The organism is Terrimonas pollutisoli (genome assembly GCF_029360765.1).
GTDB classification, from domain to species: Bacteria; Bacteroidota; Bacteroidia; order Chitinophagales; family Chitinophagaceae; genus Terrimonas_B; species Terrimonas_B pollutisoli.
In genome coordinates, this window is the sequence record NZ_JARKNA010000004.1 from 173,015 (window position 1) to 230,685 (window position 57,671).

At 41.1% G+C, this 57,671-nt stretch carries 57 protein-coding genes and 1 tRNA gene (2 of these 58 running past the window's edge); 32 read left to right on the forward strand and 26 right to left on the reverse strand.

The window, feature by feature from the left end; all coding sequences use genetic code 11:
• Nucleotides 1-36, reverse strand: the start of a protein-coding gene (locus tag P2W73_RS09340; RefSeq protein WP_276501757.1) for a four helix bundle protein. Its footprint begins 183 nt before the window's first position; 36 of the gene's 219 nt are visible here — the first part of the coding sequence; it begins with the start codon at nt 34-36; the stop codon falls past the left edge of the window.
• A 91-nt stretch (nt 37-127) separates the two neighbouring features.
• On the reverse strand, nt 128-1,009 hold the full coding sequence (locus P2W73_RS09345) for a nucleoside phosphorylase (protein WP_276501758.1): 882 nt from the start codon (nt 1,007-1,009) through the stop codon (nt 128-130).
• Between the two features lie 78 nt (nt 1,010-1,087).
• On the opposite strand from P2W73_RS09345, the gene P2W73_RS09350 reads away from it, so the two are divergent.
• The 6 genes from P2W73_RS09350 (at nt 1,088) to P2W73_RS09375 (ending at nt 8,631) form a co-directional block, all read left to right on the forward strand.
• Nucleotides 1,088-1,158 (forward strand) — tRNA-Cys (locus P2W73_RS09350).
• 268 nt (nt 1,159-1,426) lie between these two features.
• Nucleotides 1,427-3,073 carry a type I restriction-modification system subunit M gene (locus P2W73_RS09355; protein WP_276501759.1) on the forward strand — a complete coding sequence of 549 codons (1,647 nt, stop codon included), beginning with the start codon at nt 1,427-1,429 and terminating at the stop codon, nt 3,071-3,073.
• Nucleotides 3,060-3,476 (forward strand): nucleotidyltransferase substrate binding protein, encoded by a 417-nt coding sequence (locus P2W73_RS09360; protein ID WP_276501760.1) that lies wholly within the window; start codon nt 3,060-3,062, stop codon nt 3,474-3,476. Before P2W73_RS09355 ends, P2W73_RS09360 begins: the two co-directional genes overlap by 14 nt.
• A gap of 7 nt (nt 3,477-3,483) precedes the next feature.
• Complete coding sequence (locus P2W73_RS09365) at nt 3,484-4,881, forward strand: restriction endonuclease subunit S (RefSeq protein WP_276501761.1); 1,398 nt, start codon at nt 3,484-3,486, stop codon at nt 4,879-4,881.
• Nucleotides 4,882-4,976: 95 nt separating this feature from the next.
• Complete coding sequence (locus P2W73_RS09370) at nt 4,977-5,396, forward strand: GxxExxY protein (protein ID WP_276501762.1); 420 nt, start codon at nt 4,977-4,979, stop codon at nt 5,394-5,396.
• 10 nt (nt 5,397-5,406) lie between these two features.
• Nucleotides 5,407-8,631, forward strand: a complete 3,225-nt coding sequence (locus P2W73_RS09375) for a type I restriction endonuclease subunit R (protein WP_276501763.1) — start codon at nt 5,407-5,409, stop codon at nt 8,629-8,631.
• A gap of 213 nt (nt 8,632-8,844) precedes the next feature.
• On the opposite strand, the gene P2W73_RS09380 is transcribed toward P2W73_RS09375, so the two are convergent.
• Nucleotides 8,845-9,288 carry a septal ring lytic transglycosylase RlpA family protein gene (locus tag P2W73_RS09380; protein WP_276501764.1) on the reverse strand — a complete coding sequence of 148 codons (444 nt, stop codon included), beginning with the start codon at nt 9,286-9,288 and terminating at the stop codon, nt 8,845-8,847.
• Nucleotides 9,289-10,130: 842 nt separating this feature from the next.
• On the opposite strand from P2W73_RS09380, the gene P2W73_RS09385 reads away from it, so the two are divergent.
• Nucleotides 10,131-10,256, forward strand: coding sequence for a hypothetical protein (locus P2W73_RS09385; protein WP_276501765.1), 126 nt, complete (start codon nt 10,131-10,133; stop codon nt 10,254-10,256).
• Between the two features lie 12 nt (nt 10,257-10,268).
• Nucleotides 10,269-10,646 carry a hypothetical protein gene (locus tag P2W73_RS09390; RefSeq protein ID WP_276501766.1) on the forward strand — a complete coding sequence of 126 codons (378 nt, stop codon included), beginning with the start codon at nt 10,269-10,271 and terminating at the stop codon, nt 10,644-10,646.
• A 702-nt stretch (nt 10,647-11,348) separates the two neighbouring features.
• Here the strand turns inward: P2W73_RS09390 and P2W73_RS09395 are convergent.
• From P2W73_RS09395 to P2W73_RS09415, 5 genes are all read right to left on the reverse strand, one after another.
• Nucleotides 11,349-13,004 carry a hypothetical protein gene (locus P2W73_RS09395; RefSeq protein ID WP_276501767.1) on the reverse strand — a complete coding sequence of 552 codons (1,656 nt, stop codon included), beginning with the start codon at nt 13,002-13,004 and terminating at the stop codon, nt 11,349-11,351.
• A gap of 613 nt (nt 13,005-13,617) precedes the next feature.
• Complete coding sequence (locus tag P2W73_RS09400) at nt 13,618-15,126, reverse strand: PQQ-dependent sugar dehydrogenase (RefSeq protein WP_276501768.1); 1,509 nt, start codon at nt 15,124-15,126, stop codon at nt 13,618-13,620.
• Between the two features lie 74 nt (nt 15,127-15,200).
• Nucleotides 15,201-16,259, reverse strand: a complete 1,059-nt coding sequence (locus P2W73_RS09405) for a helix-turn-helix domain-containing protein (protein WP_276501769.1) — start codon at nt 16,257-16,259, stop codon at nt 15,201-15,203.
• 375 nt (nt 16,260-16,634) lie between these two features.
• Nucleotides 16,635-16,916 carry a hypothetical protein gene (locus P2W73_RS09410; RefSeq protein WP_276501770.1) on the reverse strand — a complete coding sequence of 94 codons (282 nt, stop codon included), beginning with the start codon at nt 16,914-16,916 and terminating at the stop codon, nt 16,635-16,637.
• Nucleotides 16,917-17,059: 143 nt separating this feature from the next.
• Nucleotides 17,060-17,302: a hypothetical protein gene (locus P2W73_RS09415; protein ID WP_276501771.1), complete on the reverse strand. Its 243-nt coding sequence runs from the start codon at nt 17,300-17,302 to the stop codon at nt 17,060-17,062.
• 209 nt (nt 17,303-17,511) lie between these two features.
• On the opposite strand from P2W73_RS09415, the gene P2W73_RS09420 reads away from it, so the two are divergent.
• Nucleotides 17,512-18,114, forward strand: coding sequence for a hypothetical protein (locus P2W73_RS09420; protein ID WP_276501772.1), 603 nt, complete (start codon nt 17,512-17,514; stop codon nt 18,112-18,114).
• A gap of 231 nt (nt 18,115-18,345) precedes the next feature.
• Here P2W73_RS09420 and P2W73_RS09425 read toward each other — a convergent pair whose 3' ends face one another.
• Nucleotides 18,346-18,756, reverse strand: coding sequence for a fasciclin domain-containing protein (locus P2W73_RS09425; protein ID WP_276501773.1), 411 nt, complete (start codon nt 18,754-18,756; stop codon nt 18,346-18,348).
• 217 nt (nt 18,757-18,973) lie between these two features.
• Between P2W73_RS09425 and P2W73_RS09430 the strand changes: the two genes are divergently transcribed.
• Nucleotides 18,974-20,041, forward strand: a complete 1,068-nt coding sequence (locus P2W73_RS09430; protein ID WP_276501774.1) for an AI-2E family transporter — start codon at nt 18,974-18,976, stop codon at nt 20,039-20,041.
• A gap of 291 nt (nt 20,042-20,332) precedes the next feature.
• Here P2W73_RS09430 and P2W73_RS09435 read toward each other — a convergent pair whose 3' ends face one another.
• Nucleotides 20,333-20,785 carry a hypothetical protein gene (locus tag P2W73_RS09435; RefSeq protein WP_276501775.1) on the reverse strand — a complete coding sequence of 151 codons (453 nt, stop codon included), beginning with the start codon at nt 20,783-20,785 and terminating at the stop codon, nt 20,333-20,335.
• Between the two features lie 118 nt (nt 20,786-20,903).
• A complete protein-coding gene (locus P2W73_RS09440) occupies nt 20,904-22,043 on the reverse strand; it encodes a toll/interleukin-1 receptor domain-containing protein (RefSeq protein WP_276501776.1) in 1,140 nt (379 codons plus the stop codon).
• A 395-nt stretch (nt 22,044-22,438) separates the two neighbouring features.
• Between P2W73_RS09440 and P2W73_RS09445 the strand changes: the two genes are divergently transcribed.
• From P2W73_RS09445 to P2W73_RS09470, 6 genes are all read left to right on the forward strand, one after another.
• Nucleotides 22,439-24,397: a TOL_0244 family TonB-dependent receptor gene (locus tag P2W73_RS09445; protein WP_276501777.1), complete on the forward strand. Its 1,959-nt coding sequence runs from the start codon at nt 22,439-22,441 to the stop codon at nt 24,395-24,397.
• A gap of 14 nt (nt 24,398-24,411) precedes the next feature.
• Complete coding sequence (locus P2W73_RS09450) at nt 24,412-24,975, forward strand: TOL_0243 family YfiR-like periplasmic protein (RefSeq protein WP_276501778.1); 564 nt, start codon at nt 24,412-24,414, stop codon at nt 24,973-24,975.
• Nucleotides 24,976-24,997: 22 nt separating this feature from the next.
• Nucleotides 24,998-26,422: a sensor histidine kinase, YfiR-like protein-associated gene (locus tag P2W73_RS09455; protein WP_500691730.1), complete on the forward strand. Its 1,425-nt coding sequence runs from the start codon at nt 24,998-25,000 to the stop codon at nt 26,420-26,422.
• Between the two features lie 20 nt (nt 26,423-26,442).
• Nucleotides 26,443-26,886 carry a response regulator gene (locus tag P2W73_RS09460; protein ID WP_276501780.1) on the forward strand — a complete coding sequence of 148 codons (444 nt, stop codon included), beginning with the start codon at nt 26,443-26,445 and terminating at the stop codon, nt 26,884-26,886.
• 115 nt (nt 26,887-27,001) lie between these two features.
• On the forward strand, nt 27,002-28,414 hold the full coding sequence (locus tag P2W73_RS09465; protein WP_276501781.1) for a hybrid sensor histidine kinase/response regulator: 1,413 nt from the start codon (nt 27,002-27,004) through the stop codon (nt 28,412-28,414).
• Between the two features lie 402 nt (nt 28,415-28,816).
• Entirely contained in the window at nt 28,817-29,038 is a 222-nt protein-coding gene (locus tag P2W73_RS09470; RefSeq protein WP_276501782.1) for a hypothetical protein, read from the forward strand.
• 109 nt (nt 29,039-29,147) lie between these two features.
• On the opposite strand, the gene P2W73_RS09475 is transcribed toward P2W73_RS09470, so the two are convergent.
• Together P2W73_RS09475 and P2W73_RS09480 are read right to left on the reverse strand one after the other, a co-directional pair.
• Nucleotides 29,148-29,951, reverse strand: a complete 804-nt coding sequence (locus tag P2W73_RS09475; protein ID WP_276501783.1) for a phosphatase PAP2 family protein — start codon at nt 29,949-29,951, stop codon at nt 29,148-29,150.
• A gap of 389 nt (nt 29,952-30,340) precedes the next feature.
• A complete protein-coding gene (locus tag P2W73_RS09480; protein WP_276501784.1) occupies nt 30,341-31,933 on the reverse strand; it encodes a class I SAM-dependent methyltransferase in 1,593 nt (530 codons plus the stop codon).
• A gap of 19 nt (nt 31,934-31,952) precedes the next feature.
• On the opposite strand from P2W73_RS09480, the gene P2W73_RS09485 reads away from it, so the two are divergent.
• The 10 genes from P2W73_RS09485 to P2W73_RS09530 all read left to right on the forward strand — a co-directional run bounded on the left by P2W73_RS09485 (nt 31,953) and on the right by P2W73_RS09530 (nt 39,061).
• Entirely contained in the window at nt 31,953-32,645 is a 693-nt protein-coding gene (locus tag P2W73_RS09485) for an NUDIX hydrolase (protein ID WP_276501785.1), read from the forward strand.
• Nucleotides 32,646-32,781: 136 nt separating this feature from the next.
• Nucleotides 32,782-33,582, forward strand: coding sequence for a ribose-phosphate pyrophosphokinase-like domain-containing protein (locus P2W73_RS09490; RefSeq protein WP_276501786.1), 801 nt, complete (start codon nt 32,782-32,784; stop codon nt 33,580-33,582).
• Nucleotides 33,569-34,018, forward strand: a complete 450-nt coding sequence (locus P2W73_RS09495; RefSeq protein WP_276501787.1) for a nucleoside 2-deoxyribosyltransferase domain-containing protein — start codon at nt 33,569-33,571, stop codon at nt 34,016-34,018. The genes P2W73_RS09490 and P2W73_RS09495 overlap by 14 nt, the downstream gene beginning before the upstream one ends.
• 12 nt (nt 34,019-34,030) lie before the next feature.
• Entirely contained in the window at nt 34,031-35,521 is a 1,491-nt protein-coding gene (locus tag P2W73_RS09500; protein WP_276501788.1) for a nicotinate phosphoribosyltransferase, read from the forward strand.
• Complete coding sequence (locus tag P2W73_RS09505) at nt 35,478-36,116, forward strand: DUF4291 domain-containing protein (RefSeq protein ID WP_276501789.1); 639 nt, start codon at nt 35,478-35,480, stop codon at nt 36,114-36,116. Before P2W73_RS09500 ends, P2W73_RS09505 begins: the two co-directional genes overlap by 44 nt.
• A gap of 9 nt (nt 36,117-36,125) precedes the next feature.
• On the forward strand, nt 36,126-36,500 hold the full coding sequence (locus P2W73_RS09510; RefSeq protein WP_276501790.1) for an ADP-ribosylation/crystallin J1: 375 nt from the start codon (nt 36,126-36,128) through the stop codon (nt 36,498-36,500).
• A complete protein-coding gene (ybiA, locus tag P2W73_RS09515; protein ID WP_276501791.1) occupies nt 36,497-37,042 on the forward strand; it encodes a riboflavin biosynthesis intermediates N-glycosidase in 546 nt (181 codons plus the stop codon). The genes P2W73_RS09510 and ybiA overlap by 4 nt, the downstream gene beginning before the upstream one ends.
• A gap of 2 nt (nt 37,043-37,044) precedes the next feature.
• Nucleotides 37,045-37,584, forward strand: coding sequence for an RNA 2'-phosphotransferase (locus P2W73_RS09520; protein WP_276501792.1), 540 nt, complete (start codon nt 37,045-37,047; stop codon nt 37,582-37,584).
• Entirely contained in the window at nt 37,581-38,315 is a 735-nt protein-coding gene (locus P2W73_RS09525; RefSeq protein WP_276501793.1) for a metallophosphoesterase family protein, read from the forward strand. Before P2W73_RS09520 ends, P2W73_RS09525 begins: the two co-directional genes overlap by 4 nt.
• A gap of 392 nt (nt 38,316-38,707) precedes the next feature.
• Nucleotides 38,708-39,061, forward strand: a complete 354-nt coding sequence (locus tag P2W73_RS09530; protein ID WP_276501794.1) for a ribose-5-phosphate isomerase — start codon at nt 38,708-38,710, stop codon at nt 39,059-39,061.
• Nucleotides 39,062-39,331: 270 nt separating this feature from the next.
• Here the strand turns inward: P2W73_RS09530 and P2W73_RS09535 are convergent, their stop codons facing one another.
• From P2W73_RS09535 to leuC, 5 genes are all read right to left on the reverse strand, one after another.
• Nucleotides 39,332-40,105, reverse strand: coding sequence for a M90 family metallopeptidase (locus tag P2W73_RS09535; protein ID WP_276501795.1), 774 nt, complete (start codon nt 40,103-40,105; stop codon nt 39,332-39,334).
• A gap of 243 nt (nt 40,106-40,348) precedes the next feature.
• Nucleotides 40,349-41,422, reverse strand: a complete 1,074-nt coding sequence (gene leuB, locus P2W73_RS09540) for a 3-isopropylmalate dehydrogenase (RefSeq protein ID WP_276501796.1) — start codon at nt 41,420-41,422, stop codon at nt 40,349-40,351.
• A 34-nt stretch (nt 41,423-41,456) separates the two neighbouring features.
• Nucleotides 41,457-42,986, reverse strand: a complete 1,530-nt coding sequence (locus P2W73_RS09545; RefSeq protein ID WP_276501797.1) for a hydroxymethylglutaryl-CoA lyase-like TIM-barrel protein — start codon at nt 42,984-42,986, stop codon at nt 41,457-41,459.
• Nucleotides 42,987-43,079: 93 nt separating this feature from the next.
• A complete protein-coding gene (leuD, locus tag P2W73_RS09550; RefSeq protein ID WP_276501798.1) occupies nt 43,080-43,676 on the reverse strand; it encodes a 3-isopropylmalate dehydratase small subunit in 597 nt (198 codons plus the stop codon).
• Between the two features lie 102 nt (nt 43,677-43,778).
• Nucleotides 43,779-45,188, reverse strand: coding sequence for a 3-isopropylmalate dehydratase large subunit (leuC, locus tag P2W73_RS09555; RefSeq protein ID WP_276501799.1), 1,410 nt, complete (start codon nt 45,186-45,188; stop codon nt 43,779-43,781).
• 303 nt (nt 45,189-45,491) lie between these two features.
• On the opposite strand from leuC, the gene P2W73_RS09560 reads away from it, so the two are divergent.
• Entirely contained in the window at nt 45,492-45,905 is a 414-nt protein-coding gene (locus tag P2W73_RS09560) for a hypothetical protein (protein WP_276501800.1), read from the forward strand.
• A complete protein-coding gene (locus tag P2W73_RS26490; protein WP_369127520.1) occupies nt 45,839-46,069 on the forward strand; it encodes a GNAT family N-acetyltransferase in 231 nt (76 codons plus the stop codon). The genes P2W73_RS09560 and P2W73_RS26490 overlap by 67 nt, the downstream gene beginning before the upstream one ends.
• Before the next feature lie 429 nt (nt 46,070-46,498).
• On the opposite strand, the gene P2W73_RS09565 is transcribed toward P2W73_RS26490, so the two are convergent.
• The 8 genes from P2W73_RS09565 to P2W73_RS09600 all read right to left on the reverse strand — a co-directional run bounded on the left by P2W73_RS09565 (nt 46,499) and on the right by P2W73_RS09600 (nt 53,790).
• On the reverse strand, nt 46,499-46,900 hold the full coding sequence (locus tag P2W73_RS09565; RefSeq protein ID WP_276501801.1) for a hypothetical protein: 402 nt from the start codon (nt 46,898-46,900) through the stop codon (nt 46,499-46,501).
• 376 nt (nt 46,901-47,276) lie between these two features.
• A complete protein-coding gene (locus P2W73_RS09570) occupies nt 47,277-47,795 on the reverse strand; it encodes a hypothetical protein (protein WP_276501802.1) in 519 nt (172 codons plus the stop codon).
• 142 nt (nt 47,796-47,937) lie between these two features.
• Nucleotides 47,938-48,507: a hypothetical protein gene (locus tag P2W73_RS09575; protein WP_276501803.1), complete on the reverse strand. Its 570-nt coding sequence runs from the start codon at nt 48,505-48,507 to the stop codon at nt 47,938-47,940.
• Nucleotides 48,508-48,663: 156 nt separating this feature from the next.
• The gene (locus tag P2W73_RS09580; RefSeq protein ID WP_276501804.1) at nt 48,664-49,416 is read right to left on the reverse strand and encodes a LytR/AlgR family response regulator transcription factor; all 753 of its coding nucleotides are present in this window, start codon (nt 49,414-49,416) and stop codon (nt 48,664-48,666) included.
• 15 nt (nt 49,417-49,431) lie between these two features.
• Nucleotides 49,432-51,552, reverse strand: a complete 2,121-nt coding sequence (locus P2W73_RS09585) for a tetratricopeptide repeat-containing sensor histidine kinase (RefSeq protein WP_276501805.1) — start codon at nt 51,550-51,552, stop codon at nt 49,432-49,434.
• Between the two features lie 387 nt (nt 51,553-51,939).
• Nucleotides 51,940-52,404 (reverse strand): protein-disulfide reductase DsbD domain-containing protein, encoded by a 465-nt coding sequence (locus P2W73_RS09590; RefSeq protein WP_276501806.1) that lies wholly within the window; start codon nt 52,402-52,404, stop codon nt 51,940-51,942.
• A gap of 2 nt (nt 52,405-52,406) precedes the next feature.
• Entirely contained in the window at nt 52,407-53,003 is a 597-nt protein-coding gene (locus P2W73_RS09595; RefSeq protein ID WP_276501807.1) for a TlpA family protein disulfide reductase, read from the reverse strand.
• 4 nt (nt 53,004-53,007) lie between these two features.
• On the reverse strand, nt 53,008-53,790 hold the full coding sequence (locus P2W73_RS09600) for a methyltransferase domain-containing protein (RefSeq protein ID WP_276501808.1): 783 nt from the start codon (nt 53,788-53,790) through the stop codon (nt 53,008-53,010).
• A gap of 143 nt (nt 53,791-53,933) precedes the next feature.
• Between P2W73_RS09600 and P2W73_RS09605 the strand changes: the two genes are divergently transcribed.
• The 4 genes in view from P2W73_RS09605 to P2W73_RS09620 are tightly spaced (at most 20 nt apart) and all read left to right on the forward strand, a layout consistent with a single transcriptional unit that may run on beyond the window.
• Entirely contained in the window at nt 53,934-54,602 is a 669-nt protein-coding gene (locus P2W73_RS09605) for an ArsR/SmtB family transcription factor (protein WP_276501809.1), read from the forward strand.
• 10 nt (nt 54,603-54,612) lie between these two features.
• Complete coding sequence (locus P2W73_RS09610; RefSeq protein ID WP_276501810.1) at nt 54,613-55,722, forward strand: MBL fold metallo-hydrolase; 1,110 nt, start codon at nt 54,613-54,615, stop codon at nt 55,720-55,722.
• 17 nt (nt 55,723-55,739) lie between these two features.
• A complete protein-coding gene (locus tag P2W73_RS09615; protein ID WP_276501811.1) occupies nt 55,740-56,561 on the forward strand; it encodes a class I SAM-dependent methyltransferase in 822 nt (273 codons plus the stop codon).
• A 20-nt stretch (nt 56,562-56,581) separates the two neighbouring features.
• Nucleotides 56,582-57,671, forward strand: the 5' portion of a protein-coding gene (locus P2W73_RS09620) for an MFS transporter (RefSeq protein WP_276501812.1). Its footprint extends 197 nt past the window's final position; the window shows 1,090 of its 1,287 coding nt (coding positions 1-1,090); its start codon is at nt 56,582-56,584; its stop codon lies beyond the right edge, outside the window.

The following is a 57,671-nucleotide window of genomic DNA, read 5'->3' on the forward strand; positions in this document are numbered from 1 at the left end:
ATAAACTTCCAAGTTCTTATGAGATAAATTCAGCATAGTTGATAGGTTTAATTTATGTAATTTGAATCAGTCCCATTCTTCTCCAACTCCCCAATTCCCAAACCCACTCGCCATTCCCCACTCCCCACTAGCCTATACTTTTCGAAAAAATCTCCATAAACCTCACTATCAACTTCTCCACCGCCGCTTTCCCGTCTTTTGAAAACTCCTGTTTGATCCGGTTGGCGACGATGGCATTAATCGCCAGGCAATTATGCCCTAGCAATTTTCCTAATCCATAGATCGCCGAAGTTTCCATTTCAAAATTCGTGATGCGATGCTGACCAAAACGAAAATCCGTCAACCGGTTGATCAGGTTCGGGTTGCGGATTCCTAATCGTAAGATCCGTCCCTGCGGTCCATAAAAACCGGGGCAGGTCACCGTGATGCCCTGGTGAAAATCTTTTACAAAATGTTTGATCAGGGAAGCCGCCGCATGGCTGATATAAGGGTAACTCATCTGGCCGTGCAGTTGTGTATGTGTAACAAAAGATTGCAGCAATTGTTGTTCTTCGTCATTTTGCTCATGGCGGTAAAAGTTCAGCAGGTTGTCCACTCCCAGGCCATGGGTGGCGGCTACAAAACTATCTACCGGGATATCCGCCTGCAAGGAGCCCGAAGTGCCGATGCGGATAATATTCAGCGGCGTGAGTTGGTTTTTAATCTGCCGGGTTTCAAAATCAATATTGACCAGTGCATCCAGTTCGTTGATGACGATATCGATATTGTCCGGGCCGATACCGGACGACAGGACCGTCAGTCTTTTCTTACCCACATAGCCGGTATGGCTGATAAACTCCCGGTGTTGCCGGATGATTTCCACCGAGTCAAAATGTTTACTCACTTCCCGCACCCGGTCGGGATCACCCACCGTCACCACGGTACCGGCAATTTCTTCGGGGCGGAGATCGAGGTGGTACACGGCTCCGCGGGGGTTAATAATGAGTTCGGACTCAGCAATGCGGCTCATGACTAATTTTTAAGATGACAGAATCAATCAATTATCAAAAATATCCTATTTTCGCAGCGCATCAAAAAATGCTGTAATGGTCCTTTGGCCGAGTGGCTAGGCAGAGCTCTGCAAAAGCTCGTACAGCGGTTCGAATCCGCTAGGGACCTCGGAAGAAGTCATTCTGAATAATCAGGATGACTTTCTTATTTCTAACTAGATAGGCTGATTAATAAGGGTCCTTTGGTCAGCTATCGGCCTCCGAAGCTTAAACGACACATCAATATTGGCAGATATTTTTCATTTTAGTTTCTTAATCAGTCGTAAAAAATAATACCAAGCCATTTACTCAATCATCACTATCGTTTCTATCGTACACTATCCGTTTCGTTAAATCTACTTCCCTTTTCTTATTTTGTGCTCGAACAAAATTTAGGTATGGTGAAAGGAAAAAAGGAAAAGAATGAAGGACAACTAGAAAAGAAACTCTGGAAGGCCGCTGATAAACTTCGCAAGAACATGGATGCTGCGGAGTATAAACATGTGGTGTTGGGATTGATTTTTCTCAAATATATATCTGATGCATTTGAAGAGCTGCATCAAAAACTGCTAAAGGGTGAAGGAGAATATGAAGGGGCCAATCCCGAAGATAAAAATGAATATACAGCCGAAAAGGTGTTTTATGTTCCGCCATCTTCCCGGTGGACATGGATACAAGGCCAGGCTGCATTACCAACCATCGGCAAAGACATTGATGATGCAATGGATGCCATTGAAAAAGACAATCCATCTTTGAGAGGCGTGTTGCCCAAAGTGTATGCCCAGGAAAAACTGGATAAAGCAAGTTTGGGTGGATTAGTAAACCTTGTAGGCAGTGCAGCTTTAGGAACTAAGGAAGCCCAAAGCAAAGATGTGCTCGGCAGGGTATTCGAATATTTTTTAGGTGAGTTTGCACTTGCCGAAGGAAAGAAAGGCGGACAGTTCTATACTCCCGAAAGTGTAGTGAAATTGTTGGTAGAAATGCTCGAACCTTATGAAGGCCGTGTATTTGATCCCTGCTGCGGCAGCGGCGGCATGTTTGTACAAAGCGAAAAATTTATTGAACATCACCAGGATCATTACAAAAAAAAGAATGGAAAGAAGTTATCATTAAATCCTGCAGATCATATATCCATTTACGGACAGGAAAGCAACCAGACCACATGGCGCTTATGCAAAATGAATCTCGCTATCCGGGGTATTGATAGTAGCAATGTAAAGTGGAATAACGAAGGAAGTTTTTTGAATGATGCCCATAAAGATCTGAAAGCTGATTTCATCATGGCTAATCCGCCGTTTAATGATAGCGACTGGAGCGGTGAATTGTTGCGGGATGATGGAAGATGGAGTGTGTTGGGAGAAAGATTGGCGCCGCCGGCCGGCAATGCCAACTATGCATGGATCATGCATTTTATTTATCACATGGCGCCAACAGGTAAAGCTGGCTTTGTGCTTTCAAAAGGTTCGCTCACTTCGCAAACCAATAATGAAGGAGAAATAAGAAAAGCCCTGATTGAAAAGGACCTGGTAGACTGTATTGTAAACTTGCCTACCAAGCTTTTTCTGAATACACAAATACCAGCTTGCCTATGGTTTCTTACAAGAAATAAAGACAACGGATACTTCAGGGAAAGAAAAGGTGAGATACTCTTTATTGATGCCAGAAACAAAGGCGAATTAATAAATCGTAAAAACAGGGTATTAACAGACAAGGATTATTATAGGGAAAAGGGCATTGACAAAACCGGTGATGTAGAAGAAATTGCGGCTGTTTATCATAGCTGGAGAAACGTAAACGGCGGCTACAAAGACATACAGGGCTTTTGCAAAAGCGAAACCATTGAGAAAGTAAAAGCATTAAATTATGTATTGACGCCCGGCCGCTATGTAGGACTGCCCGACGAAGAAGATGATTTCAATTTTGCTGAACGTTTTATTGCGCTGAAGGCAGAGTTGGAAAAACAGATGGCTGAAGAAACCGAATTGAATGAACGGATAAAAACAAAGCTTGCTAAAATAAATATTGACGTTAATGCCACCCAATAGAGACATTCGCTGGATACAGCGTTTCAATAATTATAAAAAAGCATTGGCGAGACTGAATGAAGCAGCAGACATCGGTTTGTTTGATATGAACGACCTTGAGATGAACGGGCTGATACAGCGGTTTGAGTTTACATTTGAACTGGCCTGGAAAACTCTCAGGGATTTGATGCGTTATAATGGAAATAGCCTTCCAGAAGTGGTTGCCACGGTAATAGAAGCTGCCATTGAAGAAGGGTGGATTACCGATGCAGAAAACTGGAGAAGAATGAGGGTATCGAGAAATAAAACATCTCATACTTATGATGAGCAAACGGCCAATGAGATTGCCACCGATACCATAGAAGTTTTTCTCCCCTTATTTATACAATTAGAAACAAGGCTGGAAGTAGAACGCCTTAGCTGATATACCTATGCAGTTTGGATTGGATGAAAATATTATAGAACAAATACAGAAAGTATTTGAAAGCAACCCCAAAGTGGATGAAGTGCTGGTATTTGGCAGCAGGGCCAAAGGCAATTACCGGCCAGACTCTGACATAGACCTTGCCGTGAAGGGGCGAAATATTTCTTTTGATGATATTACCGGATTGAGTGTGCAATTAGACCAACTGAACCTCCCTTATAAAATTGATTTGATTAATTATGCCACTGTGACTGATAAAGATGTGCTTGAGCATATTGATAGAGTTGGGATTGTTTTTTATCAGCGATGGAAAAAACTGAAACTGGTTGATCTATTAAGATTTGGAAATGGAAAAGTCAGACCAGGATCTGAAGGAAAGATACCAGTATATGGCGGTAACGGGATTTTAGGATATACCGATGAATCAAATTATGATGATGAAACAATTATAATTGGCAGGGTTGGGGCTTATTGTGGATCGGTTTATTATAACAAAGGTCCTGTTTGGGTTTCAGATAATGCTTTAGCTGCTAAACCCAAAAATGGTTTTTCTGCAAAATTCCTTTATTACTTTTTGAGGCATCTGGATTTAAATCAGTTTGCTGAAGGTTCTAGCCATCCTTTGGTGACACAGTCATTACTTAATTCCATAGATGTTGCAGTAACTGATAATCCAAAAGAACAAATCACCATAGCCTCTATTCTCCGCAGCCTCGATGATAAAATAGATTTACTGCATCGCCAAAACAAAACCTTAGAACAATTAGCTGAAACGCTTTTCAGGCAGTGGTTTGTGGAAGAGGCGGGGACAGATTCTGACACCATTAAAATTTCCGATGTGGCAGATATTAATAGCAAGAATATTTCTAATGGTTATCCATACTCTGAAATAGAATATTTGGATACGGGTTCAATTACACAAGGTGTAATTTCCGGTTTTCAAATGTATAATTTATCTGATGCTCCTAGCAGAGCCCAAAGAATAGTTAAAGAAAACGATATTGTATATTCTTTAGTTAGACCAATACAAAGGCATTATGGACTACTTCATAATATTAAACCAAACACTATAGTATCTACAGGATTTTGTGTTATAACTTGTAGAAATATTAATCCATATTTTATTTATTTACTGCTAACAAGAGATGAAACAATAGATTATTTTGATTCAGTTGCTGAAGGCTCAACAAGTGCATATCCTTCTCTAAAACCTTCAGATATTTCAAATTTTGAGTTTCCAAAACCCCCTGAAGAAAAACTAACGGCATTTTCAAATTTTGTTACGGAAACTTGGAATAAAATCAAAGCAAATCAAAAGCAAATCAAAACCCTCACCCAACTTCGGGATACATTATTGCCCAAGCTGATGAGTGGAGAAGTACGGGTCGAAATGTCTGAACTGTGATTTTTATGATTAAATGATTGCCGTGATACTTGTTATATGTAAGAATCATTTAATCACAAAAATCAGATAAATCATAGTTCAGACAGTTTAATGATATGATAAAGGAACAATATAAATATTCTGAACTGACAGCCAAAGTAATCGGCTGTGCTTTGACTGTTCACAAAACACTTGGTAACGGTTTCCAGGAAGTCATTTATCAAAGAGCTCTTGAGATTGAAATGCGGTTGGCAGATATTTCTTTTTCCCGGGAACATGATATGCCAATCTATTACCGCCAGCAACAGATAGGCACACGGAGGGTTGATTTTCTGACAGAAGGAGTTGTTTCTGTCGAATTGAAAGCTATTACTAAACTGGAAGATGTTCATCTTGCGCAAGCTATTAACTATCTTGAAGCCTATAATCTTGAAATTGGATTATTAATCAACTTCGGTGAAACGAGCCTGAATTTTAAAAGACTAACGAATAAAAAGTTTAAATCACCGGAATCACAAAAATCAATCAAATCATAGTTCAGACAAAGTGAAACCCATCACCGAATCAAATATAGAAATCTTTGCCATTGAAACCCTTCAATCACTGGGCTGGGAATATGTTCCTGGTCTTTCCATTGCTCCCGGCGCCGAAAACCAGGAAAGAGAAAGCTTTGAACAAATAATATTGGTGGAAAGGTTGAGAAAAGCTGTTGGAGTATTGAATCCTCTTATCCCGGAGTATGCAAGAGAACAAGCGGTACAAAAAGTGCTTCGCATTTACTCACCTGATATAATCCATAGCAACGAAACTTTTCACGAATACCTGGTAGAAAAAGTAAAGATTCCCTACCAGCAGGATGGTTTCGAACGCAGTTATGAAGTAGCGCTGATAGATTTTGAAAACGCTTTCAATAATCAGTTCCTTGTAGTAAATCAATATACCATTGTTGAAAATCACCAAAACAAGCGGCCCGATCTGTTACTGTTCATCAATGGTATTCCGCTGATTGTTGCCGAACTGAAGAATGCAACAGATGAAAATGCCACTATCGAAAAAGCGTATGATCAGTTAAGAACCTATAAGGCAACCATCTCCTCATTGTTTACCTACAATACATTTTGCGTTATATCGGATGGCCATGTTGCCAAAGCCGGCACTTTGTCTGCTGGTATCAGCCGCTATATGGTATGGAAAAGCGCCGATGGTGTTAAAGATGCTTCACGTTTCCGTCCTCAACTGGAAACGTTGCTGGTGGGCATGCTCAACCATGCTACAGTACTTGACTTAATTCGCAACTTTATTGTATTTGAAAAAACAAAAAGAGAGGATCCCAAAACAGGACTTACACAAATTGTTACTGAAAAAAAGCTCGCTGCCTATCATCAATATTTTGCCGTTAACAGGGCGGTGGAAAGTACCGTTCAGGCTTCAGGGGAAAAAGGAAATAAAAAAGGTGGCGTGGTTTGGCATACTCAAGGCTCCGGTAAAAGCCTAAGCATGTTATTTTATGCCGGCAAGCTCATTACATCACCTGAAATGCAAAACCCAACCATTCTTGTCATTACCGACCGCAATGATTTGGATGAGCAGTTGTTTGGTGTTTTTGCAGCATCACGCCAATTGCTAAGACAAGACCCTGTGCAGGCCGAAAGCAGAACCCATCTGAAAGAACTATTGAAAGTATCCAGCGGCGGCATTGTATTTACCACTATTCAAAAATTTTTGCCGGAAGAAGGAAAAGCGGAGTATGATCGTCTTTCAGAAAGAAAAAACATTGTAGTAATTGCCGATGAAGCGCATCGTACCCAATATGGCTTTGAAGCGGTGATGAAAGAGGTAAAGGACAAAGAGACAAAAGAAGTGATAGGCCAGCGTATTGCTTATGGTCTTGCTAAATACATGCGGGATGCGTTGCCCAATGCTACATATATCGGTTTTACAGGCACGCCCATTGAAAGTACCGATGTAAATACGCCACAGGTATTCGGCCAGTACATAGACATTTATGATATTTCGCAAGCGGTGAATGATGGTGCTACCGTAAAGATTTATTATGAAAGCCGTTTGGCAAAAGTCTATTTAAACGAAGAAGGGAAAAGACTGATTGAAGAATTTGATAAAGAACTGGAGCAGGAAGAACTGACGGAGAAACAAAAAGCAAAAGCCAAATGGAGCAAACTGGAAGCCATCATTGGCCATCCTGAACGATTAAAAAACCTGGCGAAAGATATAGTTGCTCATTTTGAAGCGAGGCAAACGGTATTTATTGGTAAGGCCATGATTGTAACCATGAGCCGCCGCATCGCCGTTGAATTATATAGGGAGATTATTGCTCTCCGTCCCGAATGGCATCATGATGATTTGAGTAAAGGAATGATCAAAGTAGTAATGACAGCTAGCAGTTCCGATGGTCCTGAGATGGAAAAACATCATACTACTAAAGAAGAAAGAAACACACTTGCCGACAGGATGAAGGATGAAGCAGATGAACTGAAACTGGTAATCGTTCGGGATATGTGGCTTACCGGTTTTGATGCTCCTTGCTTAAAAACTTTATACATTGATAAACCTATGCATGGCCATAATCTGATGCAGGCTATTGCACGGGTGAATAGGATTTTTAAAGATGTAAAGGGCGGATTGGTAGTGGACTATCTCGGCATTGCTACTGATTTAAAAAAAGCATTGTCTTTTTATTCAGATGCGGGTGGTAAAGGATTTCCAACAGAGAATATTGATAAGGCTATTGAAGTAATGAAAGAGAAGATTGAAATAGTGCAGCAAATGTTTAATGAAGATAGCGAGACCCGCAGCGATATTTTAATGGAAGAACCCGAAGCGTATTACAGCAACAGCTTCAGGTTTAACTACCGCAGATTTTTCAAAGCCGATGCTAACGAAAAATTATCCATCATATTACAAGCAGAAGAACATATTCTGGGGTTGCCACAGGGCAAAGAAAGATTTATCAATGAAACCACTTTGCTAAGCCAGGCATTTGCATTGGCTATACCCGATGAAGAAGCTATGAAGATAAAAGATGAAATAGCTTTCTTCCAGGCAGTAAAAGCAAGACTGGTAAAGTTTGAAGGAACTGGCGCCGGCAAATCGGATATAGAAATAGAAACGGCAATAAAACAAATGGTAGATGAGGCCATTGCCAGTGATAAAGTGATAGACATTTTTGATGCAGCAGGAATAAAGAAACCTGATATTTCTATTTTATCAGATGAGTTTTTGATGGAAGTAAAAGGATTGAAGCATCAGAACCTTGCATTGGAACTGCTGAAGAGAATTTTGAATGATGAAATAAAATCCAGAACAAAAACCAATCTTGTAAAAAGCAAGGCATTGCTCGAAATGCTCGAAAGAGCAATTAAAAAATACCAGAACAACTTATTGACCACAGCCGAAATCATCCAGGAATTAATAAATCTTGCTAAAGATGTGAGGGAAGCAGACAAGGAAGGAGAAAAACTCGGGCTTTCAACAGATGAAGTAGCTTTTTATAATGCTCTTGAAACAAATGATAGCGCCGTTAAAGTATTAGGCGACGAAACATTAAAAGATATAGCAAGAGAGATAGCGGATAAAGTAAGAGCCAATGCTACTATAGACTGGACAATAAGAGAAAGTGCAAGAGCTAAGTTGATGGTGTTGGTGAGAAGAACATTAACAAAGTATGGCTATCCACCCGATAAGCAACCAAAAGCTATTGAAACTGTGATGAAGCAGGCGGAAGCAATGGCAAATTATTGGACAAATGAATAGATATGAAAGTTTCAGCCCATTGCCTTGGTGTGTCCGTAAGAAAGGAAAGCCCCGGTGTCGCTCCACGCACCGGAACTATGATTTGATTATATTGGTGCGTGAAGACACGCACCAAGGCAGCGAACACCCGCCACGGCGTAAACTTCTTTTACTTAACTGTTTGATAATAGTTATTCTCCTGTTAACATCGGATCTCTTCCGATGCGGCATGACTTATTTTATCCCCGCATAGTCTTCCTTTTCCTTGAGTTTTGGCTTTTTTTTGCCGAGCCATTCCACTTTTACCTGTGTGAGACCATGACCGGTGTATTTGAGTTGTTTGGCTGCCGCAAGGCTAAGATCGATCAGCCTTTTGTTTTTGTGATGCATACGGTCGTTGATGCGCAGGATCACCGATTTTTTGTTTCTTGTATTGGTAACTTTTACCCAGCTATTGAGGGGTAGGGTATTGCAGGCAGCCGTCATTTTTTGCTGGCTGAAAACTTCACCATTAGCCGTTTTCTTGTTTTCAAATTTATTGTGGTAATAACTGGCAACACCATATTGTACAGCAGATGCCTTTTTATTTTTTCCAATGGCCACGCTGTCGGGTAGTGTTTGACAACAAGCCCAGGCAGGAATAGCCAATAAAAAAAGAAGCCATACATGTTTGTTCATAAAGTAGGATTTTGCTGTTGCAAAAAAGTCGATCATGCATCACCGTTCTATACACCACTCAAGTATAGAATCAAAGTAGCGCATTCTGTTCGCATTCGGTAAAACAATGGATTGAAATTGTTGTAAAACCTGCAACAGCTGGGGATTTTACGATCGCTGGTTGCAGCGAATACTATAAACTCCTTCGCCTGCGCTAGTGTCCGTAATGACTAAACGCATGTTGCATGTAGTTTGAACATGTACCGGTTTCTCGATTATTTCTTTCGGTTACGCAGACTCCGTTTACTTTCTTTTTCTTAAAAAAAAGAAAGTAACAAAGAAAATTCAAGGCCAATTTTATGCGGTACATTTCCTTATGTCAAAATTTCCACTGCAGAATTGGCCGATGAGAACAACATGAAATTTGAAAAACCTATAGAAACAAGACTCCGCTGCGTGCTATAAGTAGCCGCCGGAGGCGGCTGTGTTTTTCGCTTGCAGTCTCTTAAAATTAGGCGACCAATAAATCGGCGAAAAACAAGGCGCTGGAATATTCCCTATACCGGTCTATTAGAGCAAAAACCTAAGGGAGAGATTTGGGTAAGGATTAGCTGCCGGTAGGTATGTATGGCAGATGCAGCCCTTAATACATTCTCTCTGCTTTGGTGTGTGTCCGTAAGAAAAGAAAGCCCCGGTGTCGCTCCACGCACCGGAACTATGATTTGATTATATTGGTGCGTGAAGACACGCACCAAGGGCGGATACCAATTTCATCGCCTAACTACTCAAAAGTGTTAAGCATTTCCATTGGCACCTTGTGTTATTCAACAACAAATTGAAAACATTTTAAACATATTAGAACTATGAAATTAACACATACTGGAGTATATCATTCAGGACAATCCGTTTCGTTTTCAGCGCAGGAGCGTTTTCATAGCTATGATCAGCAGGCGATATCGTATGACACGAGCCGGAATCCTCAACAATAGGTAGCTTTGAAAATGGCGGAAGATATATTTAAGCATAAACGAAAATCATATATTGAGATTGGCGAAGTATTTTTTTGGACAGCTACCATCAATCAATGGCAAAAGCTTTTATGGGAGGATAATTATAAAGATGTTATTCTTAGTTCTTTCGAATATCTGACCAACGAAGGAAAAATTGATGTGTTTGCTTTTGTCCTTATGCCAAACCATATTCATGTCATATGGCGGACAAAAGAATTGAATGGAAAAGAAACGGCACAGGGTTCTTTTTTGAAATATACTGCTCATGAATTCAGAAGGATGCTGTTAAAAGAAGGCGGCGAAAAATTAGCATTATATAAAGTGGATGCTGAAACAAGAAACATGAATTTTGGCAAAGGGATTCATTAGCTATTCATCTTTATAGCCGGGAAGTAGCCTTTCAAAAGTTGAAGTATATTCATAACAACCCTTTGGCGGAGCACTGGCAACTGGCTAAACATCCATGTGATTATAAATATTCTTCGGCGAGGTATTATGAACTAAATGAGAAAAATTTTTCTTTCCTGAAAGATTTGTGGGAAGTGTTTTAGCATGACTGGTTCGTGAGACACGAACCAGGGCACAGCAGGAAGGCAATTGGTAATTAATCCATCAACATCTATAAGAGTAATCAATTAAATGACTTTAGTGAATATCATAATAGTTGAAAAATTCTCCAAACTTCACATACATCTCAATCGCAATTAATAATATTAAACAACTAACTTTCCTGCAGGAATAAATTTTACTAACAACAATCTCCAGCGCTTACCTATGACTGAGTATGCCGCGGATATAAAAGTCCTACCTCTAAAAACAATTCGGAAAAAGAGCATCCTGCCAGCGATAAAAACACCGGCCCATCCTGTTCCTGTCATTGATCATCAAAAAAAATTGAACAAATCAAAGAAAGACAAATGAAAGGAAAAACCCCTTGATAAATGAATCATGCCTGGGCAATCCGATGGCTATCTAAAATGTCCCGGGCATGATTTTTTTTAGCAACCGCTGACACGAGTTTAAGTCCAGTCCTTGACAACTTGGTCAGTGTTTTCCGTGTTCTGGTTTCAATTATTTCAGCATTCTCTCAAAGAATTTTCTCAGCTCTTCTGCCTGCTGCAATTCGGCTATATAGTCTTCTTCAGAGCCTTCTGCTTTTAATGCAAACAACTTTTTGAGTATCTTTTTTAATCCGCTGTTACGTAGCAGTTCTTGCCTGCCTGTCCCGTAGGCAGGTTCGTTGCGGAAAAGGAGAACACACCAGTTCTTCAAAATGAATTGAAGCTTCTCTTCGCCATGATTTTTTAACTGTAGCCATTCAACCAATTTTGTGAAGCAGTGTTCTTCAGCCAGTTTCCGGTTATTGTTGTATTGATCTTTCAGTATCCTGGCATATACCAGGCTCAGGTCAGTTGCATCAAACCTCACTGCGTTTTTTTCCAATAGTATTTCCAGCCTTGAATCAGCCAGCTTTTTTAAAACTGAAGCCGGGCTCCGGTAGCCTTTGATAGATTTTATTTTCAGTGCTTCTGCTTCAGCTAATTGTTTTTGTTCTTCACCTATAGGACGAAACCCCGCCCGGTAATAAATCCAGAATGCTCCTGATTGAATGGCATCGCTGTTTTCTTTTCCTACCTGGTAAGGATCAACACTGAAACGGTTTAATTGATAAACTTCGCTGTGTAGCTTCAGCACCTGTTCAAAAATGTATTGGGATTCACCGCCACGGTAAGCAGGAAAAACATTGAGCCCGACGCGGCCACTGTCAAACAAGATCCATGAACCTGCATAAGCCAGGGGCAAGCCATTTTTAAAAACCACGTATCCCATATAGCTGTCAATAGGACTTCTTCGTTCAGGAACCATACCCATCAGCGCTATCGAAAGACCACGGGCCAGGCGGTAATATGAAACAAGGCGGCTGGCCGTAAACGTGATGGGATCAATTTCGCGAAGCTGGCGCACCAGTATCATCCTGCTGCATTCAATAATATATTCGGCTTCCTGTTCATCAAGGCTTACCCGGATGGGTTTTGCATCGTGCTGCGGTTGGATGAAATTCTTTTTAATAAGCGAACGATGATAGTAAGGAACAATTAAAGACCCGGGAAGACAATGATGAGAGGGAAAATCAATTTCTACATTTATCCCGATAGCCACCCAAAGCTCATCCCTGACACCCGGACGAATATCCGTTTCTTCAAAAACAGCGATCAGCCGGTCCAGCATATCTTCTCCTTCTTTCAATGATTGTTGAAGCCATGATCGCCATGCGCCGTGGGTATCCAGCAATATTTCTGACTCCACCCTGGGCATGACAACCGCCAGGATGGATTGGATCTGTCCGTCATCAGCTTCAAACGAATGGAACCGGATATCTTTTGGATGCTTATTTCTCAGCCATTTTACGATCTCAAAACTGAATGCTGCGCAAAGCCGTGTATTCGTGATGCCGGAATTATATAATCTTGCCTTTATAGTTTCATGCGATTGAATGTACAATTGCAATTGCTGCAATGATTGATTCGCCAGTTGGTAAATGGATCGGTTATCAGGATATGCCAGGAGGTAAAGTAAACTGTCATAGTAAGATTGCAATGCCTTTTTGCTTGTAACCTTTTCCTTGCCCAGCGCATGCAGCAAATTCAATTTTTGAGATGAAAATTCTTTCCCATACCGGTTGCGTATAGAAAACAGTTGAGATGTCAGCGACCCGGATTTATTCATTCATCGCTTTGATATTTTACAGGAAGGCGATCCGTTAGCCAAACGAAAGTAAACCTATTTATTTTTTGATCATTATTCAACCCGAAGGAGTTGTGCTGTATATTCCGCCCTGGCAGGTGTTCGCCGAAAAAGCACGCCGTGGGCGGTGTACTGAGCAGCGTCATTGCGACTGCGGGCAAAGCGAAGCGTGAAGCAGGAAGCAAGCGAAGTATCTCCACCGGCCACACGAACCTTTAGATTTGTTGAAGTTAATTAATACGCAGAATTACTGTCCGGCATTTGTAAATTGCCGGAAGAATACAACTATTCATCGGCTCTCTTTTATCATACAGGAGTTGATACTCCTTCGGCAAGCTCTGGACGGATTTCTCTCTCATCACCGTGATTGAACTACAGATCCCTGCCTGTCGGCAGGCAGGAGTGGCGGGTGGTGATACTTCAACTCTTCGCCAGGCTCAGAGCTCAGTACACCCGCCACAGCGTAAGAGGAAAAGGAAATGAGTATAGGGATAATGTTTTTATCATTTGAAATATGATTCGTGTTTCGCTTTAGTTGAAGTTTTTTTTATTAGGCTGATGAATGTAACAATCTGAAAAGTAATTTGTCATTAGTTTAATAAGCCCCATTTTTTACTCGTATCAATTTACCATTCAACTCATCAGAAAGTATATACAATTTACCCATTGGACTTTGTACTACTTTCCGTATTCTCAACCGGTCGTCTGTAAATAGTTCCTCGGCACTTTTTATAGTTTCACCCTCTATAACCATCCGCCATAAGCTACCCCTTGATAATCCACCAACGAGTAAGTTTCGGTTCCAGGCAGCAAATTCGTTGCCCGAATAAAAATGCAGACCAGTGGGCGCTACGGTGTGTAGCCACGACCAAACAGGCTCTGTGTAGCTATTTCCAGGGATGGGTTTTGGTGCAAACTCTGCAAAACGATATTTGCCCGTTGTCTTCATGGGCCAACCGTAATTGGCCGCTGCCTTCAGCACATTGATTTCATCTCCCTGCTGTGTACCATGCTCGCTGAACCATATTTTGTTGGTAGTGTTTTCAAGTGTTAGGCCTTGTGCTGCCCTGATACCTGTAGCATATAATCCCGGAGTTGCTTTATCGCCAAAATCCGGGTTATCTTTTGGGATCGTTCCATCGGCGTTTATTCGATAAATTTTTCCTCTTTTATCTTCACTATTTTGAGCTATGGGAATAGCCGGTTCATCTTTTTCGGTAAATATCCGTTCGCCAATTGTAAAATACAATTTGCCGTCATTTCCAAAGATCATTCCTCCTCCATAATGAACCCGCTCATAGGTATAAGGTTCTGCCACAAAAAGCACTTTGATCTGCCGCAATGATTCATTTTCCAGTACGGCCCTGATAATTTTAGTAGTTCTTCCCTTGTTTGTTTTGGCAGCATAAGACAGGTATATGTATTTGTTGTTTTTAAAATCAGGGTCAAGCAAAACTTCGAATTTACCGGTATTATCTCCAAAACCGCCCAGGCTATCTTCCAGGTCGGTTGGAAAACCTTGTATCCTGGTCTTTTCTTTTTTCGATAGGTTGTATTTTACCAGGTCACCTTCTTTCTCTGAGATCAGCACTTCATCTTCTGACAGAAAAACAATGCTCCAGGGACGTTTCAGCCCTTCCAGGATCGTCTCTTTTTTGGGACGGATGGCATTTACGTCAAAGATTTTGTGAGGCGTCCGGGTAGAAACTTTATCGGCTATCACCCAGCCTTCGCTGGTTTTCATGAGGTTGAAATAGTCGGTAAACAGATCCTTTGCAGTGCTGATCTCCACTTTGGCACTACCCATATTGTTTGTAATATCCATAGCAACGATGCGGGTGCTTAGGTTTTTAGGCCTCTCATGGGGTTTGAATAAACTGAGGTAGTGGTTTCTCGAAAATTGGGTGAATTTCCCATCCCCGTAATTTTTTAAATAACAGGAAGCATGCATAGCTTTGCCCAATTTTACAGTATCTCCTGTTGCCCAACCATCAAAATAGAGCAGGATGGTATTTTCTATCAATTGTCTTTCAGTGGGAGCGTCCTGGGAAAATGCTGGAAAAAAGCCGGACAATAAGCCTAACAATAAGGTTATCTTTTTCATTTAAAAGTATTTTCTCAAATGTCTGGGATACTTTTTTTGGCAAGGTCTGATAACCTGAATTCAGTAGTACGGGTTTATAAATCCGGAGTAACCGATTGTTGGAAAGTGCTGGGAGTCATTCCTTTGAGTTTTTTGAAAGTGGCGAAGAAAGTAGACTTGGAATTGAATCCCACCTCCAAAGAGACAGCATCAATCGTAAAATTGGAGTCTTCTGATAATATCTTACAGGCTTCGTTGATCCGGTATTCGTTGACAAATAGCGTAAAATTCTTCGACAGATTATTATTCAACAATTGGGATAACTGATGCCCGGAAACATTGATTTCCCTGGCCACATCATTGACCTTGAGATTGGGATTTTTGAAAAGTTCTTTTTCCGTCATAACCCTTTCCAGCTTGCTTAAAATGTATTTTGCCTCCTGTTCCTGCAATTTTTTGTCGCCATTTTTCTGCGTAGAAAAGGAAGACAGATCATTTGCTTTTTTGCGGTATAGTAAGGCAAACACGACCAAATAAATGATCAATGAGAAATATAAAGGCCCGATAATATAGCTGCCTTTCGTAATGTTTAAAAATGCCCAAACGTATGCTACAAATATTAACGATACAGTTCCGCAGATGGTCAACATCCATTTTTCAAACGGTTTCAACTTTTCTTTCCGGATTTTTTTTAGAAGAGGTATTGATAGTGAAATCGAAAAAGCTATATAACAACCCCATTGCAGATAAATGAGAGGGATAATAGCATTTCCCCATAAAGAAGGATACTGCTCATAAGGATATACGACACCCACGCCTAAAATTAATAAGAGCCAACCTGCCAGTTGCTTCATCCATGGTTTTGGCAGCTTCCTGGTTTGATTTAATTCTGATTTTATGAAGAAATACAAAAATGGTCCAATGAAGGTACAGGCAGTCAATCCAATTTGTAAAATTGTCTTCGGTACATTATAATCAAAAAAAAAGGCTACCGATTTTCCTATCCTGATGCTCAGTGCCAGTATTAAAGCACCTAAAAAATAATTGGACAAGTGTTTTTTAGCTGCGAAAAAAATAAAATAAATACCTAAAATAAGACCGTTAAAGGCTCCCAACGAACTAAAAAAGAAAAGTACTTTATTACCAAGGCCCATCGTAAGTTTTTTATCAGTGATTCCAAATATACAATGAATGTATATGCCAAACAGGTACGCAGCCGCAGCCTGGCACACTTTAAATATAGTTTGTTCATGACATCCTGATTGGCGAAAAATCCCGATGTTTACCGGAATTGACTGTACTGCTAAGACCAGGGATGCCGGATTGAGCAAGCAATGCGTGGAAAGAAATAGGGGCTTCTGCTATTCCCGGGAACTATCAATTTATTCCTTTGAAAAAATATTTGCTTGATTTTATTTTTAGCTAAACTTGTTACTGTATTTGAACAGACAGAGTAAGTATTCCGCCTTAACAGGTGTTCGCCGAAAAAAGTACACCCCTCACGGCGTAAAAGATTGCCATGTTTCTTTTTAAAAAGTTGCAGTATTTCGAACTGCTTCTTCCGGAGTTTGTCCTATTTCATTACTAAATAGAACGTGTTCACCAAAACGCTGATTGTTGTCATACTTGGTAATCACCACTCTTTTGTTGCGGCCTTCAATGATCTCTTTAAGTGTGCAGGGATAAGCTATGTTGTTACCAAAACAAACATAATAATCGGCGCCTGGTGTTAGTACCGGCTCTGTTCTTCTTGTGTAATGAATGGGAGTTATTTCTTTATCAACCTTGATGATATGTCTTTCACTTGTCATAACACCTGGTTTTCTGTATAAATTTACGAAGTTCTATCGCTTCCGCTCCAGGCACCGGAACTATGATTTGATCGTATTGGTGCGGAGAGTTGGTTCTTGATATAATTGAAATTTGAAGTGACAAAAAATCAACCTGAACTTATCTATGCCTCATGATGTTCGATCATATAACCTACTTTTTTTGATAGTTCTGTCACGCCATGTTCCTCTTCAATCCAGCCAAGATCAGGGGTGTGAATTAAAAAGGTTGATTTATCATCCAGGGTCACCCGGTATCTGCCGGTATATTCTGAGTCAACATCAATGACCGCCTCGACTAGAATATGGCGAGTTTTATTATCTTCTTCAATGGTTGTCTCAAGTATGTGTGTATAATAATCAGGCATAAACAATAGTTAACCAGTGACGCACACGACAAATGAAGATTTTCATTTGTAAGTTACAAAAACTAATTAGCAGCATTTGTTTTTTGATGTGTTCTTTTATTATCGGGGTATCCGCTATTCCGCGTGGCGGGCGGAAGAAAAAATAACTAACTTTAAAAGACCTTGTTCTTTTTATCCTTAGTTTAATTTTCAACTTAAAGAGACTTCACATGAAAGTTATTCTTTTGTTCCTGGCAGCGATCAGTGTTTGTTACGGATGCAATTCTAAAAAAGAGACATCCTCTTCTGAAAATGATTTGCCCTCAGCAGCCATTCAAATTAAATCTGCATTATTAGCTGCTCCCCTGGAAAAGAGAGATAGTTGCACCGTTTATGGCTATTCGGCCGATACACAACTCGTCCTTTTACGAAAAGGCACGAATGAATTGATTTGTCTTGCAGACGATCCTAAAGTGCCCGACTTTTCTGTGGCGTGTTATGTCAGGGATCTGGAACCCTTTATGCAAAGAGGACGTGAACTGAGAAAGCAGGGCATTAACGGTCAACAGGTATTTGATGAGCGGGAGAAAGAAGTAATTGCAGGCACCCTGCAAATGCCCAAACAACCCGCAACATTGTATGTTTATTCTGCAAAAGATAAAGATTTTGATCGGGCAACCGGTGAAGTAAAGAATGGTTACCTGCGTTATGTAATTTATATTCCTTATGCAACTGCTGCAAGTACAGGTTTGCCGGAGAAACCATCCGCCGACGGCATGCCATGGATCATGGATCCCGGAACACACGGGGCGCATATTATGATCAATCCTTAGCAATCAGCTAAGTCAGTTTTCGCCCTCGGTTGGTGCCTGCTGCGGGATGCAGCCCTTAATACATCCCTAACATTGGGCAACGGTATTTTTAAATACTCAGGACGGGTTTCTCTTTTATCATCGTGATTAAACTATAGATCCCTGCCTGCCGGTCAGGCAAGGGTGGCGGTGGTGATACTCCGACTCTTCGCCAGGCTCAGAGCTTAGTACACCCGCCCCAGCCTAACAGCATTACTTTTTAATAAACACCGTATCTGTTGAATGAATCACGCCATTTGTAATTCGTTGTTGGCGTATTTCGATTGGGCTGCCATCAACATTTACCCGGCCATCTTTCACTTCTACCAGCAATTCCTTGCCATTTAAAGTGGTTAATTTGTCACCATCCTTCAGGTTTTGAAAACTGATCATGCCACTTACAATATGGCTATGCAACAGGTCAGTTAAGGCAGGTTTATTGGCCGCTGTTAAAAGGTCTTCCATATAGTTGTTTCCCTGTTTTTCAAACGCAATATCAGAAGGAGCGAAAAAAGTAAAGGGACCGCTGCTGCTGAGCAACTGGTCAAGATCAGAATAATGAAGGCCTTTCTTTAGGGTTTTCAAATTCTTGTCTGTATTAACAATCTGCGTAATGTTTGCCATTTAATTGATTTAAGTGCTGGTAGAATTACCAGCAGCCGCAAAAGGTACGCTTTAATAAACGATTCTGCGGTAATATTACTGGCGGAGGCAAAGAGTCGCAGAAAGATTGCTCAAGCTGTGTTGCTGTCTCAGAATAGGTCTTTCAACTTTGGCAGGTGTTACACCACCGGCTGACCGGCATCATGCACGATTGATGGATTTTATTTTAATTTACATAATGCTTCAAACCTCCGCCCTGTTCAGGGCTGTTTTGTTTTTACTGTTGGTTTTCCTGGTTGTTGCAGGAGTCTATTTTGCAAAGCCTTTTTTGATACCCCTTTGTTTTGGTGCGTTATTAGCTATGTTGTTCTTACCACTGAGCCGCTGGCTGGAAAGAAAACATATTCCAAAAGGACTTGCTATACTGATTTGCATATTGGTATTACTCAGCATTATCAGCATCGTTGCCCTGTTAATAAGCTGGCAGGTTACCGATCTTACCGGTGAGGTAAGTAATATTCAAAACAGGCTGCGACAAATGCTGAACGAGGTGGAACAATATATCAGCACTCATTTTGGGATACCGGTAAAACAGCAGGAAAAGTTATTGCAGCAGCAGGCTCAAAACAGTGTTGCCAACGGAGTGTTAGCCAATATGGGACCTGCGTTGTTGGGCCTGCTGGTTGATTTTATCCTATGCCTGGTGTACATTTTTCTTTTTATGTACTATCGCAGCAGGATCAAAAAATTTATCCTGCAATTGATACCCGGTCAGCAGCAAGAAAATGCACAGCAGATCCTTCATGATATACAAAAAGTGACACAGCTATACCTCACTGGTATCGGCCTGATGATCCTTTGTCTTTGGGTGATGTACAGTATTGGCTTTTCTATTGTAGGTGTGAAATATGCAGTGTTCTTTGCCATTCTTTGTGGATTGCTGGAAATAGTTCCGTTTGTCGGAAACTTTACCGGCAACATGCTGGCCATCGTCATGGTGATCATACAGGGTGGGGGTACAGCCATGATTCTCGCCGTTCTGTTAACCTATGCCATCGTTCAATTTTTACAAACTTACCTGCTGGAACCACTCGTTGTAGGCGCCGAGGTAAACATCAATCCGTTGTTTACGATCATCATCCTGGTGCTGGGTGAATTGATTTGGGGCATACCCGGGATGATCCTTGCTATTCCATTACTCGGCATTGTAAAGATCGTGTGCGATCATATCGAACCACTAAAACCCTATGGCTTTTTAATCGGGCATGAGAGGAAAATGAAAAAGCCATTGAGGCGGCAACAATAATATCCGTTATTACAATTGCCGTCTTCCGAATATTTGTGCCCTGTCAGCGTACGCTGAAAATTATACGCCGTGGTTGTTGAAGTATCTCCACCGGCCAATACGAGTGCTTGAGGTTGACACTGTTTTTCAAGATTCAGATTTTTTCGATACAAGTGTAAGGGAATAGAATTGTTTAGCTGAAGTCAAAGGAGTACAGCAGCTTAACCAGGGCGTTCCCGAAAACGGGTTGTAAATCGTTTTCGGGTGGCTTTTTTGTTTTTTTTCCACAAAAAAGTAAGAAGACTTTTATAGTTATTGACTGGCTGGCAACATATTCCTGATCGCACTGATTTTCCAGCCGCTCTTTTCAGTTACAACGACGAACGTACTCCACATCCTTCGCATGGTGCTGTCTGTATTTTGTATTTCATATCTGCAATCAACGATGGCAGTCGTTGGATTCAGCATTCGTATTTTATCAATCTGCAGCGTTCTTGTTCCGGGGCTATTGGTGGAGCTTTTCAGCATGCCCTGCACAGCCATACCGATACCATTTCTCCATTCGCCGGTAGAAACCAGTTGATCCACGTTTGTCGTTAAAATAGTTTTCAATAATACCGTATCACTTTCTTCCCTGGCTTTCGAATATTGATCAATTAAGAAACTAATCGCTTTGCGCTGCTGAGCTGTAGGGCTATCGTTTTGGGCATATAGAAAAATTATGCTGACTGAATTCAATAAAAGGAATAGGAAGATTTTTTTCATACTAATAATTTTTTACGGTGCTATTAGCTGAGATTATTTAGCTAACCCATTTTCATTTGTCACTATTAGCTAACCAACAGTCAAACGCGGAATTTGATATATTGAGATAATCGAATCCTTATGTTAGCAACTGCTGCACACAATGTTGAATTTTTTCCGTGTTGCCTTCGCGGCAGTCAATATAACTGTAAATACCCATAATAGGAGGTAGTTCCGTTTCTTTATGTCCATACAGGTACACCGTTTGGATGATACTTTTTTTCCGGTTATACTCCATGAGTTTGGCGCACTGAAATTCATCCCAACACACGGCTGAATTATCATAGTCTGGTGAAAGAAAGACTAACACTTTATCAGCCCGCTGAATGGCCGCTGAAATTTGCTGTATCCAGAGCCCGCCGGGTGGAATGCTGTCCTTATCATAAAAAATAGCAAGCTTGTTGTTTCTCGCTTTCAGCTGTTCTACGAAAAACTGAATTTCTTTAGCATGCACATGAGCATAGCTGAGAAAATAATCATAAGTTTTTTTTGTTGATGGTGCTGTTGGTGGTTTAATGGGTTCAGGTGACAGCGTTTCACCTGCTCCGATGATTTCTTTTGGAGGTGAAGAGGGCAGGGATGGTAATTTTTCCGCTGGCGGAAGGGTTTGTTCTGTGATTCCCTTATTTAACCTGTTTGCAAATTTGTTGAAGATGGTCAATGCCTCCTGAGCCTTAGTCTCATTGTGCACAACTAATTTAATACACTGCAGGGGTAAACCACTTTGCAGCCAGAAAGTAGCAGCATCTAATAAGGCCGGTAACATTTTGTCAACTGGAACCTGCTGGTAACCTGTGCCGATAAGCGGCATTGCCACCACGTTATTGTCGTCTTCAAAAACAAAGTTGTTGATGCAGCGAAAAATATCATTGACCGAAGTTCGCGGATCTTTTATTTTTTCACCAGGTTCAAAACAAAGTATCCGTTTGAAATTGAACTGCTGCTGATCGGTGGTTGAAAGTGGTTTGCTTAGCCAGCAATGTAACTGGTTGCGGAGGTCGGTTTCTTTATCCGGTGCCAGTGCCTGCACACTCAAACCTTTTTCCTGTAAGGCATAAATCAGGCTTCCTTTTAAGGCAATATAATTACCGGGAAAAGCAGCCATCACCAGTATATCGGTAGCATGCCGGGCAGGTATAGCGCTGAGGTCGCCCTGCAACAACTGTATCATTGCAGGCCCCTGGTCACGGTCAATATTTATTTGAGAAAGCAATTGCATAGTGCTTCAGTTAAGAAAGCCATTGAATAATTATTGATTAAAATAATACAGGATAATACAAGTTAAAACTTATTACTGGCGTGCAAGCAGTACCTGCATTGGATAAAAGGGAAGATGTAGTTATCGGAATGGAATAACAAAAAAATGAGGAGTACGGAAGGCAGCACTTCATCAGCACGGATCACCTAAAAATAATTAGGGATTACAACAGGCACATGTTTTCTTAAGTGTAAACACTAACACCTGGCTGATTTAAAGATAATTATCTCTAACTTGTACTGATAATTTGTACATTTAGTTACAGGGAGATGACTTTCTTAGTTCTCCTGTACATTGGTTGCGGCTCTATTGGTATCAGTAAGATCTAATCCATCTATTCATCAGATCCCAATAATATGAATCCTGGAAACAAGGGACGGGCTCACTGCCATCTGTTCTTTTTGGCCGTACTGTTGAACGTTGTCCTGGCGTTACTGCCCCAGTTAAGTTGGGGCCAGGTTAACGATAGCTTGTTATCAGTTCGTGTCCTGAAAAAATTAAGCCTCGAAGAATTAATGGATATTGAAGTGATGTCGGTTTCAAAACGACCCGAGAAACTGACAGAAGTGGCTTCGGCCATCCAGGTAATCACCCAAAAAGATATTCGTGCATCCGGCGCCAGAACATTAGCGGAAGCATTGCGGCTGGCACCCAACTTGCAGGTGGCACAGGTCAATTCCAGTGAATGGGCCATCAGTGCACGGGGTTTCAACAACGTACTGGCCAATAAATTACTGGTATTGATTGACGGTCGTACCATATATACGCCGCTATACGCCGGGGTATTCTGGGACGTACAAAATCTGCTGTTGGAAGATGTAGACAGGATCGAAGTAATCAGCGGGCCCGGTGGAACATTATGGGGGGCCAATGCGGTGAATGGGGTGATTAATATCATTACAAAGAGCGCAGCAGATACAAAAGGTTTTTTTGCTGAGGCAGCTGCGGGCAGCAATCTTCCGGGCCTGGGTAGCCTTCGTTACGGCGGAAAAATCGGCAAGAATCTTTTTTACCGCGTATTTGGAACAGGGTTTAAAATGGGTAGTGTACTTGACACGAATGGGGTAAAAGCAAACGACGAATGGACAATGTTTAAAGCCGGTTCGAGGTTTGATTGGGAAGCGTCTGAAAAGGACAAACTGTCGCTACAAGTCAATTGGCATACGGGCAGGCCTGACCCGGATGCGAATGACACAGCCGTTATCGCGAACGGCGACAATATCGTGGCCCGATGGAACCGTGCCCTTAAAGCCAATGCAGCTCTTCAGCTCCAGGTATATTATGATCATACCTTCCGTGATTTTGGAAGTGAATTCACGGAAGATCTGAAAACATTTGATATAGATTGGCAGAACCGGTACCCGCTGGGTAAACGACATATATTGACTTACGGGCTGGGCTTCCGCTTCATGGATCACAGCTTTACCAACCATGAACTGGCAGCTTTTCTCCCGGCCCATAAAAAACTTTATTTGTATAATATATTCGTGCAGGACGAAATGACTATCAGCAATTTTTTGCGATTGACGATTGGTTCAAAGATTGAACACAATAGCTATACCGGGTTTGAATATCAACCCAACGCCCGGTTCACCTGGACTCCCGAAAGCAATCAAACTATTTGGGCAGCAGTATCACGGGCCGTTAGAACACCAGCCCGGATTGACCGCGAATTCTTTATATATTCAGCTCCGAACATTCCAAGAATAGTTACCAATGATAATTTCGTATCGGAAACCCTGATGGCTTATGAACTGGGATGGCGGTCGCAACCCTTTGAGAATCTTTCTTTCTCTTTGGCAACCTTCTATAATGTTTATGATAAAATACGAAGTATTGAACCCGGCCCTCCGCCCTCCAACTTTCCCGTCACGCTTGGGAATGGTGTGAAAGGAAAAAGTTACGGGATTGAGGCATCAGCGACATACCAGCTGACGGATTGGTGGAGCCTGCGGGGTGGCTATACTTTTTTGAAAAAAGATTTGTCAGTAAAAGCCGGCAGCAAGGACTTGAACAAAGCGTCAGCTGAAAGTAACGATCCACGGCACCAGTTTCTCATTCAATCGACCATGGATCTTCCGGGTGGGATCGAAACAGGAGTTGTAATCCGTTACATTGACAAACTACCTAAACCTCATGTGCCGGGATATACGGGCCTGGACCTGCGAATCGGCTGGAAATTGAGCAAAGCGATCGAACTAAGTGTGGTAGGACAAAATTTGCTGGACAAGCGCCACATTGAATTTATTGCTTCAACAACCCGTCGTCGACAAATTGAACGAAACGTATACGGAAAGGTCCTATGCCGATTTTAAAAATTATATCGCGGTTGCGGAAATTGTATGTCAGCAATTCGCCGGTCACCCGGTTGATCATGGCTGTGCCTTTGTTGATAAACCTGTTGATCATATCAGCTTCAACACAACCTTCCCGTGAGTACCAGTTAAAAGCCGTTTTTCTTTTCAACTTTACACAATTTGTGGAGTGGCCTGCCAATTCATTTTCTTCCGACCAGGCACCCATGGTTATCGGGATTGTAGGCTCCAACCCATTTGGCTCTTACCTCGAAGAAACAGTACACGGTGAAAAAATTAATGGCCGCGCCTTGCTTATACGATACTACGATACGATGGAGGACATCGGAGCATGCCATGTATTGTTTATTAATGTGACTGAGACCAACAAAAGAGAACAGATTATCGAGAAAGTAAAAGATCGGAATATTTTGACTGTTAGTGACGCCCCTGATTTTATGCAGCAGGGAGGGATGATCAGGTTTTTTACAAAACAGGATAAAATAAAATTACAGGTCAACCTGGAAGCTACTAAAATGGCCAGCCTGGTCATGAGTTCAAAATTGCTCAGGCTGGTAGAGGTTGTTAAATCCCGGTAAAAAGATGAGGTTGTTCAAAGATATGCCGATACAAAAAAAGCTGATGAGAATCATGTTTCTGATCAGCGGGACGGTATTGTTTGTCACCTGCATCACATTCTTTATTTATGAGTTCTATGCATTCCGGAAAACAACAACCGAAAAGCTTTCCACCATCGGAAAAATTATTGCGGCCAATAGCACGGCGGCACTTGCTTTTGCCAACCAGGAAGACGCCAAAGAAATCCTGGCGGCATTGAAGACGGAACCTAATATCGTAGCAGCGGCCCTTTATGACAGTGAAGGAAATCTTTTTTCACAGTATAGGGCTACTCCCGGCGAGGATACATTACCAGTGAAACCGGGGAAAGGAGGTTATCAGTTTGCGCACTCTCACCTGGAAGGTTTTCAGCCGGTCATACTGGACACAAGACACCTGGGTACCTTGTATCTCAGGTCCGACCTGGGTGAGATGTATGATCGGTTACAGCTTTATGGTATCATAGCCGGTGTGGTGGGGTTCCTGTCCTTCCTGTTGTCTTACGTGCTTTCAAGGATACTTCAGAAAAATATTTCAAAGCCGGTTCTGCATTTGGCCGAAGCTGCGAAAATGGTCTCCGGGCAGCAAGATTATTCCGTAAGAGCGGTAAAGACAGGCAACGATGAATTGGGTTCACTGACCGACGCCTTCAATAACATGCTTGACCAGATACAGGATCAGAACCAGGCCTTACAGGAATTCAGTCAACACCTCGAAGAGAAAGTCCGAGATCGTACAGAACAACTGGAATCAGTAAACAAAGAGCTGGAAGCATTTTCTTATTCCATTTCGCATGACCTGCGGGCGCCATTGAGGGGCGTTATTGGGTTTGGTACCCTGCTGGAGGAAGACTACGGCAATAAGTTAGATGATGAAGGCAGGAGACTCCTTACTGTCATTAAAGGAAATGCATTGAAGATGGGTCACCTGATTGATGACCTGCTTGCCTTCTCACGCATCAGGAGACAGGATATAAAAAAGACGAACATCGCTACGACAGACATGGTCAGGGAGGTGATACAGGAGTTGCTGCCTGAAGATAAGAAGTCAACGATTCAATGTATCGTCCATGAGATGCCGGATATGAAAGGAGATATCAATGCTATGCGGCAGGTGTGGGTAAACCTGGTCTCGAATGCTTTTAAGTATTCGGCCAAAAAAGACGAGCCGGTCATTGAAATAGGACCTGCCAGCCTGGATGGACAAGCCGTTTTTTATATAAAGGATAACGGGGTAGGCTTTGATGAAAAGTACAAGAATAAATTATTTAAAGTATTTCAGCGACTGCACCGGGCAGAAGAATTTGAAGGGACCGGGGTCGGACTTGCCATCGTAGAAAAGATAATTTCAAAACACGGCGGTAAAGTATGGGCAGAAGCCGAAGAGAACAAAGGCGCCTGCTTTTATTTTAGCCTGCCACAGGAATAATGAATTAAAAAATCAGAAATATGAATCCAGATTCAGTTGAAGTGTTGTTGGTTGAAGATAATAGTACGGATGCAGAGCTGACCATCCGCGAGTTAAAAAAGCACAACATGGCTAATAACCTTGTTCACCTAAAGGATGGAGAAGAAGCGCTGGCTTTCATTTTTGCAACGGGCAAATATGCCGGCATCAAGGAAATGCATTATTTGCCCAGGGTAATATTATTAGATATACAAATGCCCAAAGTAAATGGAATAGAAGTATTGCAGGCGATAAAGGCTGATCCGCGTACCAGGGCAATACCCGTGGTGATGCTTACTTCATCCAAGGAGGATCCGGATATAAGGGTGTGCTACGATCTCGGAGCCAACAGTTATATAGTGAAACCTGTAAACTTTGAAGGATTTGCTGCGGCTATCAAAAATCTGGGCTTTTATTGGCTATTGCTTAATCAACTACCTGCATAAAATATTCGTATGAAACGTCCATGATAAAATTTTCATTTTTATCACACAGAGGTCCGCCGCGGCGGATTATCATGGTAAGTAACATCTGGCCAACAAGAAAATAAAAAATATACAGATGAAACCAGCATTAAAGATATTACTCCTCGAAGACAACAGCGATGACGCAGAATTGATAAAAAGGTTGCTGACCAGGGAGAAACTAACTTGCGAGTTCCGGCTAGCGATGAATAAAAAAGATTTTTTACAATGCCTGGATGAGTTTGGTCCCGATGTTATACTATCTGATAATTCTATGCCCCAGTTCAATTCCGCTGAAGCTTTGCAAATAACCCGCCGGCGGTTCCAGCATGTTCCTTTTATATTGGTAACGGGAACCGTATCCGAAGAGTATGCGACGGAAATGATCAAGCAGGGAGCGGATGATTATATTTTAAAAGACAGGATGAAAAGACTGCCGGCTGCGATAGAGTCGTCGCTTGCACAACGCAGGGCGCTGAAAGAAATAACCGATTATAAGTACGCACTGGACCAGTCAGCCATCGTGGCCATTACGGATCAGAAGGGAATCATCCTGTATGCGAACGAAAATTTTTGTAAGATATCACAATATGATGCAAGGGAACTTATTGGACAGGATCACCGCATCATCAATTCAGGTTTTCATTCCCCATCTTATATCAGGAATTTATGGGTTACTATCGCCAGTGGAAAGATATGGCGGGGTGAGTTTCGTAACAAAGCAAAGGATGGAACTTTCTATTGGGTGGATGCTACCATCGTTCCCTTTCTGAATGAGAAGGGCAAGCCTTACCAATATTTGTCTATCAGAACGGATATAACGGAGAAAAAGAAGCTGGAAGAAAAACTTTTTAAACGGCAACGGGAAGAACAGTTGAGGATGACTGCTATAGCGTTACATGCGCAGGAAAAGGAAAGAACACTGATTGGCCAGGAATTGCATGATAATGTGAACCAGATACTGGTTGGCACTAAATTGTTTTTATCCATAATTAAGGAGGACCCGGTGAAAAACCGGGAGCTTGTCAGTACTTGTATGACCAGCCTGCAGCAGGCTATTGATGAAAACAGGAAACTGGCCCATTCACTGGTGGCACCTGATTTCGATCATACCAATCTTGCGGAACAGATAACCGAACTCGCAGCAAAAATGCTGGAGGTTCCGGGACTTGATGTGCATATAGATATTACCCAATTCGATGAAGCCTTTTTGGATGAACAGCAAAAACTGGCTATTTACCGCATAGCACAAGAGCAATCTACCAATATCATTAAATATGCCCAGGCAAGGGAGGTAACCATCACCCTCATTACGGCTGAGGACTTTTTCAGCATGACCATCACTGACGATGGAATAGGCATGGAAGCAGACAAAAAAACAAAAGGCATCGGGTTAAAAAACATCATTGGTCGTCTTAGTGTCTTCAACGGAAAAGCGGATATAAAAACTACACCTGGTAAAGGATTTTCGCTGACGATCACCATGCCTTTACAAAAAAGAAAAGGTTAAGATTTCGTCAATCTTCATTCAGTCTAGCCTGGTATTTTTCAGAAAAGAAGCGGACTTTTTTGACCTTTCGTTTGTCAATAGAGATGCTATTGAGCTGTTGTTTGTTTGTCGTTGTGTGAGACCGGTTCGTCCAATATTTTATTCAAAGCAGATCGTGCTACAAAAAATATATTGTACGCGGTGTGAGTATCGGATCGGTTTTTATAGTTTAACGATACCTGATAGTAAAGAGAAAAAATATTTATGATGATAGGGGTAATTAATTAAAATGTATAAGTGGAATAACATAATAGTCGAAAATTTCTCTAAACTTAAGATCCACTTCAATTGCAATTAATAATTAAACAAGTAACTTTCTGAAGAAATAAATTTTATTCACTGCATTAGCTCCAGCTCTTACCTATGACTGAGTATGCCGCGGATATAAAAGTCTTACCTCATAAAACAATACGTAAAAAGAGTGTCCTGCCAGCAATAAAAATACCGGCGCTTCCTGTTGTTTATCCATCTCAAAAAGTGAACGAAATATGCAAGGAAAATAAAAAAGAAATACCATTTGAGAAATGGATCATGCCTCCGCAACCCGAAGGATATCTCAAATGTCCCGGCCACGATTTTTTTTAGCCATATGCAGCAAAAGTTTTTTATTTCTTTATCGGCAATCCACTCACCAGGATCATTGCTAGCTTATATCGCCGGTTAAGCCTTCTGATGCCGGCAATGCTAAGGTGTGCTAAAACCTATGTACCAACCCCAGCCCAATCGTTCCATTCTGATATCCCGGCATAACGATCGTCTTCATGGGTTTGTTGCTGAATAATTTGTTTTGAATTTTTGGATAGAGCCAGTAAGCGAGTTGGGTGGAAGCAATACCGATACCGGCGCCGGCAACCACATCGCTGAACCAATGCTTGTTGTTATGCATACGCAAATAGCCGGTAGCAGTGGCCATAGCATAGCCGGCAACGCCGTACCAGGGCGACACATCCTTGTATTCCTGCCTTAAAAATTCGGCGCTGACGAAGGCTGCAGCGGTATGCCCACTGGGAAAGGAAAAGTGATTGGAACCATCGGGCCGCCATTCGTGAGAGATCTCTTTTACCGAGAAAACAATCCCGCTCATCAGCAGGTTGGACATGAGATAGATAATGCTGCGATCACGAAAATTATGCTTGCCTTTTATGCCAAGGGCGTTTAATCCATACACCGTGGCAGCAGGAGCGAAGATCAGGTAATTGTCAATTTTGACTTTTTTGGTGTTGGCGAAATACACTTCATCTTTCAACTCGGTATTGACCTTTTGAATGCCTTTGCTCTCCAGGCCGCCGAGACCGTACATCACCATTAGCGTAGGAGCAACCAATTGCTTTACAGGAAAGGGTTTTCTTTTTTCATTTACCCGGATGGAAAGATTCAATAAAGCCGAATCTTTTATGACGGGATTATTGAACAGGCTGTCGGCGGTTTGAGCCGGCAGGCGGAGTACGATTAGGATGCCTGCCAACAGCAGCAGGCCGTGGATTTTTATTCTATTCATCTTGTGGCTTGTTGATCAACGTTAGTGAACCGCAACTGTGCGGGATTGACCGGCATCAAGGTCGTGGAACCGGCAATGCATGCGATAAAACTGTGTTGGGCACATTTTATTTTCCCGGTTTTGTTGCAAGCTTGTTAAAGTTGGTTGTTATGCATGAAGCGGATGAGGCAAAATCACAATGCACACCGGCTGGCTTAGCGTATGTCTGTTTACCATGTGGCGGCTTAGGCACACAGCAAATCCCTCGAAACTGACTCCTTCCGTCTTAGCCCTGGCATGTGCCTGCAAGACAAGAGGGGTCACTATATGAAATATCTATGATACTATAACCGTATAAAATTATAAATCTCAATCTGATAAAGTCAGACTGGATCAGGCTTATACTTTATTTATTCTTTCACTGCTACCAATAGCACATGACTGACAGGATAATCTATTTTTTCAGGCCTTCCATTTTTAAGTGTAAATAACTCAGCCTTGCCGGCAAGCCTGTTTGCGACTATCCACTGGTTGGTGTATGCCTTCGATGAAGGGTGAATTGAAAATCCTGCCTCTTTCAAATGCGCCTGCCATTCTTCAAAATCCCAGAAGCAAAATGTTTCATGCATTTCACTTTGCCAGTTGTCTGTATAATCTTTCCGGCTAAGGAACTCGGCCGCATCACGAAGTGTTAATTGGATATAGCTAACATCTTCAATATTGATCTCCCGGTAGATCAATTGATAGCCTTCTGCTGCACGGAAGTCTTTTGCAAAGCGGAAAAACCGGGCCCTGGTGGATAAGGATTGCAGATGTTCAGCCAGGTGCTGGCGATTAGCAAAGTCTGCATGCGGATCATCGTTCTTTCCATCCGTCGCATTTAATAAAAGCAGTACATCCTGGTCTTTTACAAAAGGCCCTACCACATCCCTATTGATCCATACCCCACCGGGCGCCAATTCGTCGTACCTGTTTTTAATAAATTGCAGAAGGTCGTTGCGGCTGCCGTAGGACTCTATCTCATGGGTAAGTGAAGATGTATGAATGGTATTCATCGAGTTTTTCTCAAACACCAAGCCGGTCACCGCATTCTTTTGCGAAAAGAAAACAAATGGATTCCTAAACTCGCCGTTCTCTTTTCGCTGACGACATATTTCAAAAAGATGACGGCTCACTTCAATACCATAAAAATCGCTTTCCCGGAATCGGTAACCAGTTGCGGCCAGTTTGATCCAGCTACCAACTGCGCAACCAATATCGCCAATACGTCCCGGCTGAATAAAGGTGGCCGTTTCGTCATACTTGAGTGTCGCTATTTCATCCATTTGCCTGACATAGGCATTATAATCCCGCGTTTCCGTGAGGTCACCATCGCTGCTGATCATCTCATCACTGAATAACAGTTTCACTCTCTCACCTAAATGATATTTCTGCCAGACATTCCAGGAGGATCTGTGTATTTTATTTTTCAAGAATTCATTTTGCTGCCAGTTATCGGCTTTGGAGATCAACTCAACAAGATCCCATGGCATTTCTGTATGATGCTGCCAGGGTTCAATATCTTTTAATTCAGCAGGGAGAACGCTAAAGCCAAGTTCATCGTATAATTTGAATACGGGTGTGGAGCAGATAACAATTGTATTTTTAGGTGTGCAGCTAAACTGTCCATCACTTTCATGCCGGATACGTTTTAAGGTATATGTCGCAAAATTGGAAAGAGAACCGACATCATCAATACCGTAGATGTATACAGGAACCGGCAGTTCGTCAGCCATGGCTTCAATCGCAATAGCCCGGAGATAAAAGGGTAGGGGGTTACGACGGGTATTGGAATGATTAGCTGAAGTGACCGGAAAAATAATTGCTTCTATGGGTTTATCAATATTTAGTGCAGCGCCATAAACATCCCGGACTGCGGAAAGGCCATTCTTAATAACAGACGATAAGTAGTTAAACTGGAACTGTGTGATGAGATGATGCCTGCCTGGAATTAACAAATACATGTAATTTTGCTTTAATTATATGCAAAATAAGTCATCCATTATAAAAGTTGCTGTTGATGCTATTGTTTTTGGATATTCAAAAAACGATGGAGTATCGGTGTTGTTGGTACAGCGGAAATATGAGCCGTTTAAAAATGAATGGGCAATACCGGGAGGTTTTGTACAGACCGAAGAATCTTTAGAGGAGGCTGTGAGAAGAGAGTTGTCGGAAGAAACAGGTATTGAAGTAAATTACCTGGAACAGCTTTACAGCTTTGGCGCTCCTCATCGTGATCCGCGGCAACGGATTATTGCAATTGCGTATTTTGGCCTAGTAAAAACAAGCCAATACCAGGAGTTAAAGGCCAGCACAGATGCTGAAAATGCAAAATGGTTCAGTATAAAAAAATTGCCTGCACTGGCATTTGATCATAAGCAGATATTAGCGGTAGCAATCGAAAGACTTCGTTCAAAAGTTCGCTATCAGCCTATCGGTTTTGAATTACTAGATAAGAAATTCCCTTTTTCTGACCTGGAGAAATTATATATGGCCCTGTTAGACCGGGATATCAACCGGCGCAACTTCAGTAAAAAAATACTTTCCTTTGGTTTTTTGGAAGAAACAGGCGAGCTGTCCAAATCGGAAGGGAAGGGGCGTCCCAGCAAAATGTACCAGTTCAATCAAAAGCGATACAAAGAACTCCTGAAAGAAGGTTTTCATTTTGAAATTTAGAGTGCCTCGTTCTGGACTAGATTTCTTGTCCCATTAATCACGTAACACAGGAACAGCAGATTTATTTTGCTTTAAATTGAAGCAAAATTTGCTGGTCTCAATTCTTTTATCAATATTTGCGTAATAATTAAGCAAAATGAAGATCATTAATCTGAATACCGGTGAAGGGATACAGTTTACCTTATTTCCGGACAACCAACCGCATATAAATATCCACGGAATTGGGGCAGGTGAGGAAGTAAAAGTAATTTGTTCGATTACCGATAGTTTAAGGATGATGCACCTGCTGCAAACGGCGAATGCGCTGGATAACCTGCATGCAAAAAAAACAACGTTGGTTATTCCTTACCTGATGGCTGCCAGGTATGATCGCCTGATGTTGCCGGGTGATAGTTTTGACCTGGAGGTGGTGGCTGGGCTTATAAACAGTTGCGGTTTTGAAAAAGTATGGCTGTGGGATGTTCATTCAGAAGTTGCCATCCGGTTGATCAGGAACGCAGCGAATATTAAGAACAGGAAAATGGTGGAGCAATACAAACTACAGGATGCTGTATTGATTTGTCCGGATGCAGGGGCAGCCAAAAAAACGGATGAATATTTTACCTGGAACAGTAATCTCACAGAAATAGTCTATTGCAAAAAAAGCAGGGATCTGGCAACTGGTAAAATTTCATTGGAACTACAGGAGCCAGGGAAATGCTTCAACAGGAATTGTGTCATCATTGATGATATATGTGACGGTGGAGCTACCTTCCTGGCAATTGCAAGCCAGATCAAACCTGCTCATCTTACTTTAATAGTGACGCACGGCATATTTTCCAAAGGCTTTGCGGCACTCACAGACCAATTCGATGAGATTATAACCAGTGATAGCTTTTGCAGGATTTATAATGGGGAAAAAGTAAAAACTATAAGCATAGATTATGATCATTTATAAAGCACCTCAGCAAATCAACAAAACAGAAGGAAAGAAGATTTTTCTTGGGGGCACTATCGAAATGGGTGCGTCGGTAAACTGGCAGGAAACAGTTATTCAATTTTTCCATGATAAGACCTGCACCATTTTTAATCCCAGGCGAGATGATTGGGACGATGACTGGAAGCAGGAAGCAGAGAATCCGCAGTTTTCGCAACAGGTAAACTGGGAATTGGATGCAATGGAGATGGCAGATATTATTATATTAAATTTTCTTCCCGGCTCACAATCACCCATTACCTTATTGGAGTTTGGATTATACGCACAATCGAATAAGTTAATGGTTTGTTGTCCGAAAGACTATTGGCGGGGTGGTAATGTGCATATCTTATGTGATAGATACGGGATTCCATTATATGACAATATGCAAGTTCTCCTGGAGAATATTAATTTATAAAATATTTAAGTTATGAAAACAAATCCCTTCCTTTTGACCGACTATTATAAAGTAGGACATATATTTCAATATCCTGCCAACACCACATTAGTGTATAGTAACCTTACCCCAAGAAAAAGTCGCTTTGACGATATTGATGAAATGATCTTTTTCGGGCTGCAATATTTTATTAAAGAGTATTTGATAAATTATTTCCAGGAAAATTTCTTTGATCAGCCAAAGGCAAAAGTACTCCCGGATTATAAAAGGAGAATTGTTACTTCTTTGGGGACTCATCTACCCAGCTATGACCATATTGGGCAATTGCATGACCTGGGTTATTTGCCGGTAGAAATAAAAGCATTGCCGGAAGGAAGTAAAGTGCCGATGAGAGTGCCTTGCCTGACGATTGTTAATACTAAACGTGAGTTTTACTGGCTGACCAATTTTCTCGAAACGATTTTGTCAGCGACGATATGGCAAACCTGTACCAGCGCAACCCTCGCTTATGAATATAGAAAGTTATTGGATCGGTATGCTGATGAGACAGGAGTGCCTGCTGACTTTGTCCAATGGCAGGGACATGATTTTAGTTTTCGGGGGATGAGCAGCCTTGAATCTGCTATTCTCAGCGGCATGGGTCATTTACTATCATTTACCGGTACGGATACCATTCCTGCCATTGATGCATTAGAAGAATATTACGGTGCTGATGCTGATAAGGAACTGATCGGAGGGAGTGTAGCAGCAACAGAACATAGTGTAATGTGCAGCGGCAATAAAGAAGGAGAATTGCAAACATTCCGGCGACTGATCACGGAAATTTATCCGACAGGCATTGTCAGTATTGTCAGCGATACATGGGACTTGTGGAAAGTGTGCACTGAATATCTTGTCGCTTTAAAAAATATCATTCAGCATAGAGAGGGTAAGGTGGTTATCCGTCCCGACAGCGGTGATCCGGTTAAAATCATCTGTGGAGATGCTGAAGGGAAAACTGAAGCGGAACGAAAAGGAGTGGTAGAATTGTTGTGGGATGTTTTTGGTGGAACGATTACTGACAAGGGATATAAACTATTGGATAGTCATATTGGAGCTATTTACGGAGATAGCATCAACTTACAACGGGCAGAAGCGATTTGTGAAGGATTGAAACGTAAGGGATTTGCCAGCCAGGTTGTTTTTGGCATAGGGAGCTATACCTACCAGTATAATACAAGAGATACTTTTGGGCTGGCAATGAAAGCGACATATGTGGAAGTGAATGGCGAGGGCCGGGAGATATTCAAAAATCCTGTAACGGATGATGGTACAAAAAAATCGGCGACAGGATTGTTGCAGGTAAAAAAAGAAAATGGCAGTTACATACTACATGATAAAGTAAGCTGGGACGAGGAAAAAAACAACGAATTGAAGACGGTGTTTAAGGATGGAAAAATAATTAAAGAGTATTCATTGAGAGAAATAAGAAAGATAATACATGAAAACAGAAAAATACATAAAGCAGAAGAAAAGGTTGCCTGAAAAAGGGCGACAGGTAATTGGTAGTCACGATACTAATTCTATTATAGTGTACCAAGCTTTTAAACCGCAGATTGCAAATTATGCTGTTAGTAAACAAAAATTTGGTGGAGACCATTACAGTTTCAACCGGATGTCATGGATAAAGCCAGGCTTCTTATGGATGATGTATCGGGCAGGTTGGGCGTCAAAAGAGGATCAGCAGCATATTTTAGCAATTACCTTTCCTATGTCCTGTTTCAAAATGATATTACAACAGGCGACAATATCATCATTTGACGGCCGTCTATTTGTAACAGAACAAGACTGGAAGAAAGAACTTGCTAAAACCGATGTAAGACTCCAGTGGGATCCGGATCATGATCCTTATGGCAATAAACTGGAAAGGAAGGCAATCCAAATTGGGATGAAAGGAGAAACCCTAAAGAAATTTTGTACAGAGTGGATCAGCAAAATAGAAGATATTACTGGCTTTGTTAAGGAGGAATATGCAAAAGTGGCTAATCAGCAAATAGAAGAATTGAATGTGCCGTATGAAGATGTGGTTGATCTCAAAGACCCGGCCATAGAAGAAAGAATCGGAATTGAGTCGCAATAAATATGTAAAATGAAGTTAATGACATTATATCGTCCTGTTGGCCAAAAAGAGTTTGACTTAGTCAAAGAATCAGGCTTCAAAAGATTTCCACCCCGGTTGGACTGGCAACCTATTTTTTACCCCGTAATGAACCAGGAGTATGCAGCACAAATTGCTGATAGGTGGAATACGGAGGATGAGTTTTCCGGTTTTGCAGGCTATGTACTTGCATTTGATCTGCCGGAAGAATATTTGAAAAAATATCCCGTGCAAAATGTAGGGGGAGATATCCATAACGAGCTTTGGGTGCCTGCGGAAGAATTGGAAGAGTTTAATTCGAACATTGCAGGTAATATCCGACTGGTACGGTCATTTTTTGGAAGTAAACATAAAATCAAAACATGAAGTATTCAACAAATTGGTTAACCGCACAAATAAAAAAGGGGTTTCGTCCTGACTATCTTTTTTTCTGGGGACATACGCAGAAGAAAGAAGGCGTTGTCGATAAATCCTGCTTCAGCCAATGGTTACCATCGGAGTTTATTGTTGATGGTACCAGATATCTTTCTGCTGAGCATTGGATGATGGCAGGGAAAGCATTATTGTTTAATGATAAAACCACCTGTGAAAAAATTATCGCATCGGAGAAGCCGTCATTGGCTAAAAGTTTGGGAAGAGAGGTAAAGGATTTTGATGCGAAAGTTTGGGAGAGGTTTTGTTATGAACTTGTGGTGGAAGGCAACAGGTATAAGTTTTCTCAGAACCAGGCGTTAAAGGATTTTTTAGTTAATACAGGTGAGAAGGTTATTGTGGAAGCAAGTCCAACAGATACCATTTGGGGTATTGGCCTTGCGCAGGATGCAAAGGAAGCCTTAGATCCAGTACGGTGGAAAGGCACTAATCTGTTAGGGTTTGCATTAATGGAAGTAAGGGATATTTTAAAATAAAAATGGAAAAACAACTAAAACACATCAGCAAATTGATGAGCCTGGTGCTTCGTCACAGACCTGAGGAAATCGGTTTGCATCTGGATGAAAATGGATGGGCCGATGTACAGGAACTCATTGATAAGCTTAATGAAAAAGGCGTGGCGGTTGATGCTTTGATCGTCAATGAGATTGTTGCGACCAACGATAAAAAGCGTTTTGCCTTTAATGAAGACCGGAGTCGCATCAGGGCTAGTCAGGGACATAGTATAGTTGTGGAATTGAATTTAAAAACAACTGTTCCGCCGGATATTTTATACCATGGCACAGCAATAAAGTATATCGATAGCATTTTGACAAACGGCCTGCAGAAACAAGGCCGGCAACATGTACACCTGAGTGAAACAATAGAAACTGCCAGGACAGTTGGCAGCCGGCATGGAAAGCCAGTCATTCTTTTTATAGATGCAAAAGCCATGCATGATGCCGGTTTCCATTTTTACTTATCAGACAATAATGTCTGGCTTACCAATTCGGTACCGATACAATATATTTCACGATGAAAAGAACTTTAGTGATTGGCGATATTCATGGTGGCCTGCAGGCATTGAAACAGGTGTTGGAAAGAGCTGATGTTTCTGAAAATGACTGCCTGATCTTTTTGGGAGATTATGTGGGCGGATGGAGTGAATCTGCCCGGGTAGTGGATTTTATAATTGACTTGTCCCAAAAGCAAAATTGCATTTTCATAAAAGGTAATCATGATTTGTGGTGCGAAGACTGGCTTCGAACGGGAAATGCGGACAGCGAATGGTTGTTTCATGGCGGTCGTTCAACAGTTGAAGGCTATAAAACCGTTGATACAACTACCAGGAACAGGCACCTTAATCTTTTTGAGCAGATGACCGATTTTCATATTGATGAAAAGAACCGGCTGTTCATTCACGCTGGTTTTACTTCGATGCATGGGCCGCGGCAGGAATTTTATGCATCCAATTTTAGTTGGGATAGAACCTTATGGGAAATGGCGCTTGCTATGGATAGACGCATTTCCAACGACTCATTACTCTTTCCCAAAAGATTAAAGCTGTTTACAGAAATTTATATTGGTCATACCCCAACAATTAATTACAATGTTGACGTTCCGATGCAGGGTTGTAATGTTTGGAATATTGATACCGGTGCTGCCTTCTCAGGTAAGCTTAGCATCGTGGATATCGGGACAAAACAGTTTTGGCAAAGCGACAAAGTTGGTCGTCTTTACCCGGGAGAAAACGGAAGGAATAAACTGTAGTCATCGGAAATTCCAGTAATCTAGAAAGATGGGAGAACTAGGCCCGAGGCTTGCAAAGACTCTACTTAACAACAAGCAGATTCTCAATTTGAATGATAAACATGAAAACAAAATCAGAGGAGAACTTCAGACAAGTATTAGACAAAATAGTCGAGTAGGAACTACACCCGCAAAAACACTAACGGTAAAAAGCTAAAGAGAGAAAAGCTATTACTGTATTAGTGATAAAAATATTTGCGTCATCGGTAGGGTAAAGTGTTTAAAGAAAAGCCGCAAATTATTATTACAAGCGTTTCACAGCTGGTAGCCGGGTAATTCTAACGTCCTTGGTTGAGAACTGCCCCAGAAGCATTGATTATGCTTATTTTGCCTTTGGAAAAATCAGAATTTTTGTGCCAAGACTAATATACCGGGTTTACGTTGTTGAGCTATCAAAGCGGGTGTTTACCGAAAATTCAAAATTTCGGGCTGCTAACCCACAATTTAATGGAGTACTCGAGTGTCTTTATGTAGGTATGACAAGTAAGACTCCGGCAGAACGATTGAGGCAACATAAGACAGGATACGTTAACAAGAAAGGTCACAAACTATCGGCTTATATAGTCCAGAAATATGGCGCTTATCTGCGTCCCAGTCTTTACGATCACATCAATTTGAAACCTATGACCAGGCAGGAAGCCTTAATAATGGAAGAAAAACTTGCCTGGCATTTACGAAAGCAAGGATATGCGGTTTGGTTTAATTGAATCTTACCAGCGGGGTAGGGCAGGGTTGTTGCCAAACGATAATGTTAAATCAAAAATGAGTTGCGATATTATCAGGAATAACACTCTGGAGAGAGATTATTTTGTGAGACAAATCGAAGAAAAATATGAATATCTCAAACTTGAAAGAAAAGTTGATTCTTTTGCAGGTTACCCTTGTATTTAGTGCCTCTTAAAAACAATCATCGAAGTGTTGTTCCAAATAATGAGGGAAGAATGGATTCACTCACGCTATGCGAGGTGACTTCGAAATTATATCTCCCTTTTATATATCCTCCCAAGCATTTCATGCAAGTCAGGATGATTTGCTTTTAATAAGTCGGGCCGCTCAAAAAAATATTCGGAAACAACAGCAAAGAATTCTGCATGGTTAGTGGTTCCGTACATATCAATATCGGATCCATGGTTTTTCATTTGCCAAATAGTTGAATCCATTATATTCTTCCACCTGTCTATGTATTTCCGTTCTAAAATTATTTCAGGGATGCCGTCCATTGTTCCATCCATCTTATCTATCAAATGCACAAACTCATGGATAGCTGTGTTGTGGGCGTCATTGTCATTAATAAACCCCTGTCTTAATTGCCACTTGGTAATGATCATTACATGCTGCATAGCCCCTGTGCCAACCATCCCTGTGATATGGCGATCCGATCCTCCCAGGTCAAAATCTTCATTGAATGTTCCGGGGTATAATAAAACTTCGTGCAGGTTGATATATTGCCAGTCGGGTAATGCATAAACGGGAATAATGGCCCCGGCTGCAATCAAAAGCCGGTCAATATCTTCAACAATAGCATTTACGCCGGTTATTTGCACGGCAGATAAAAAGTGTTGAATTCTTTTTTCAAACGTTTCTTTTCCTTTCTCATCAAGTTGCTTGTAAAACTTTACATAGTCATTAAGCAACTCCCGGTAATTCTCCGGCAGTGGCAGGGGTTCGTTTGCTCTTTTTATTTTAAATACAAACAGAATTATTAAAACAATTAATACCAGAACAAATAAAATCTGCAAAACGGTCACCATGATAGGATGAAGTTAAACAACCCTCTTTAATTTGCGGACTGAAATGAAAGGAAGCTCATTAAATGCATCTGGTAAAGATAAACTCTGAAAGAAACTAACCCGTAGAACTAGTGTTACTCACTTGTATATGCTTCTTCAAAATATCCTCACCAGGCACATTCCCCTTTCACGCCAGGTAGTATGAATCTGATTACCATCTCTTCGAAGGCAACCGGCATTGACTTTATGTAAGACAGTGGTAAATTAGATAACTTTCAACACCTGTTCCCCGATTGCGTCCGTTCCCAATATTTTATCAGCAGCTGTTTGTGCATCGGCAATATCTTTTGTCCGGAAGCCGGCTTTTAAAACCTGGTCAATGGCATTGATAACAGTTTCTGATTCTGCTTTCATGCCAAATGAAATATCCAGCAGCAGGGCGGCCGATAAAATAGAAGCCAGGGGATTGGCTACGCCTTTACCCGTAATATCGTGCGCCGAACCATGAATAGGTTCATATACTCCCGTGCCATCACCAATAGAGGCAGATGCTAACATTCCCATAGAACCTGCTATCTGCGAAGCTTCATCGGTAAGAATATCGCCAAACAAGTTAGCTGTTACTACCACATCAAAACGACGCGGGTCCTTTATCAGCAACATAGCGGTTGCATCTACAAACTGGTGTTCTACTTCAACATCAGGATATTCCAACGCTATTTTTTGTATCACTTCTCTCCACAATCTTGATGTTTCTATTACATTGGCTTTATCAACGGAGCACAATTTCTTTTTTCTTGTTCTCGCAGCATCAAACGCTTTGCGGGCTATACGTTCTACTTCATAGCGGCTGTATTCAGCAACATCATAGGCCGTATCGCCATTATTCTTACGGCCTTTTTCACCAAAATAGATATCACCTGTCAACTCGCGGAAGAATAGGATATCGGCGCCTTTTAATATCTCAGGCTTAATACTTGAGGCTCCCAGTAGTTCATCAAATAATTTAATAGGCCGAAGATTAGCATATAATCCTAATTCCTTTCTCATCTTCAGCAAACCTTGCTCGGGTCTTACTTTAGCGGATGGATCATTATCGTATTTCGGATGACCAACGGCACCAAACAACACGGCATCCGATTTTTTCATCTTTTCCAATGTTTCATCAGGTAATGGATTGCCTGTTGCTTCGATAGCTACATGGCCGATCAACGCTTCATCATAGATAAATGTATGTCCGAATTTCGCGGCGATCTTATCCAATACTTTTTTGCCTACTGCGGTTACTTCCTGTCCTATTCCATCTCCGGGAACGATTAAGATATGTTTTGTTGCCATGTTGATTTTTGTTGGGGGAATGCTATAAAAATAATTATTGGGGCTGAATGGTATTCAGCATTTTTTGTGTTGCTTTAATCGCCGAAACAGTTTGATCACTATCCAGGCCCCGTGTTTTGAATTCTTTGTTATTATATTTCCAGGTGATAATTGTTTCGCATAGCGCATCACTTTTTCCACCGGGTGGAATACGAACGGCGTAGTCAGTCAGCAAGGGAAGCTCTGATTTTTTTTGTTTGTATACTTTTTTCAATGCATTCATAAAGGCGTCGTATTGCCCATCGCCTTGTGCATGCTCTTCAAATACTTCACCGTTTATACTGATCTTTAGTGTAACAGAGGGATTTAAATTTTTAGAATGGGTGAGCACATAATTTTCTATTCTTACTTTTTCATCAATCGTATTGCTGTCCAATATATCTGATATGATATAAGGCAGATCGGCCTGTGTTACTACTTCTTTTCTATCCCCCAGTTCTATGATGCGTTGTGTAACTTTCTTCAGGTCCTCGTCCGAAAGCTGGATACCCAATTGCTGCAGATTGTTTTCAATATTGGCCTTGCCGCTTGTTTTTCCTAATGCATATTTGCGATCCCTGCCGAATCGTTCCGGCATCAGGTCGCTGAAATAGAGTTTATTTTTTTTATCGCCATCAGCATGTATACCTGCTGTTTGGGTAAATACATTTTCACCTACCACGGGTTTGTTGACAGGAATGCGGAAGCCTGAGAATGTTTCGACCAGTTTACTTACTCTATACAATGACTTTTCCGCTACGGCCGTTTTTACCGACGGCATAAAATCATTCAATACGGCGATGGTGCTGGCCAGTGGTGCGTTGCCCGCTCTTTCGCCCATCCCGTTTATGGTTAAATGTATTCCTTTAGCGCCTGCCTTTACGCCTTCCAATACGTTAGCGGTACCCAAATCATAATCATTGTGCGCATGAAAATCGAAATGAATCTGCGGATAACGTTGTACTATTTCAGATATGTAATCAAATACTTCAGCCGGGGTCAATACACCTAACGTATCAGGCAGCATAATTCTTTTTACCGGCTGGTGCTGTAAAAAATCGAGATATTGAAAAACATAGTCTTTTGAGTGACGCATGCCATTGCTCCAGTCTTCGAGGTATACATTACTCTCCAATCCCTTTTTCCTGGCCAATGCGATCACGGCCGCTACATCAGCAAAATGCTGTTCCGGTTTTTTCTTTAGCTGGTGCGTTAAATGGTTTAAAGAGCCTTTTGTAAGCAGGTTCATTACTTTAGCGCCTGCCTTTTGCATCCATTGTACCGATACATCTCCATCTACAAATGTCAATACTTCCACTTTATTTAAAAAGCCATTCGCCTTCGCCCATTTCGTAATTTTTTTAACGGCGTCAAACTCACCTTCGGATACACGGGCCGATGCGATTTCTATACGATCAACTTTTACTTCGGTTAATAAAAGCTGGGCGATAGTCAGCTTTTCTAACGCCGAAAACGACACGCCGCTGGTTTGTTCACCGTCACGGAGTGTGGTATCCATTATTTCTATATGTTGTTGCTGTGGCATTATTTTTATGTATGCTGGCTGATGCTAAATCCTTAATAGCCTTTATTTAAACTACAGGAGTCTATTGCTCCCGCCACCAGGCGGGCTGGGGGTTTAATAAATGCTTTTAGCGGCATGCGCCTGTATATCTTTTTTCAGCGACTGCATGAAATCAATATCATCATAACCATTGATCATATTGTGTTTTTTATAACCGGTGATGCCAAAGGATTCTTTTTCCCCTGTAGCCAGGATAGTAATGGTTTGATCAGGAAGATTGACGTCAATTGGTGTAGCCGGGTCCGCTTCAATGGCAGTAAATATTTTATTTAAAAATTCCTCACTTACCTGTACCGGCAGTATGCCGATGTTGAGTGAATTGTTTTTAAAAATGTCCGCGAAAAAGCTGGATACCACGCAACGAAACCCGTAATCATAAATAGCCCATGCCGCATGTTCACGACTACTGCCACTGCCAAAATTTTTTCCCGCCACTAATATTTTTCCTGAATAAAGAGGGTTATTCAAAATAAAATCTTTTTTAGGCGTATTGTCCGCGTCATATCTCCAATCGCGAAAAAGATTATCTCCAAACCCTTTACGTTCTGTTGCTTTTAAAAAACGGGCAGGTATGATCTGATCCGTATCTACATTTTCAATCGGCATCGGAACCGCCGAACTGGTAAGCACTGTAAATTTATCGTAAGCCATATATAATTGTTATCCTTAAATATTATTTTATAAACTTCTTTTGTTGCTGAGCCGTAATGATGATTGTCAATTGCCCATTGCTCATTGTCTATTGCCTATTGACTACTCACCAATCAACTCCCTCGGATCAGTCACAACGCCGGTTACTGCTGCTGCAGCTGCCACTAATGGACTTGCCAGCATGGTTCTTGCGCCGGGTCCCTGCCGGCCCTCAAAATTCCTGTTGCTGGTACTTACCGCATATTTGCCGGCAGGTATCTTATCATCATTCATTGCCAAACAAGCGGAACAACCAGGCTGACGTAATTGAAATCCAGCTTCAATTAATATATCCAGTATGCCTTCATCTTTTATTTGCTGTTCCACTATATGTGAACCGGGAACGATCCAGGCAGTAATATGCTCCGCTTTCTTTCTGCCCTTAACGATGGAAGCAAAAGCACGGAAATCTTCAATACGTCCATTGGTACAACTGCCAATAAAAACATAATCCACTTTTTTACCCAGCATACTGTCATCCTCATGAAAACCCATATAGTCCAGTGATTTTTCATAACTGGCTTTACTGCTGCCGGCTTCTTTTGAAACAGGAATATGTTTGGTAATACCGGTTCCCATGCCAGGGTTTGTACCGTAAGTAATCATTGGTTCAATGTCCGTGGCATCATAAGTATGTTCAACATCAAAACTGGCACCTGCATCTGTCTTTAATGTTTTCCAGTAAGCCAATGCTTTGTCCCATGCTTCAGCTTTGGGAGCTTTTTCTCTTCCTTTGATATAAGCAAAGGTTGTTTCATCAGGAGCTACCATACCGCCACGGGCACCCATTTCAATACTCATATTGCAAACCGTCATCCTTCCTTCCATGCTCATGTTCTCAAACACCTCGCCGGCAAATTCCACGAAATAACCGGTAGCCCCGGCAGCCGTCAATTTAGCTATGATATAAAGCACTACATCTTTTGGCGTAACAGCTTTGCCCAGCTTGCCATTTACGTTGATGCGCATTTTCTTAGGTTTGGGCTGCATGATACATTGTGAAGAAAGTACCATTTCCACTTCGGATGTACCGATACCAAAAGCAATAGCGCCAAACGCACCATGCGTAGAAGTATGGGAGTCGCCGCATACGATGGTCATGCCAGGTAGCGTAATTCCGTTTTCAGGTCCAACCACGTGCACGATGCCATTCTTAGGATTGCCTAATCCCCAGTGTGAAATACCATACCTGGCTGAATTGACTTCCAGTGCTTTTAATTGATTGGCGGAAAGCGGATCCTTTACCGGCAGGTGCTGGTTGATGGTTGGTGTATTATGATCAGCCGTAGCAAATGTTTTCTCCGGAAACATTACTTTAAGGTCGCGATTTTCTAATCCGAGGAACGCAACCGGGCTGGTTACTTCATGAATAAAATGGCGGTCGATAAAGAATACATCAGGGCCATCTTCTATTTTCCTGATTACATGGGAATCCCACACTTTATCAAATAATGTACTGGGTGTATTGCTCATTTGTAAATTTTTTAAAATCGGGTGCAAAATTCTTGAAAAATTGCCATATTTCTTTCTTTTGGTTGACATTTATTTAAGCTTATACCTTAAGTTTTAGATTTTTTCGCCTGTTTAGCATATGATTGGGGAAAAATTGTTTGCCGAACCGGTGTTGGCCTGTGGGTAGGCATCCCTAAAGTCGGGTTGCATTTGTGTGAGCCGGTATTTTTTTATTATTCAGCCAAATGCTTTTCATGCCAGTTTTTCCGACATTTTTGCTTCAGTACTAATGAGTTGACTGAGTTAAACTAAAGGTTATTCGATATGGGGACAGCCGGTGTTCAGGATAAGCAGCATATTGTAAATATTCTTGCCAGCTCGTTTGATGATAATAAAGGTGTCAATTATATTATTCCGCAGGACAAACGAAGAAAGCAGCGAATTAGGAAACTAATGGAGTATTCCTTCGATATCTGTCACCTGTATGGAAAGGTGTTCCTGGCAGACGATCAGCATGGATGTGCGTTGGTTTTGTTTCCGGATAAGAAAAGAACATCCATTAAGCGTATGTGGCTGGATCTGAAATTGGTGTTTTTCTCTATTGGCTTATTCCATCTAAAAAAGGCTATTGAGCGGGAGGTAAAGATCAAAGAACGACGGTTGAAGAAGCTATGTATTATTTATGGTTTATCGGGGTTGACCCAGCATTCCAGGGCAAGGGAACAGGAAGTCAATTGATGCGTGAAATAATTGCGGATAGTAAATCAGCAAGTCGGGTTCTTTGCCTCGAAACTTCCACCGTAAAAAACATTCCCTGGTATCAGCAATTCGGGTTTGTCATTTATAATGAATTGAATTTTGGTTATACCTTATTCTTTTTAAAAAGAGAGGACCGGGCATAGCCGGTTACTATGCCGTAGCCGGAGGGTATTGGGCGTTTCGACTCCGGTAATCTCCAAGTCACCGCAGTATATCGAATTTTAGAAGTGTTGCCCGTTTTTTATTAGCTGAATTCTTTGCAGGGTTTGTTACACACTTTCTTTTATCAAAAGTGGTCGCATTTATTTCAACTAAAAGGGCCATCGTTACTCACGAAGGCCCTTAATTAGATTTAATGGACGGAGAAGTTGAGTGTTGGTTTTTACAAGGATTTAGAACGGTCTTTTCAATGATATTGGATGATTCAACTTCTGCTTCAAATATAGAAAGCAAGGCAGACGATGGCAAGAGCAAATGTACCAGTGTTGGCACTGGGATTTTACGTATTTAATAACGGTCGTTAATATTTGCGGTTGTTCAATAATTTGCCTTTTAAAGTAACTAACCCGTTTTTATTCGATCACAATTTTAATAGCCAGGTAATTAAAAGGCAACTCACCATAGTGGCGGAAATTTATTGTTACATCAGTGGGAGTGGTGGTTGCCGATAATTCACCATCCATAAAACGGATGGGATTATTGATCTGTAGTTGCTGTTCAGCTTTCAATAGATAAACTTTCACCTCCCGGTTATTACTATAACCAGGGGGAATGATGTTTAGAAAGGAGCAGGTGTAAACTCCCGTCACAATTTTATTCCAATAGCTGGCTACAAGATCAATTGTGTAAGGTGCCGCTGCTGTGTTGATGAAACGATCATTAACTGCAGGAGTCAGGTCGTCGTCCTTGTTACAAGAATTCAGACTGAGTGTGGTTGCACTTGTTATTAATATGACGAAGGATATGTGTTTCATAATTGTAAATTTTAGTGTGAATGATTTAGTATTGATTGCTGAACCAAATCTATATCAACGTAAGGCGTGATACCAGCCAGTTTGAGCAACTTGCGGGAAGCCCTGATAGTTTAACCGGCGCAATGATTATGGTAAATGTGATGAAACCGGATCAATATCTTCCGGGCTGTAATTTCTTGATCAATGTTTCTTTCCGTCTGAGGCTTTCATCAATTGCATACTACTTCCTGTCGACGTGTTAATGGTCTCATACAAGTTTTAGTTATGATGTGTTTCAGTGAGAAAGAGTTCTATTAAAACAGGCGGAGCTTTTATTTTGATGCTTCAGTATGCTACAAGCAATCTGTAATTGTTATTCTCAGGTATCCGAAACTTGCTATTCTTTATTATGATCATGTCCTTTTAAAAATTTACCTGTAAACACTTCCCTGACAATAATGCCTGACCCTGGAAAAGTCATTACGAGAGTTCCTTCGCCCTGAAGTTTCTTATAACGGCCTGTGCCTTTTTCAACATACCATATTCCTGTATTATCTGACATTTGACAAACAGAAAGGATTGTGATAGTGCCACCTGATAGTTCAAGGGTATTTGTGCAATGAAATTCCATGCCAACAGTTTTCACGGCCATCAAAGCAGTGCCTTCCTTTGCAGGTCCACCGCTTGCGGTAAAGCTACCGGTAAAACCAGCAGTTGAACGACCGGTATAATTAAACGTAATGGTACCCGGATCATGCTTGTCACCTTTTTCTTTTTTGGCTGCAGTTTCAGCAGCCTTTGAATCGGGGGCCGACAGAGCGGAAGGCGAAATATGGCTGTCGCTTTTTTTGCATCCCGAGAAGATGATAAATGACACTGCCATAAAAACCAGCATTGATTTTAATTTCGGTTTCATAATAGGTTTATTTAAATGTTAGAAAATAGTTGCCATTCCTTTTGATGAATTATTTTCGCCAGAAATACCTATAAACAATGCTATAGTGAAGGGTAGTCGAATGCCAGTACTGACTTGAACCGTTTGCTTACGTCATTAGCAATTACCGGCAGTAGGTTTTTTCAACTTCCTCTCTGATAACAATCCAATTACCCTCAGCATCGACCTTAAGATAGTGAGTCAGTTCATAAAAGAAATTAAGGCCTCCACCTTTTGTAATAAAGCGATATTTATTTATAAACTTGAATGTAAATTCATCCACAGAAAATTCCCCTTCCTGTGCATTTAGGGTTCCGGTAACAATATACTCCCTACCACTTTCGCCTACAGCGCTAACCGTCCCTGGTAAATCATAATGAAAAGTTATCTTTGAATCAGAGCCATCATAAAAGCCATGAAAAACATAATGAACAGATCCGTATAAAGTCATCTGTTCATTCGTACATGAATTGTAAAGTTGAACACCATCTAAACTTTCGTCAAAACTTCCATGGAACGGAACAGCAGCCCCATTGGAACTCGCAGTACTCAAAACTGGTTGCTGTTGATTTTTTGCCAATGTTTGGGTCTGGCTTTGAACTGATGTTTGGTTTTTCGCTAATGTTGTTCCTTCTTTTCTGCAGGAACTTAGCGTTAAGAATGTAATTGCTGTGAAGAAAAAAATCTTTTTCATGATTTTAAGTTTATTGATTAATAGATTTTGGTTTGTCTGCAAGGCTTGCAGCAACAAAACTATACCTGCACTAATGCATTTGCCAGCTATATTGAGCAACCTGCATTAACGAATGACAGTTGAACGATCCCAATGATTATTTTTGAAATGAATGTGTTAATGCCTGCCGGGCTTGAGTTTTTTAAGAAGTATTTCCTTTTTACTACGGGAAACGTCTATAGATGTGCCATCACTCATAAGGAGATACCCGCCTTCTCCTTTAATGTATTTTTCCACTTCGTTAAGATTAACAAGATGGGAGTGATGAACCCGGACGAAAGAGTAATCCTCCAGCATTTCTTCAATTTCTTTCAGGGTACGGCAAGCGATAATGTTTTGCTTATTCTTTAAAAAGAGGGTAGTATAATTGCTGTGGGAGGTGCAGCTTATTATTGATTCAACAAAAATCATTTGAAGACCCTCCATGGTTGGGATAGCTATTTTATTAACAGGAATAGTGGGGTGGCTTAATTTATGTAAAAGAATTTCGATTTGCTGTGGAAGCGGAGACTTCTGGCGTTGCACTGCTTTTTGTACCGCTTTTTGTAAATCATCCCGGTCAATGGGTTTTAATAAATAATCCAGTGCACTGAAGCGAATGGCTTTAATGGCATACTGATCGTAGCTGGTAGTAAAGATTAATTCAAAATCAATTGATGGTATTTTTTCCAATAATTCAAACCCGTTCATGTGGGGCATTTCGATATCTAAAAAAAGTATCTGGGGTTTTTGCTGATGTATAGATTGCAGGGCATCGGTAGCAGAATAACAGATGTCCAGGACTTTTACATCAGGACAGTACCTTTCCAGTAGCGTGGCTAAAGATTCACAACAGAAAGGCTCATCGTCAACAATGGTTGCTGTGATCATTTTGTATTTTTTATTTCATAATTCAACCGGAGCTTCCACCATGTCCCTGTAATGGATTTTAAGGATCACTTGTGTTCCTGCAGGCTCGCCGTTGTCGTCTGTAAGATCCTGGATACTAAAAAAGGTTCTTACATTGGAGTCGTGATTGAGTAATGCCAGGCGTTCTGTGGTGATCTGCAGTCCCATTGATTTTTGCTTTTCGGTCGACTTGCTTTTAATAATAGCAGCTTTACTTCTACCAATGCCATTGTCCGTAATTATGCAGGCTAAGATCTTCTCGTTTAAGCTCAATTCAATTTCAAGACGCCCCTGGTCCTGCTTGTGCATCAGTCCGTGCCAGATGGCATTTTCAGCGAATGGCTGCAACAGCAGTGGGGGGATAAAAATATGTTCCGGGTCAATTTCATTTTTAAAACTGATGTTGAAATCAAAAGCATACCCGAAGCGCAAACGTTCCATTTCCAGGTAAAGCCGGAGCGTTTCCAATTCATCTTCCAGGGTAATAAATGTTTTTTTAGAATTGGTGAGCACCATGCGGATAAGCCGGGAAAATTTTGTAAGATAATCGGATGCCGGTTCGCTTTCATTTTTTAAAATAAACCGGTTAATGGAACTAAGGCAATTAAAAATAAAATGGGGGTTCATCTGAGCACGGAGGGCCTGCATTTCCAGCTCCACTGTTTTGTGTTGGAGGATAGCCTGTGTTCTTTCGCTTTTTAGTTTTTCATTCCTTTGTTTAAGGATCAAATTCCTGAAAAGAATAATACCCAGTAACACAAAAGCAAGAATGCCACCAATAAGAATCTTTTTCAACAAAGATGCCCGTTGCAAGTGCTGTTGTTGTATTTTCAACTGTTGCAGACTGATCTGTTTTTCTTTGTTTAACCGTTCTATCTGCGCCTGTTTTTTTTCATTTTGCACTACCGATTTATAACCGAATAGTTTGGCTTTAAATTGATCACTCAGCAGGGAATCTTCCAGCATTATATATTGTTTCAAATACTGGTGGGATTTCTGACTTACTCCCATCTTTTCATAAATAGTTGCCAGCATTTTAAAGCCGTTGGCTATATACTGCCGGGCGCCTGTCTCCTGCGCCAATGCCAACCCTTCCTTTGTATAATAAAGCGATGCAGGATAGTTTCCCTGAGCCATATATACTTTTGCTATATCGGGAAACACTCTCAGGAGTTCTTTGCGACCATTGTTCTTTTTTAGAAATAAAGCTGCCTTCTTAAAAATCAGCAATGCTTCCTTGTATTTTTTTTGCTGTAAATAAATCTCGCCCAAAATAATATGTGCATAATTATTTGCAGGGTCTCTCACCAGGGCTTTCTGGTGGTAGTATAGTGCTGAATCATATTGCTGCATCGCATTATGAGCTGCCGCCATCTGGTTCGACAGATAGATATCTTCATTTCCTCCCATGGCGGCGCTTGAATAATAATATTCCAAAGCCATTGGATAATCACCCATGCTCAGATACAGGTCTCCAATGATCATTAGGGGAAACGCCATTCCTAAAGAATCATTTTTTTGTTGGCTTTCCGCCAAACCTTTTTGGGCAAGCTCAAACCCTTTTTCCAGTTCACCTTTCAAACCGTAAATCACACTCAAAAATTCTAAGGACTTGATAATTTCTTTTCCGTCCCATTCCGGGGATGGCTGCTGAAAAAAATGAATAGAGGTTTGAAATTCAGCTATGGCTTTATCGAAATCGCCCTGGACATATAAAATATACCCGAGAATATGATGCGTACCGCCCAGGCTCGGCTTATCCCGGGCTTTTTCAAGGTATGGGATAGATTTCCGGAAATATCGTTCGGAAGTTTGATAATGATGTTTGTTCATTTCCATAAACCCCCTGTTGAACAGAACGTCAGCTATTCCTTTAGTATAATTTATTCTTACGGCTTCTTGATCAGCTTGATTTATATATATAATTGCTGTATCCCAATTCAGACTATCCGTTGAATTTCCATACCAACAGCCCAGTGCATTCAGGCAATCCACTTTTGCACTATCTTGTGTTAAAGGCAATAGTTTTTTCAGGCTGTCTATTTCTTTTTGGGCCAAACAAATAATACAGAAGAAAGATTGTAAGATTAAAAGTCCTATGAATTGCAAAAATTTCATTGTAGTGATGCTTTTTGCTAATACCCCTTATTCATAGGGCCCCCATTATTAGTCCATATGAATCTAAAGGTAAACCGATTTTAATATTTAAGAATCAGCATTTATTTCTTAAATCTCTTGTTTGTTCCACGAATTTTTAAGGCAGATCGAGTCCTCTGCGGATTTGAAGGATAATTGGTGATAACGGGCGAGTAAAAGATCAAACCACAGAAAACAATGCCTATTTATTTTGAATAGTGATACTGGGGGCATTACTTTCCCATCTACCAAATTACTTTCACGAAAGGTCTTAATGATGGTTCTATATAATATTCCTGGTATTGCATAGGCGATTTAAAAATTAATATTCATAAGATTTCAACCAGCTCGTTAAGTAGTGGTATTATGCTATAGTACTGTTACAAAAATTATAAAATCAATGCTTTTAGGAAAAAAACAAGTTCTGGAATCACATGCCTGGTAGCGAAGTTTGGCATACAATGGATATTTCCCTTTTTGAATTTTTTCACTTGCCTTAAATGGTATTGTAATTTTGAAGTTTCCATCATACACAAACAAATAATTATCCGTTCCTTCCAATCTGAATTTTTTTCCCGCAGGAAATGAGTATTTGCCAGTCGTTATTATGTCTCCTGTAGTCATTTCAAGTGTGGTAGGTACTATAAATTCGTCATTTACTTCATTGGACTGGATATGAAATCCCTTCTTTACAACAACATAAACATTTATTGTTGCCTTTTTCCCGGCATGAACAATAACTTCCGGCGCTGTTAATTTTATAATACTGTCAGCACTGCTTTGATTAGTGAAAGGCAAAAAATGAAACAGGAATATTAGAGGCCAATGTACCATCATCAGTTTTTATCTTTCAGCAATTCATCCAATTTTTGTTTTAGCTTGGTAAGTTTTGCGTCAAAACTTACTGTATTCAGCAAAGAATAAAACCTTATTTTTCCTTCTTTGTCAATTATCAGGTTAGAGGCAATCGGCACTTCATGCCTTGCAAGAGCCGGTTGTACCTCCTCGGGTGCATATTTTGCTGATACCGTTCCATTCGTATCCAGTAATACAGGAAATGAAAAGTGAAAGCGGGCCAGCGATTTTTCGACCAGGTTCTTATCTTCTTTTACATCGATTATAAATACCTGCACATTTTTGTTCCGGTAATTTTGACTAAGTTCTTCGAGGAATGGTGCTTCTGCATTACAAAAAGGACACCAGGTTGCTGCAAAGTGAATCACTACATACTTTCCTTTCAATTGGCCCAATGAATATGTTATATCGTCGATCCCCTTAAGTTCAAATAAAGGAGCCGGCTGGCCAATCAAGGGTTGTTCGTCCTGTGCATATAAAGCAACGGAAGCAAAAAAAATAAACATGCTGCTTAGAAATTTAAAAATGCGTTGCATAACGAGGGGTAATTTTTTCAACAGTTCTTTGTCTGCATTCATGGTTTTATTTTTTTTGTGCGAGTAGCGATACACTTTTTACGCCATAGTCTTTTGACGCACCTTTGGCTGATTTGGACAGGAAATGATAAGAAGGGTTAGTTCGAACTTGCAGTAATTGTAATCCACTTTTTTCAATGGCTTGTCTGTAATTATCCTGCTGGCTGGCGCCGCCAATACAGGATGCCCACAGTGTAGTATTGCTGACAACATTTTGCGGCAGTTGTTTTTCGGTTACAATATCAGCAATTGCTAACCGGCCATCGGTTTTTAGCACCCTTTCGATTTCTTTAAAAACTTTTTCCTTGTCGGAACATAAATTGATAACACCATTACTGATCGCTACATCAACACTTTGATCGGCAAAAGGAAGTTTTTCGATATAACCTTTGTGAAAAAAAACATTTTCAAAGCCAGCTTCCTTACGCAAACGTTCCGATTTTTCCAATTGCTCATCGGTCATATCCACACCCCACACTTGTCCGGACTTTCCGGTTTTCAGGGCGGCTATAAACGAATCTGTGCCAGATCCGCTGCCCAGGTCAAGCACCGTTTCTCCTTCTTTAATGGATGCCAAATCAAAAAAATAGCCAACACCGGCAAAGGATTCAATAGCGGAAGAAGGAATACGATCCAGATCAATCATGAGATAGCCGAGTTTTTCCGCAAGTTGGCGACCCATAGCAAAATGATATTCCTGTTCCGGGTGCAGCGCTACATCGCGATACATATTTTTTACCTTTTGTTCAAGGTCCGCAGTATCAAGCTGCCTGGTTGATGTTGATTCCATAACAAGGCTTTTATTTTTTAGAAGATGTATTCCTTGCGCATCCGGGTTATGGGTAATCCGAAGAAAAGTTCCTTTGAGTTTAACTATTCAAGTATTTTATTGAATAGTTGAATTTACTTATTTTTGACCAATATTCTGCCAATATGGAAAAAAGAATTTTTAAGGACAAAGTATATTCCATCCTTGCAAATATGATTAAGGCGATGGCCAATCCACACCGGCTTGAGATTATTGACCTGCTGGGACAGGGTGAAAAATCAGTGGAGGAAATAGCAGTTGATACCGATATGTCCATTGCCAATACATCGCAGCACTTACAGGTGCTGAAGGCAGCCAACCTTGTGGAAATAAGGCGCGGAGGGAATTTTATTCATTACAGGCTTAGCCATGATGAAATTTACAGGGCCTGGCAGGCTATGAGGGAGTTAGGGTTGGAGAGAATGACAGAGATGGAAAGGCTGATTAAAGATTTCAGGGAGAAACGTAATATCCTGGAAGCAGTGAAAATAGATGAACTATTGAACAGGCTAAAATCAAAGAATATAGTCTTGTTAGATGTTCGTCCGGCGGGGGAATATAAGAATGGTCATATTCCCGATGCCATTAATATCCCGGTCGAAGAATTGTCTGCTAAACTCAAAAAACTAGCTAAGAATAAGGAATATATCGCTTATTGCAGAGGTCCGTTTTGTGTTTTTGCAGATGAAGCTGTCACCCTGCTTGTTAAAAAAGGGTTCAAGGCCAAACGCCTTTTTGAAGGTTTTCCCGATTGGAAACTGAAAGGATTGCCAATTGAAGTAGCCAACTCTTAAAAATTTCAATATGGAAAATAAAGAAATCAAGATTGATGCTGAAACCCTAAGGATATGGCTTGAAGAAAAAAAACCGGTGTTTGTTTTAGATATAAGACCAAAAGAGCAACGGGAGGAGTGGCAAATACCGGGCAGTCACTACCTGGATGCTTATAAGCGTTTGAATGAGGGTGATAAGTCCGTATTGGATGAAATAGAGATTCCTGAAAACACGAAGGTAATAACGGTATGTGCAGCGGGAAGGACGAGCCAGATCGCTTCTGATGCTTTAAGGCAAAAAGGAATTAAAGCCTGGTCGCTGGAAGGCGGTATGAAAGCATGGGGTACTGCCTGGAATGTAGCTCAAAAGCAGTTCACTGATTTTGAAGTTGTACAGATCAGGCGTACGGGAAAAGGGTGTTTGTCTTATATCATTTCTTCAAATACCGAAGCCATTATCGTTGACCCATCACTTCCGTTAGAAGTTTATGTTCATCTGATAAAACAATACAATCTTTCCGTTAAAAATGTGATTGAGACCCATATCCATGCCGATCACCTTTCCAGGTCCAAAGAAGTATCCGCACATTTCGGGGTTCCCTTATTTCTTCCTGTTCCCAATAAGGTGCAATTTCCCTTCAATAAAATTACAGAAGATACTATTTTTTCCATAGGAACCATTACTCTGCAAACGCTCCCAACTCCGGGACACACATTCGAAAGCGTTAGCTTTTATATAGAAAACAGTGTGGTCTTCACAGGTGATACACTTTTCACAAACGGTGTAGGCCGCCCAGACCTAAAGGCAAGCGAAGAAGAAAGTCGAAAAAAATCAGCTTTATTATATCACTCGTTGAAAAAGCTGCTTTTATTACCTGATCAGGTATTGATACTTCCGGCACATACTAATAAGCCTGTTGAGTTTGATGGTAAGTTGATCAGCACCTCTATAGATGAAGCCAAAAAAAATATACCGCTACTGCAAAGTTCCGAAAATGATTTTATTGATCTTCTCCTGCAAAAGATACCGCCTACTCCCGCCAATTATTTATCAATAGTGGAAAAAAATCTAACAGGCGATTTTTCAGACATAAATCCATTGGATCTGGAGGCAGGCGCTAATCGTTGCGCCATTGCATAAATTTAAAATAAGTGATTATGGATATTAAAAACACAGCACCTGCTCCTTTCAGTTTTTCCGGCTCCGTTCCGCATCATTTTGACCAATACCAGGGACCTATATTTTTTGAACCTTATGCACTGGAAATTGCCAAACGTATTGAGCCGTCCTCCGTTCATCTGGCCTTGGAAATTGCCTGTGGAACAGGCCGTGTTACCCGCCATCTGCGGGAAGTTATTCCTGCGGCATCAAAGCTTATAGCATCTGATATAAGTTCCGATATGTTAGCTGTAGCAAAAGAAAAATTAAAAGCAGTAAATGTCGATTGGCAGATCATCGATGCGAAAGAGCTGCCATTTAATGATAACAGCATTGATCTTGTTGTCTGTTGCTTTGGCTACATGTTCGTTCCGGATAAACCAAAAGCTTTTGCAGAAGCTTACCGGGTTTTACGACCCGGTGGAGTGTTATTGTTCAGCACCTGGGATCAGCTTGTACACAATGCTGCTTCTCATGTTCACAGGAAAACCGTAAAAAAATACCTGGAAGAGCCGTTGCCCGAGACGTATAAGCTTCCTTTTTCTATGAATGATGATAATGAAATAAGAGAAAGTTTGCAAAATGCCGGATTCACTGAAATCACTATTGAAAGAGTTGATAAAGCAGCAATCAGTCCAACAGCAAAAGAAGCCGCTTACGGACTTTCACAGGGAGGAGCTCTTTATAATGAAATCGTAAAGCGAAACCCGGCATGGATTGAAGAGATAACAATGACAATAGAAAAAGAGTTGGCAGAAAAATTTGGTGCAGCACCAATGATTGCGCCGATGAGGGCCTTAATTACTGAAGCAAAGAAATAATTTGATAAACAAAATAAGGAATGGAAGACAGAAAAGTCGTTTTAGGGTTAAAAGAAAATTGGAGGCAGTTTACATTACTGGTTATCATCAATGCCTTTGTTGGAGGTATGATAGGATTGGAACGAAGTATTCTACCACAAATAGCGGAAGTTGAATTTCATATAGCTGCAAAAACAGCTATTCTTTCATTCATTATAGCATTTGGTATTGTTAAAGCTATTACTAATTATTTTACAGGAGCATTAGCTAACAAGGTTGGCCGAAAGAACCTGCTTGTGATCGGCTGGTTGATCGCAATTCCGGTTCCGTTTATACTGATGTTTGCCGATAACTGGAATTGGATCGTAGCCGCCAATGTCTTACTGGGCATCAACCAGGGCTTAACATGGAGTAGTACCGTGGTAATGAAAATAGACCTTGTAGGTGAAAAACAAAGGGGCTTTGCCATGGGATTAAATGAGTTTGCCGGATATCTTGCTGTAGCAGTCGTTGCGTTTTTCACCGGCTGGATGGCTTCTGAATACGGATTGCGACCATATCCCTTTTATATCGGTATTGTTTTATCATTAATGGGCTTATTGGGGAGTTGGTTACTGATAAAAGATACAAAACACCATATAGCGGTAGAAGCAACAACGAGTAAAATACCAAAACTTAAAAACATCTTTTGGGAAACCACCTGGAAAAATGAAAATCTTGGCTCAGTCACACAAGCTGGTCTTATTAATAATCTGAATGATGGTATGGCATGGGGGCTATTTCCCATTTTACTGGCAACAAAAGGATTTACCATTGCGCAAATCGGGATTGTAACTGCTATTTATCCTGCTGTATGGGGCATAGGACAATTATTTACAGGTAAGATGGCAGATAAATTCTGTAAAAAAGATTTACTTTTTTGGGGGATGCTATTGCAGGGAATAGCTTTAGTCGCTTTTTTATTTGCCGGTACAATGACACACTTTGTTATACTGTCTTCGCTTCTTGGCTGCGGCACTGCTATGGTATATCCTACCTTTCTTGCCACCGTAGCTGAGAATACTCATCCTGACGACAGGGCAAACAGTTTAGGTATATTCCGGCTTTGGCGTGATTTGGGCTATGCCATTG

Excerpts from the sequence above, each read along its gene's own strand:
- P2W73_RS09345 (WP_276501758.1), bottom strand. The coding sequence starts at position 1,009 with ATGAGCCGCATTGCTGAGTCCGAACTCATTATTAACCCCCGCGGAGCC.
- P2W73_RS09355 (WP_276501759.1), top strand. The coding sequence starts at position 1,427 with ATGGTGAAAGGAAAAAAGGAAAAGAATGAAGGACAACTAGAAAAGAAA.
- P2W73_RS09360 (WP_276501760.1), top strand. The coding sequence starts at position 3,060 with ATGCCACCCAATAGAGACATTCGCTGGATACAGCGTTTCAATAATTAT.
- P2W73_RS09365 (WP_276501761.1), top strand. The coding sequence starts at position 3,484 with ATGCAGTTTGGATTGGATGAAAATATTATAGAACAAATACAGAAAGTA.
- P2W73_RS09370 (WP_276501762.1), top strand. The coding sequence starts at position 4,977 with ATGATAAAGGAACAATATAAATATTCTGAACTGACAGCCAAAGTAATC.
- P2W73_RS09380 (WP_276501764.1), bottom strand. The coding sequence starts at position 9,288 with ATGAACAAACATGTATGGCTTCTTTTTTTATTGGCTATTCCTGCCTGG.
- P2W73_RS09385 (WP_276501765.1), top strand. The coding sequence starts at position 10,131 with ATGAAATTAACACATACTGGAGTATATCATTCAGGACAATCCGTTTCG.
- P2W73_RS09390 (WP_276501766.1), top strand. The coding sequence starts at position 10,269 with ATGGCGGAAGATATATTTAAGCATAAACGAAAATCATATATTGAGATT.
- P2W73_RS09395 (WP_276501767.1), bottom strand. The coding sequence starts at position 13,004 with ATGAATAAATCCGGGTCGCTGACATCTCAACTGTTTTCTATACGCAAC.
- P2W73_RS09400 (WP_276501768.1), bottom strand. The coding sequence starts at position 15,126 with ATGAAAAAGATAACCTTATTGTTAGGCTTATTGTCCGGCTTTTTTCCA.
- P2W73_RS09405 (WP_276501769.1), bottom strand. The coding sequence starts at position 16,259 with ATGGGCCTTGGTAATAAAGTACTTTTCTTTTTTAGTTCGTTGGGAGCC.
- P2W73_RS09410 (WP_276501770.1), bottom strand. The coding sequence starts at position 16,916 with ATGACAAGTGAAAGACATATCATCAAGGTTGATAAAGAAATAACTCCC.
- P2W73_RS09415 (WP_276501771.1), bottom strand. The coding sequence starts at position 17,302 with ATGCCTGATTATTATACACACATACTTGAGACAACCATTGAAGAAGAT.
- P2W73_RS09420 (WP_276501772.1), top strand. The coding sequence starts at position 17,512 with ATGAAAGTTATTCTTTTGTTCCTGGCAGCGATCAGTGTTTGTTACGGA.
- P2W73_RS09425 (WP_276501773.1), bottom strand. The coding sequence starts at position 18,756 with ATGGCAAACATTACGCAGATTGTTAATACAGACAAGAATTTGAAAACC.
- P2W73_RS09430 (WP_276501774.1), top strand. The coding sequence starts at position 18,974 with ATGCTTCAAACCTCCGCCCTGTTCAGGGCTGTTTTGTTTTTACTGTTG.
- P2W73_RS09435 (WP_276501775.1), bottom strand. The coding sequence starts at position 20,785 with ATGAAAAAAATCTTCCTATTCCTTTTATTGAATTCAGTCAGCATAATT.
- P2W73_RS09440 (WP_276501776.1), bottom strand. The coding sequence starts at position 22,043 with ATGCAATTGCTTTCTCAAATAAATATTGACCGTGACCAGGGGCCTGCA.
- P2W73_RS09445 (WP_276501777.1), top strand. The coding sequence starts at position 22,439 with ATGAATCCTGGAAACAAGGGACGGGCTCACTGCCATCTGTTCTTTTTG.
- P2W73_RS09455 (WP_500691730.1), top strand. The coding sequence starts at position 24,998 with ATGCCGATACAAAAAAAGCTGATGAGAATCATGTTTCTGATCAGCGGG.
- P2W73_RS09460 (WP_276501780.1), top strand. The coding sequence starts at position 26,443 with ATGAATCCAGATTCAGTTGAAGTGTTGTTGGTTGAAGATAATAGTACG.
- P2W73_RS09465 (WP_276501781.1), top strand. The coding sequence starts at position 27,002 with ATGAAACCAGCATTAAAGATATTACTCCTCGAAGACAACAGCGATGAC.
- P2W73_RS09470 (WP_276501782.1), top strand. The coding sequence starts at position 28,817 with ATGACTGAGTATGCCGCGGATATAAAAGTCTTACCTCATAAAACAATA.
- P2W73_RS09475 (WP_276501783.1), bottom strand. The coding sequence starts at position 29,951 with ATGAATAGAATAAAAATCCACGGCCTGCTGCTGTTGGCAGGCATCCTA.
- P2W73_RS09480 (WP_276501784.1), bottom strand. The coding sequence starts at position 31,933 with ATGTATTTGTTAATTCCAGGCAGGCATCATCTCATCACACAGTTCCAG.
- P2W73_RS09485 (WP_276501785.1), top strand. The coding sequence starts at position 31,953 with ATGCAAAATAAGTCATCCATTATAAAAGTTGCTGTTGATGCTATTGTT.
- P2W73_RS09490 (WP_276501786.1), top strand. The coding sequence starts at position 32,782 with ATGAAGATCATTAATCTGAATACCGGTGAAGGGATACAGTTTACCTTA.
- P2W73_RS09495 (WP_276501787.1), top strand. The coding sequence starts at position 33,569 with ATGATCATTTATAAAGCACCTCAGCAAATCAACAAAACAGAAGGAAAG.
- P2W73_RS09500 (WP_276501788.1), top strand. The coding sequence starts at position 34,031 with ATGAAAACAAATCCCTTCCTTTTGACCGACTATTATAAAGTAGGACAT.
- P2W73_RS09505 (WP_276501789.1), top strand. The coding sequence starts at position 35,478 with ATGAAAACAGAAAAATACATAAAGCAGAAGAAAAGGTTGCCTGAAAAA.
- P2W73_RS09510 (WP_276501790.1), top strand. The coding sequence starts at position 36,126 with ATGAAGTTAATGACATTATATCGTCCTGTTGGCCAAAAAGAGTTTGAC.
- ybiA (WP_276501791.1), top strand. The coding sequence starts at position 36,497 with ATGAAGTATTCAACAAATTGGTTAACCGCACAAATAAAAAAGGGGTTT.
- P2W73_RS09520 (WP_276501792.1), top strand. The coding sequence starts at position 37,045 with ATGGAAAAACAACTAAAACACATCAGCAAATTGATGAGCCTGGTGCTT.
- P2W73_RS09525 (WP_276501793.1), top strand. The coding sequence starts at position 37,581 with ATGAAAAGAACTTTAGTGATTGGCGATATTCATGGTGGCCTGCAGGCA.
- P2W73_RS09535 (WP_276501795.1), bottom strand. The coding sequence starts at position 40,105 with ATGGTGACCGTTTTGCAGATTTTATTTGTTCTGGTATTAATTGTTTTA.
- leuB (WP_276501796.1), bottom strand. The coding sequence starts at position 41,422 with ATGGCAACAAAACATATCTTAATCGTTCCCGGAGATGGAATAGGACAG.
- P2W73_RS09545 (WP_276501797.1), bottom strand. The coding sequence starts at position 42,986 with ATGCCACAGCAACAACATATAGAAATAATGGATACCACACTCCGTGAC.
- leuD (WP_276501798.1), bottom strand. The coding sequence starts at position 43,676 with ATGGCTTACGATAAATTTACAGTGCTTACCAGTTCGGCGGTTCCGATG.
- leuC (WP_276501799.1), bottom strand. The coding sequence starts at position 45,188 with ATGAGCAATACACCCAGTACATTATTTGATAAAGTGTGGGATTCCCAT.
- P2W73_RS09560 (WP_276501800.1), top strand. The coding sequence starts at position 45,492 with ATGGGGACAGCCGGTGTTCAGGATAAGCAGCATATTGTAAATATTCTT.
- P2W73_RS26490 (WP_369127520.1), top strand. The coding sequence starts at position 45,839 with ATGTATTATTTATGGTTTATCGGGGTTGACCCAGCATTCCAGGGCAAG.
- P2W73_RS09565 (WP_276501801.1), bottom strand. The coding sequence starts at position 46,900 with ATGAAACACATATCCTTCGTCATATTAATAACAAGTGCAACCACACTC.
- P2W73_RS09570 (WP_276501802.1), bottom strand. The coding sequence starts at position 47,795 with ATGAAACCGAAATTAAAATCAATGCTGGTTTTTATGGCAGTGTCATTT.
- P2W73_RS09575 (WP_276501803.1), bottom strand. The coding sequence starts at position 48,507 with ATGAAAAAGATTTTTTTCTTCACAGCAATTACATTCTTAACGCTAAGT.
- P2W73_RS09580 (WP_276501804.1), bottom strand. The coding sequence starts at position 49,416 with ATGATCACAGCAACCATTGTTGACGATGAGCCTTTCTGTTGTGAATCT.
- P2W73_RS09585 (WP_276501805.1), bottom strand. The coding sequence starts at position 51,552 with ATGAAATTTTTGCAATTCATAGGACTTTTAATCTTACAATCTTTCTTC.
- P2W73_RS09590 (WP_276501806.1), bottom strand. The coding sequence starts at position 52,404 with ATGGTACATTGGCCTCTAATATTCCTGTTTCATTTTTTGCCTTTCACT.
- P2W73_RS09595 (WP_276501807.1), bottom strand. The coding sequence starts at position 53,003 with ATGAATGCAGACAAAGAACTGTTGAAAAAATTACCCCTCGTTATGCAA.
- P2W73_RS09600 (WP_276501808.1), bottom strand. The coding sequence starts at position 53,790 with ATGGAATCAACATCAACCAGGCAGCTTGATACTGCGGACCTTGAACAA.
- P2W73_RS09605 (WP_276501809.1), top strand. The coding sequence starts at position 53,934 with ATGGAAAAAAGAATTTTTAAGGACAAAGTATATTCCATCCTTGCAAAT.
- P2W73_RS09610 (WP_276501810.1), top strand. The coding sequence starts at position 54,613 with ATGGAAAATAAAGAAATCAAGATTGATGCTGAAACCCTAAGGATATGG.
- P2W73_RS09615 (WP_276501811.1), top strand. The coding sequence starts at position 55,740 with ATGGATATTAAAAACACAGCACCTGCTCCTTTCAGTTTTTCCGGCTCC.